This is a genomic window from Pseudomonas sp. TAE6080 (assembly GCF_018732265.1).
GTDB classification, from domain to species: Bacteria; Pseudomonadota; Gammaproteobacteria; order Pseudomonadales; family Pseudomonadaceae; genus Aquipseudomonas; species Aquipseudomonas brenneri.
The window spans coordinates 56,753-114,423 of sequence record NZ_JAHIDY010000015.1; the positions used below are offsets into that span (position 1 = coordinate 56,753).

At 57.9% G+C, this 57,671-nt stretch carries 50 protein-coding genes and 1 tRNA gene (2 of these 51 running past the window's edge); 19 read left to right on the plus strand and 32 right to left on the minus strand.

Features of this window, described 5'->3' with window-relative positions; translation table 11 throughout:
- The 4 genes from KL786_RS13500 to KL786_RS13515 form a co-directional block, all read right to left on the minus strand.
- A protein-coding gene (locus tag KL786_RS13500; protein ID WP_252193719.1) for a hypothetical protein crosses the window boundary here: on the minus strand, positions 1-153 show its beginning. The gene continues 444 nt to the left of window position 1, outside the view; 153 of the gene's 597 nt are visible here — the first part of the coding sequence; its start codon is at positions 151-153; its stop codon lies beyond the left edge, outside the window.
- A gap of 298 nt (positions 154-451) precedes the next feature.
- Complete coding sequence (locus KL786_RS13505; RefSeq protein WP_215517930.1) at positions 452-841, minus strand: hypothetical protein; 390 nt, start codon at positions 839-841, stop codon at positions 452-454.
- A 2-nt stretch (positions 842-843) separates the two neighbouring features.
- On the minus strand, positions 844-1,314 hold the full coding sequence (locus KL786_RS13510; protein ID WP_215517931.1) for a hypothetical protein: 471 nt from the start codon (positions 1,312-1,314) through the stop codon (positions 844-846).
- 42 nt (positions 1,315-1,356) lie between these two features.
- Entirely contained in the window at positions 1,357-1,752 is a 396-nt protein-coding gene (locus KL786_RS13515) for a DUF6957 family protein (protein ID WP_017337050.1), read from the minus strand.
- Positions 1,753-1,909: 157 nt separating this feature from the next.
- Here KL786_RS13515 and KL786_RS13520 point away from each other — a divergent pair, with 157 nt between their 5' ends.
- Positions 1,910-2,365, plus strand: a complete 456-nt coding sequence (locus KL786_RS13520; RefSeq protein WP_215517932.1) for a helix-turn-helix domain-containing protein — start codon at positions 1,910-1,912, stop codon at positions 2,363-2,365.
- 206 nt (positions 2,366-2,571) lie between these two features.
- Positions 2,572-3,198, plus strand: coding sequence for a hypothetical protein (locus KL786_RS13525; protein WP_252193720.1), 627 nt, complete (start codon positions 2,572-2,574; stop codon positions 3,196-3,198).
- A 94-nt stretch (positions 3,199-3,292) separates the two neighbouring features.
- Here KL786_RS13525 and KL786_RS13530 read toward each other — a convergent pair whose 3' ends face one another.
- The 6 genes from KL786_RS13530 to KL786_RS13555 all read right to left on the minus strand — a co-directional run bounded on the left by KL786_RS13530 (position 3,293) and on the right by KL786_RS13555 (position 7,986).
- Positions 3,293-4,327 (minus strand): AAA family ATPase, encoded by a 1,035-nt coding sequence (locus KL786_RS13530; protein WP_031318513.1) that lies wholly within the window; start codon positions 4,325-4,327, stop codon positions 3,293-3,295.
- On the minus strand, positions 4,312-5,874 hold the full coding sequence (locus KL786_RS13535) for an ATP-dependent nuclease (protein ID WP_017337046.1): 1,563 nt from the start codon (positions 5,872-5,874) through the stop codon (positions 4,312-4,314). Before KL786_RS13535 ends, KL786_RS13530 begins: the two co-directional genes overlap by 16 nt.
- Positions 5,875-6,057: 183 nt before the next feature.
- A complete protein-coding gene (locus KL786_RS13540; RefSeq protein WP_353844665.1) occupies positions 6,058-6,606 on the minus strand; it encodes an SH3 domain-containing protein in 549 nt (182 codons plus the stop codon).
- Between the two features lie 50 nt (positions 6,607-6,656).
- The gene (locus KL786_RS13545) at positions 6,657-7,133 is read right to left on the minus strand and encodes a hypothetical protein (protein WP_215517933.1); all 477 of its coding nucleotides are present in this window, start codon (positions 7,131-7,133) and stop codon (positions 6,657-6,659) included.
- Positions 7,130-7,339 carry a hypothetical protein gene (locus KL786_RS13550; RefSeq protein WP_215517934.1) on the minus strand — a complete coding sequence of 70 codons (210 nt, stop codon included), beginning with the start codon at positions 7,337-7,339 and terminating at the stop codon, positions 7,130-7,132. Before KL786_RS13550 ends, KL786_RS13545 begins: the two co-directional genes overlap by 4 nt.
- A gap of 191 nt (positions 7,340-7,530) precedes the next feature.
- Positions 7,531-7,986 (minus strand): competence protein CoiA family protein, encoded by a 456-nt coding sequence (locus KL786_RS13555; protein ID WP_215517935.1) that lies wholly within the window; start codon positions 7,984-7,986, stop codon positions 7,531-7,533.
- A gap of 45 nt (positions 7,987-8,031) precedes the next feature.
- Here KL786_RS13555 and istA point away from each other — a divergent pair, with 45 nt between their 5' ends.
- Positions 8,032-9,531 (plus strand): IS21-like element ISPpu27 family transposase, encoded by a 1,500-nt coding sequence (istA, locus tag KL786_RS13560; protein WP_115284415.1) that lies wholly within the window; start codon positions 8,032-8,034, stop codon positions 9,529-9,531.
- A complete protein-coding gene (istB, locus tag KL786_RS13565) occupies positions 9,524-10,327 on the plus strand; it encodes an IS21-like element helper ATPase IstB (RefSeq protein WP_020300922.1) in 804 nt (267 codons plus the stop codon). Before istA ends, istB begins: the two co-directional genes overlap by 8 nt.
- A gap of 158 nt (positions 10,328-10,485) precedes the next feature.
- Here the strand turns inward: istB and KL786_RS13570 are convergent, their stop codons facing one another.
- The 9 genes from KL786_RS13570 to rpsU form a co-directional block, all read right to left on the minus strand.
- The gene (locus KL786_RS13570) at positions 10,486-12,126 is read right to left on the minus strand and encodes an AAA family ATPase (RefSeq protein ID WP_252193721.1); all 1,641 of its coding nucleotides are present in this window, start codon (positions 12,124-12,126) and stop codon (positions 10,486-10,488) included.
- The gene (locus tag KL786_RS13575; RefSeq protein ID WP_020308644.1) at positions 12,123-12,596 is read right to left on the minus strand and encodes a hypothetical protein; all 474 of its coding nucleotides are present in this window, start codon (positions 12,594-12,596) and stop codon (positions 12,123-12,125) included. Before KL786_RS13575 ends, KL786_RS13570 begins: the two co-directional genes overlap by 4 nt.
- Positions 12,583-13,251 carry a hypothetical protein gene (locus KL786_RS13580; protein WP_070414536.1) on the minus strand — a complete coding sequence of 223 codons (669 nt, stop codon included), beginning with the start codon at positions 13,249-13,251 and terminating at the stop codon, positions 12,583-12,585. Before KL786_RS13580 ends, KL786_RS13575 begins: the two co-directional genes overlap by 14 nt.
- A complete protein-coding gene (locus tag KL786_RS29580; protein WP_353844666.1) occupies positions 13,248-17,891 on the minus strand; it encodes a tyrosine-type recombinase/integrase in 4,644 nt (1,547 codons plus the stop codon). The genes KL786_RS13580 and KL786_RS29580 overlap by 4 nt, the downstream gene beginning before the upstream one ends.
- A 159-nt stretch (positions 17,892-18,050) precedes the next feature.
- Positions 18,051-18,127: transfer RNA gene (locus tag KL786_RS13590), tRNA-Ile, on the minus strand.
- A gap of 137 nt (positions 18,128-18,264) precedes the next feature.
- A complete protein-coding gene (locus KL786_RS13595) occupies positions 18,265-22,008 on the minus strand; it encodes an EAL domain-containing protein (protein WP_215517936.1) in 3,744 nt (1,247 codons plus the stop codon).
- A gap of 124 nt (positions 22,009-22,132) precedes the next feature.
- Positions 22,133-23,983: an RNA polymerase sigma factor RpoD gene (gene rpoD, locus KL786_RS13600; protein WP_032858556.1), complete on the minus strand. Its 1,851-nt coding sequence runs from the start codon at positions 23,981-23,983 to the stop codon at positions 22,133-22,135.
- A 67-nt stretch (positions 23,984-24,050) separates the two neighbouring features.
- Positions 24,051-26,021, minus strand: a complete 1,971-nt coding sequence (dnaG, locus tag KL786_RS13605) for a DNA primase (RefSeq protein WP_215517937.1) — start codon at positions 26,019-26,021, stop codon at positions 24,051-24,053.
- Between the two features lie 446 nt (positions 26,022-26,467).
- Positions 26,468-26,683, minus strand: a complete 216-nt coding sequence (gene rpsU / locus KL786_RS13610) for a 30S ribosomal protein S21 (RefSeq protein ID WP_002551877.1) — start codon at positions 26,681-26,683, stop codon at positions 26,468-26,470.
- 203 nt (positions 26,684-26,886) lie between these two features.
- Between rpsU and tsaD the strand changes: the two genes are divergently transcribed.
- The gene (gene tsaD / locus KL786_RS13615) at positions 26,887-27,912 is read left to right on the plus strand and encodes a tRNA (adenosine(37)-N6)-threonylcarbamoyltransferase complex transferase subunit TsaD (RefSeq protein ID WP_032858553.1); all 1,026 of its coding nucleotides are present in this window, start codon (positions 26,887-26,889) and stop codon (positions 27,910-27,912) included.
- A 32-nt stretch (positions 27,913-27,944) separates the two neighbouring features.
- On the opposite strand, the gene plsY is transcribed toward tsaD, so the two are convergent.
- Positions 27,945-28,514 (minus strand): glycerol-3-phosphate 1-O-acyltransferase PlsY, encoded by a 570-nt coding sequence (gene plsY, locus KL786_RS13620; RefSeq protein ID WP_029296831.1) that lies wholly within the window; start codon positions 28,512-28,514, stop codon positions 27,945-27,947.
- A gap of 74 nt (positions 28,515-28,588) precedes the next feature.
- On the opposite strand from plsY, the gene folB reads away from it, so the two are divergent.
- The gene (folB, locus tag KL786_RS13625) at positions 28,589-28,942 is read left to right on the plus strand and encodes a dihydroneopterin aldolase (protein WP_029296829.1); all 354 of its coding nucleotides are present in this window, start codon (positions 28,589-28,591) and stop codon (positions 28,940-28,942) included.
- A complete protein-coding gene (gene folK, locus KL786_RS13630) occupies positions 28,933-29,451 on the plus strand; it encodes a 2-amino-4-hydroxy-6-hydroxymethyldihydropteridine diphosphokinase (protein WP_215517938.1) in 519 nt (172 codons plus the stop codon). The genes folB and folK overlap by 10 nt, the downstream gene beginning before the upstream one ends.
- A 90-nt stretch (positions 29,452-29,541) precedes the next feature.
- Here folK and KL786_RS13635 read toward each other — a convergent pair whose 3' ends face one another.
- The 11 genes from KL786_RS13635 to KL786_RS13685 all read right to left on the minus strand — a co-directional run bounded on the left by KL786_RS13635 (position 29,542) and on the right by KL786_RS13685 (position 43,616).
- Positions 29,542-30,771, minus strand: coding sequence for a multifunctional CCA addition/repair protein (locus tag KL786_RS13635; protein ID WP_215517939.1), 1,230 nt, complete (start codon positions 30,769-30,771; stop codon positions 29,542-29,544).
- A gap of 63 nt (positions 30,772-30,834) precedes the next feature.
- Complete coding sequence (locus KL786_RS13640; protein WP_032858548.1) at positions 30,835-32,397, minus strand: SpoVR family protein; 1,563 nt, start codon at positions 32,395-32,397, stop codon at positions 30,835-30,837.
- On the minus strand, positions 32,394-33,665 hold the full coding sequence (locus tag KL786_RS13645; RefSeq protein ID WP_016977872.1) for a YeaH/YhbH family protein: 1,272 nt from the start codon (positions 33,663-33,665) through the stop codon (positions 32,394-32,396). The genes KL786_RS13640 and KL786_RS13645 overlap by 4 nt, the downstream gene beginning before the upstream one ends.
- Before the next feature lie 117 nt (positions 33,666-33,782).
- Entirely contained in the window at positions 33,783-35,705 is a 1,923-nt protein-coding gene (locus tag KL786_RS13650) for a PrkA family serine protein kinase (protein ID WP_017739508.1), read from the minus strand.
- Positions 35,706-35,988: 283 nt separating this feature from the next.
- Entirely contained in the window at positions 35,989-36,318 is a 330-nt protein-coding gene (gene glpE / locus KL786_RS13655) for a thiosulfate sulfurtransferase GlpE (protein ID WP_215517940.1), read from the minus strand.
- A gap of 32 nt (positions 36,319-36,350) precedes the next feature.
- The gene (locus KL786_RS13660) at positions 36,351-37,202 is read right to left on the minus strand and encodes a symmetrical bis(5'-nucleosyl)-tetraphosphatase (RefSeq protein WP_215517941.1); all 852 of its coding nucleotides are present in this window, start codon (positions 37,200-37,202) and stop codon (positions 36,351-36,353) included.
- Positions 37,202-37,582 (minus strand): Co2+/Mg2+ efflux facilitator ApaG/CorD, encoded by a 381-nt coding sequence (gene apaG / locus KL786_RS13665; RefSeq protein ID WP_032858544.1) that lies wholly within the window; start codon positions 37,580-37,582, stop codon positions 37,202-37,204. Before apaG ends, KL786_RS13660 begins: the two co-directional genes overlap by 1 nt.
- Before the next feature lie 137 nt (positions 37,583-37,719).
- Positions 37,720-38,532, minus strand: a complete 813-nt coding sequence (gene rsmA / locus KL786_RS13670; RefSeq protein ID WP_065942675.1) for a 16S rRNA (adenine(1518)-N(6)/adenine(1519)-N(6))-dimethyltransferase RsmA — start codon at positions 38,530-38,532, stop codon at positions 37,720-37,722.
- Positions 38,529-39,518, minus strand: a complete 990-nt coding sequence (pdxA, locus tag KL786_RS13675) for a 4-hydroxythreonine-4-phosphate dehydrogenase PdxA (RefSeq protein WP_090292214.1) — start codon at positions 39,516-39,518, stop codon at positions 38,529-38,531. The genes rsmA and pdxA overlap by 4 nt, the downstream gene beginning before the upstream one ends.
- On the minus strand, positions 39,515-40,849 hold the full coding sequence (locus KL786_RS13680; RefSeq protein WP_175403881.1) for a peptidylprolyl isomerase: 1,335 nt from the start codon (positions 40,847-40,849) through the stop codon (positions 39,515-39,517). Before KL786_RS13680 ends, pdxA begins: the two co-directional genes overlap by 4 nt.
- Positions 40,830-43,616: an LPS-assembly protein LptD gene (locus KL786_RS13685; protein WP_215517942.1), complete on the minus strand. Its 2,787-nt coding sequence runs from the start codon at positions 43,614-43,616 to the stop codon at positions 40,830-40,832. Before KL786_RS13685 ends, KL786_RS13680 begins: the two co-directional genes overlap by 20 nt.
- A 130-nt stretch (positions 43,617-43,746) precedes the next feature.
- Here KL786_RS13685 and KL786_RS13690 point away from each other — a divergent pair, with 130 nt between their 5' ends.
- From KL786_RS13690 to KL786_RS13700, 3 genes are read left to right on the plus strand one after another with little or no spacing between them, the layout of a single operon-like run.
- Positions 43,747-44,772 carry an aminoglycoside phosphotransferase family protein gene (locus KL786_RS13690; RefSeq protein WP_215517943.1) on the plus strand — a complete coding sequence of 342 codons (1,026 nt, stop codon included), beginning with the start codon at positions 43,747-43,749 and terminating at the stop codon, positions 44,770-44,772.
- A complete protein-coding gene (murU, locus tag KL786_RS13695) occupies positions 44,769-45,443 on the plus strand; it encodes an N-acetylmuramate alpha-1-phosphate uridylyltransferase MurU (RefSeq protein WP_090292206.1) in 675 nt (224 codons plus the stop codon). Before KL786_RS13690 ends, murU begins: the two co-directional genes overlap by 4 nt.
- 1 nt (position 45,444) lies before the next feature.
- Entirely contained in the window at positions 45,445-46,212 is a 768-nt protein-coding gene (locus KL786_RS13700; RefSeq protein ID WP_215517944.1) for a TerB family tellurite resistance protein, read from the plus strand.
- Between the two features lie 43 nt (positions 46,213-46,255).
- On the opposite strand, the gene KL786_RS13705 is transcribed toward KL786_RS13700, so the two are convergent.
- On the minus strand, positions 46,256-47,233 hold the full coding sequence (locus KL786_RS13705) for an alpha/beta hydrolase family protein (RefSeq protein WP_215517945.1): 978 nt from the start codon (positions 47,231-47,233) through the stop codon (positions 46,256-46,258).
- 61 nt (positions 47,234-47,294) lie between these two features.
- Between KL786_RS13705 and KL786_RS13710 the strand changes: the two genes are divergently transcribed.
- The 9 genes from KL786_RS13710 to KL786_RS13750 all read left to right on the plus strand — a co-directional run.
- Positions 47,295-49,685 (plus strand): PAS domain-containing sensor histidine kinase, encoded by a 2,391-nt coding sequence (locus tag KL786_RS13710; protein WP_215517961.1) that lies wholly within the window; start codon positions 47,295-47,297, stop codon positions 49,683-49,685.
- Between the two features lie 21 nt (positions 49,686-49,706).
- On the plus strand, positions 49,707-50,336 hold the full coding sequence (locus KL786_RS13715; RefSeq protein WP_029296794.1) for a response regulator: 630 nt from the start codon (positions 49,707-49,709) through the stop codon (positions 50,334-50,336).
- 252 nt (positions 50,337-50,588) lie between these two features.
- Positions 50,589-51,701 carry an ABC transporter ATP-binding protein gene (locus KL786_RS13720; RefSeq protein ID WP_215517946.1) on the plus strand — a complete coding sequence of 371 codons (1,113 nt, stop codon included), beginning with the start codon at positions 50,589-50,591 and terminating at the stop codon, positions 51,699-51,701.
- A 46-nt stretch (positions 51,702-51,747) separates the two neighbouring features.
- On the plus strand, positions 51,748-52,791 hold the full coding sequence (locus tag KL786_RS13725) for an ABC transporter substrate-binding protein (protein ID WP_215517947.1): 1,044 nt from the start codon (positions 51,748-51,750) through the stop codon (positions 52,789-52,791).
- Between the two features lie 137 nt (positions 52,792-52,928).
- Positions 52,929-54,176, plus strand: coding sequence for an ABC transporter permease (locus KL786_RS13730; protein WP_032858526.1), 1,248 nt, complete (start codon positions 52,929-52,931; stop codon positions 54,174-54,176).
- A 12-nt stretch (positions 54,177-54,188) separates the two neighbouring features.
- Positions 54,189-55,016, plus strand: coding sequence for an ABC transporter permease (locus tag KL786_RS13735; RefSeq protein ID WP_032858524.1), 828 nt, complete (start codon positions 54,189-54,191; stop codon positions 55,014-55,016).
- 216 nt (positions 55,017-55,232) lie between these two features.
- Complete coding sequence (locus KL786_RS13740; protein WP_215517948.1) at positions 55,233-56,381, plus strand: iron-containing alcohol dehydrogenase; 1,149 nt, start codon at positions 55,233-55,235, stop codon at positions 56,379-56,381.
- An 84-nt stretch (positions 56,382-56,465) separates the two neighbouring features.
- The gene (gene rpe, locus KL786_RS13745) at positions 56,466-57,140 is read left to right on the plus strand and encodes a ribulose-phosphate 3-epimerase (protein WP_032858521.1); all 675 of its coding nucleotides are present in this window, start codon (positions 56,466-56,468) and stop codon (positions 57,138-57,140) included.
- Positions 57,137-57,671, plus strand: the 5' portion of a protein-coding gene (locus KL786_RS13750; protein ID WP_065942665.1) for a phosphoglycolate phosphatase. It continues 284 nt past the right edge of the window; only the first 535 of its 819 coding nucleotides appear in the window; the start codon lies at positions 57,137-57,139; its stop codon lies off the right edge, out of view. Before rpe ends, KL786_RS13750 begins: the two co-directional genes overlap by 4 nt.

Below are 57,671 nucleotides of genomic sequence, written 5' to 3' on the forward strand. Positions count from 1 at the left end.
ATCCGCAGCGAACAGCGGATCATCAATATCGATCTCCAGCTCTCCGAGGAAGAACTGGGACATGGTGCGGTCTGAGAAGTCCAACACGTAACCCCCTTCCATCTCGAAAAGAAGGTCGATTAGCTTCATATCCAGTGGTTTGATCTTCGGCATGCCACACGTCCTTGGCTAAGCATAGGGAACCGAGCATACGATATCGCTGAAAGTGTCCGATAACTATCTGCTCCCGAGGAAGCGGTCAAAACCTCGGAGACCGGATTCAATGGCCAACGGTTAGGGAATCGAGCAGGCACCATGTGCTGGCGTCCGAAATGGCAAGCGGAGCGCCTAGGCCCAAGCAGGGCTGGAGACTTGAGGATGGAAGCCCGAAGGGGCCAAGTCCCGCAACAGCGGGATTGGTAAACGACAGCCATCCCCGAGGCGGGGCAAGCCCAAAACAACGACCTCAGAGCTACTGGAGGCGATCCGGCGTTGGCAGATACCTGTCTCCCGCTATGCGCATGAACTCATGCAGGCTACGCCGTCCGACGTCCCGCCTGAACGTCGCAATGACGTACTTCGAGTTGACAGTATTGATCACCCAAAAACTGCCTTGCTTCGTTACGGACTGAATGTCGGATGTCCGAATCAGCCGACCATCTGCAAATCGTTGGTACGGCCCAGGGCAAATGTGACCGAACACCACACCAACAGCACTGCACGCATGAATATGGACATTCACCAGGTAGGCCGTGACCAGCCCGTCGTAGTCTTGATTCACTGCTTTGGCGATGCGAAGAAGGTCGAAGTCCGAGTAGCGCTTTTCGTGTAAATCGACTGCGACGGTATTGATGTCGTCCATAGCTACAGAGCCTCCGACGCTGAGGCTACGCCGGTGGTTGCAGCGCTGCGCCGATATAGCTCCCTGACCCCAACCAAGGCATCGACATCGAGGTCGCACTGATGGGTATTGACGTACACATCACCACTCTCGACGTGCAGAACACAGATCGGCACTTCTGCCTGGTTGAACCCCATGGAAAGTGATTTCAGCTTTTCCATCTTCCAGCCTGACCCTTTGTTCATCCATGCCGGGGTAACGACCTGGACATCTTGAATGACCATGCTCTCGTCTTGGGAGACCAGCAGCTCCACCAAGCGAGGCTCATCGTTCAGCATCTCTTCATAAGCTACAAATCGCCCCTCATGCCGGCGCTTGAGGCTCACGTGATACCAATGGGTAACCAAGGATCGCGACATGGCGTGAAAGTGAGCGAGACCATCCCCGAACATACCCACCGGGCCGGCCTGGTCTTGCATGCTAATCCTGAACATCGTGTTTCTCGTGTTGAGCAGGCCCGCGAAGTGCGCCTGCGATTAACATAAGCCAAATATTGTCTTCAGCGAGGCAGTCATCTCGCGCCCTTTTCCCACGAGCACGTACACCGTGTTTCGCGTCTCGAACAGGCAAACACCGTCGAACGATTTACACAGGGTCGAGCGCACCCAGCCCCCTGGCGGAAACCGGCCATGACCGTCATGGATGACGCAGTGGGCATACATGAACATCGGCTCCAGACCAGTAGCTCGTACTTTCGCGAGCGACTCTGGGGATTCGTCGACGTGGAAGATGACCCAGTCCTCGACGGTGCAAAAAGGCTTACGACCGAAGCGCCCCGCGACCAATACTTCCACTTCTGCATGAGACAGCGACGTGCCAGCAGAGGAGATTTCCCCCTCCCGCAGCAGCTCGTGCTCAGAAGAATTAGTCATAAATTGATGATCCTATTGGCGACAAAGGAAATAGGGCTCTGCGCACGCACAGATCGCAAAGGTTGCGCATCTTTCGTCCCATCGCAATGACTATATACATTTGTGTGGAACTCATCAAACGGGGCATACCGTCTCCTTTTGTGGAGAGGTGCGCTGGATGTCTTTGCGGAAGGCATATGCGGCAACGCTACAGTGGCTGAGGGTTCGACATGGGTTGTCGCAAGCAGACCTCCAGCAACAGACTGATCAAGCACACATAAGCCGCTTGGAAGCATCGACGACATCGGCTACCGTCGATCTCAGTGCCGATTTAGCTAAAGCGCTAGGCCTAATGCCACTCTCCTTTCTCACACTGGTGGCCGCAGCCGATGAAGGCAAGACCGCGCGCTCAGTTCTGAATGACACAATGAAAGAACTCATGCAGCTCGGTGTTCTTGATGAGCAGCTACCTGCCGAACCCCAAAAGCTCACTACGCCCCAGAGGATCGCTGCCGCAGAAAGACTCAAAGCGGTGCGCGATCTCAAGGCGGCAGGCCTTTCTCAAGCGGAGGTTTGCCGGCAATTAGAACTGCCCAAGAGCACAGTTAACCGGCTGTGGTACGCTGGCGGTTGAGACTCAATTAGGCACCAAACCCTGCCCAGCATGGATCAGAGCCATTTTTCGATGTCAGTATCCAGCAAAAAGGACAATGTGACCTCAGCCTTGGATCACGCTTTCTCGCACAGTAGTCCACGCTAGAAAACCACTTACAGGTTGCCGGTAGTCCACCCAGACTCGTAAAGTTCTGAACCATGGACTGGCCAACGTGAGAAGACGACATGGATGAGGAATCGCCACCGATGCTCGACCCGGAGCTTGAGGCCATCCAGTGGCCGGCAGACTTCTCCGGCCAGCAGCTGTTTATCCAGGGTGAAGATTGGCAGTACAACGCGATGCTGAACTGGTCTCAATTTCGTGTCGACCTCTATGCTTTTGCATACAAAGATGCCGCTGACGGACTTGTGGAGGCGATGGCGAATCGTCAGGTGCCATTGGATAGCGGCATTTACCCTTTGCTTTTTCTATACCGCCACTCCTTGGAGCTGCAGTTCAAGCTGATGCTAAAGAGTGCTCGCGCTCTGACAGGCAAAGAGCCCAAGAACTACGACAAGCATCCGTTGATGCCTCTGTGGTCGGAGTTGCGTCATCTGCTCAAGGGCATGGGTCTAGAGCGCTCTGACGCCAATGCTACTGCTGTTCACGAGTTCATTCGCCAGTTGGACAACGTTGACCCAGACTCGATGGCGTTTCGGTATGCGACGACCAATAGTGGTAAAGACCATCTCCCAGACGTTACGCACATCAACATCCGGCACTTGCGCGAGGTGCTCAACAGCGTCTTCGTTTGGCTAAACGGCACATACAGCTGGATTGGGGAGATGGAGCAGGGAAAGCCTGGCGACTGATCACGCTAGGTGTGATGCCAGGCAGTTACCCTTCATGCTGATCATGCTTGCCGGGCAAGATCTTAGGCCAGAGATCACCGCCTATGGCTCCGACCTAATCTGTTTTAAATCGTTTGAAAAGTTTTTCGGGCGCCAGATACAACCTCCCGCGTGTCCGTGAGAAGGCAACATAGAGTTTGTTTTTTGTCTGTGGAGGGAGATCGGCAAGCGAGGATTTTTCGTAGACCTTCCAGTGAGTAGTACCCAGCACAACGCATACATCGTTGTAGTGATCCAGACCTTTACTGGCACCCCAGTTGTTAGACAGACACCCGTATTTATAATGTTCCTGGTAGAACAGCTTCACCACGTTGCCATCGGCGTGCACGGCGTTAGCATCGACTTGATTGGCCAGAGGAATGATTTCGGTTTCATACGTGTGCTGTGACTGCATATCAATCTGCAGATGTGCACGTATGAAATCACATACGGTGACGCCACACCTCCAGCTTCGACTCAGTGTCTCCTTGTCGACAGTCACACCCGCCTTTTGAAAAAGCTTTTCGTATTTCCCAATGTCAGCGTGTAGCGAGCTGTTCACGTTTCCATCACGACTGGTGTCGAACGTATGCTGATAGAAGTCACCTACAAATAGCATTTCAACCTTGGCTTTCGCTAATGCCATTAGCAGGTTGAAATCATGACCTGCTAGGTCTTGAACTTCGTCGACATAAAACTCATCGTAAAAGCGCTCCATTCGCGCCATCACGTCAGGAATTGCATTAACGGTCTCTAGGAGCTTTGCGAGGCGATTGTGGTAAACGCTGCCGCTTGTAGTAGCGTAATACGCCATATTGTCCCGTTTGAGCTTTAGCGTACGGGCGTGCGGAGCTCGAAAGCTGATTCCCCGCGTCTGCATATGCACTTGCAGCAGAGGGCGATAGCAGAAGCTATAAAGGAACGTGAAATAACTCAGCAGGTTGATGTTTTTCGGCACATGGCCAAACCGTTTGATGATGCTATCGCGCAAATGGCGATAGTTGTTCTCCGTGTAGGTGATTATCAGTGCGCGCTTTTCTAGGCTCAGACGCTTCACTAGCAAGGTGGTCTTCCCTGAACCTGCCACAGCGAACATCACTCGTTTATCCATTGGATTGCCTCCGCGATGTAGGCAGGAACGGTGAGCTCGCCTGGCTTTCCCTTGAGCAGCTCAAACGCGGCTTCTGCCTTGTTTGCCAGCATGTATTCCAAGGGGGAGAGGGTTTTTCGTCCTGGGCCGAAGACGGTCTTGCAGGTTTCCTCGTTGTCGTTGTGCAACCCTATTTCGAAGGTTGAACGGGCATTGTCTTTGTCGGCAAAGACTTTGGCATTATCCGAAGCGAAGTCGACGTAGTTTTCTACGCAGTTTTTCTGATAATCCTTGTCATTGTCTCGTATGGCTGCGACTCGAATTCCGAGCAGGTTAGCGAGCTCCATGTACCTTTTGAAGCTGGTGCCCCCAATAGAGATTATGTGGACGTCATCGACATGCGGTAGACGCCCATTTGTACATTGCTTATAGAACTCTTCCACCAGGATGAATTCAGCATCACCTTCAACCAATATCACCTTCTTCGAGAGCGCGAACTCCAGGACGTTGTTGTCCGGGGCCTTCATGAAGAATTCTGCGGTGTCAGGTGATAGGGCTTTAAGTGAGCCAGCAGCTGCATTCGGGCCGATCAAAAGGGCATGCCGAAGATCAAGCCTTGAGCAGATATGGCTGCTATGGGTTGCAATGAAAAGCTGGGTGCTCTCGTTCTCCGCTAGCTTGGCGACAAGTGCTTTCATGGAGGAATGGCTGAGGTGGTTCTCAGGCTCCTCCAAGAGCATTACATCCAAGCCGCCTTGCTTGTGCTTGCTCAGCGCAAATTCAGTCTTGATGAAGCACTGCCTTCCTTTGCCGTGGTTCTCAAGCGGAATATTGTCTTCCGTGATGATTAGGTCAGTTTCCAGGTTCGACCGGACGCTACTCCGTACGTCAAACTGATACGCGGGTAGGTCAGCGTTGAGGGCTGCGAGATGTTGTCCTGTAAAAGCCTGCTTGCCTTGGCGATACAGGTTTTCAAGCTTATAGCGGTCTTCAACGGGGGCGTTGAAAGCGTACACAGCTCGGGTGTATTCACGAGATGCGTGGTCGCCATCAATACGTGAACCGTCTAGCATCATGTGTTTGATGGGTCGGTTGAAAGCTGCATAGGGCCTGCAGGCGAACGTTTCAAACCGCACCGCGTAATATTCGAACGGGAAGTTCGGTTGATCATCAGCCAAGATGGCTTGCACCGCTTCGCCATACTCGGCCATCACCGCAAGGATCATGCGCACGCCGTCAGTCTGGCGCTGGTGGGAGTTGTTGGTTCCATACAGGCCTTCGTCGTCACCTTCCTCTAGGAAAACGTCGACTATCAGCTCAGGTAGTTTTTCTAGGGTCTTCTCCCCTGCGAGGAAGGTGTTCACCGAATCCTTGTTGAGCAGTGTTTCTGCACCCAGAGCTTCAATGCGGTTGCGACTCCCGCCGAGCGCGAGGTCTAGCGCGAGCAAAATGCTGCTTTTTCCTGCCTCATTGTTGCCAATCAGCACATTCTTCCCAGACTCAAAATCGAGCGTGAGCGTTTTGAATTTTTTGAAATTCTGAATTACCACTTTCCGTATGGTGTGCATGTTTAGCCCTGAGCTGGAAAATCAAAAATGAAGTTGAACCACATGGTTGTTGAGTCGGGTGGTTACGGATTCATAGCCAATACATATCCATCTGCAACGAAACCTCGTCAAGAGATCGGCTCGTTTACCGGCTAAAGCGCCTACGAGAGTGTAATCCCCCGCAAGACGCCATCAGATAATCGCTCAAACGCCGTACCGTTTGTTACCGCCAGAGGTAATGCAGTATCGACCACCCCTAGGCCCTATACACACGTTTCCAGAGGAACAGGGGCACGAGGAACCGTAAGCTGGAGTCTGTTGGCGAGCGGGTAGTGGAAGCTGGGCCGACGGTCTGGGCTTCGGAACAACGTAGCAGCCAGGCCCACTGCATAGACTCTTGGACGAAAGCCATTTCGAAGATTGACCATCAATGCTGATGCGCGCCCATTCATTCCTCGTTTCGAAGACCTGAACCTTTTCCCCGCGCTTCAATTTGGAGATGACCTTTCCACCTGGTTGATCCCTGACATTGAGATTATCAGCACTCACAAAGTGCTCAGTTGCGGAAGCAGGAGCCGGAGTTGGCGGTGAGGCCGGGGAAATCGACGCTTGCGTATTCGGCGAGCTAAGAGCGTGTGGCTGTACCGGGGCTGGAGGCGTGTCTTTCTTCCCCATTGCCCACAGGACGGCAAAAAGAATCAGGAGGGGGACAAACCATGACTGGGACTTCTTGCGCATATCCATTGCTCTCATTCGTCACGTATTACAACGGCTGGTTTCCTGACCAACCTGACGTCATTCACCTACTGCGAGCTTAGCCAAACTTCCATTTTTTGCAGCTTGTCGGGATCTAAAAGTTTGCGACTTCCCGAATTCAGGATTTCAAAAAAACGCTGCTTCGTTTCGGAAGAGGGAAACCAATCAGCGACCTCGACGTTGCAGTGCTTAGAATCACTTAGCACCCATTTCATCACCATGTCAGCTGCCGCTCTGTAGTGATCTGCCATGAACAGCCTTTCGCCGTCTTCTGACCAGCCTCGCATCGCAAGATCGTGGGTTACGTCGATGACTCCAGCGTCTCCAAAGAAATCGGTGGTATCTGGGTAGTGGACGCCTGCCAAGGACACTTTCGCTACGCCCGAATCCCGGTCGAAGTAGGACATAAAATGCCATCCACCTGTTGTACTCCCAGCGTGCGGAAAATTGATGGCGGCTTTACCCGTGATGTAGTGCTCGCGTGAGACGCGTTTGAGATCAAAATCGAACAGTGGCTGCCTCATGGGAGCTTTTTGAGCCGGGCTAGACCCTGTTTGATGTGGCCAGCGTTCTCACCAATTGTGTAAAGCGCACCACGGACGTTGTCGCCAACTTCCGCATGCCCTTGGGCTTCCACCTGGAGGGTTAGCTCCATGAGCGCAGCTTCGAGAGCGAGCTGATTCTGGTACATCCTTTCCAGAACGTCTGACAGCGAGTATTCACTGGTCATCTACATGGACTCCTTTTTTACGACCCAGCATAGCTCAGTGATGAATCAGCAAGTGTCTTGCGGGTATAGGCATACCCTGAGAGCACCTTATGAGCGTCCTGTCCCTAAATAGTCTCAAGGTGTTTGATCTGCAAGCTAGAACAGCAAGGAGCCCGAAGGACAGAGATGCCGGCTAGACACTTGGTCGGTTTTTATTGATCCGCCGTACCGGATGTATCAGTGGCAGGGCCTCCGTTGAAGCTAAAGTCGGTGGTGCCGTTGGTGATCCATTCGACCAGCTTTTCCTTGGGTGTGTAAGCCACCACTCCACGTTTTTGAGTCGGATCGAATCTTAAGACGCGCCATATACCAAAATCGGGGCCGAAGTCGATGAACACGGGTTTGGAAACCCACCAGCGAGCAAAAAGCTTGCTGCGGGAATGCCAGCTAAATGAAGCCAGTCCATTCTCCGACACTTTTGACAAACCCATTCTGAAGTTGTACCTGTCGAACTCAGTTCGCGTGCCATCGATCACCCAGATCATATTTTGATAGTAGTTTTGCCTCGCGATGACCTCTTCCGGATGTATCGTCGATCTCTGAAACTCAATAACCATCCCTGAAGGCGTTCGTGTTGCCGCTGACCGAAAACTGACCCAGGTGTTCAACTGCTTCTGCTCACTTTTCGAGCAGGAGAACACAGGGTGATCAGCATGGAAATGTTGGGAAAAATCCGGCGGATGTACTTCCGCGACAAGCTCTCGCTGCATCAGATAGCCAAGCGTACCGGACTGTCGAGAAACACCATTCGAAAATGGGTCAGAGCACCCGAAGCCACCCAGCCGGCGTACCAACGGTGCGCAACCTTCAACAAACTCAGTCCATTTCACGAGACGCTGGAGCAGGCGCTCAAGGCCGATTCGTTTCGGGCAAAGCACAACCGCAGGAGTGCCAAAGCACTCTTCGAACAGATCAAGGCCGAGGGGTACGACGGCGGCTACAGCCAACTCACCGCCTTTATACGCTCGTGGCGCGGCGAGCAAGGCAAGTCTTTACGAGCCTTTGTGCCGCTGACCTTTGCACTCGGGGAGGCCTTTCAATTCGACTGGAGCGAAGAAGGTCTGCTGATCGGCGGCCTGTTCCGACGCATCCAGGTCTCCCATATGAAGCTGTGCGCCAGTCGCGCATTTTGGTTGGTTGCGTATCCCAGCCAAGGCCACGAGATGTTGTTCGATGCCCATACCCGCTCGTTTGGCGCGTTAGGTGGGGTGCCGCGTCGCGGCATCTACGACAACATGAAGACCGCTGTCGACAAGGTCAACAAGGGTAAGGGCCGCACGGTCAATGCTCGGTTTGCCGTGATGTGTGCGCACTACCTGTTCGACCCGGACTTCTGCAACGTCGCTTCCGGCTGGGAAAAAGGCATCGTTGAAAAGAACGTCCAAGACAGCCGACGGCGCATCTGGCTCGATGCTCAAAACTGCATGTTCCACACCTTCGAGGAATTGAATGCCTGGCTCGGCCAACGCTGCCGTGCGCTCTGGGGCGAACTGCTGCACCCGCAGTACAACGGGCTGACCGTGGCGGACGTCCTGGAGCTGGAACGCGCTGAATTGATGCCGATGCCGACTGCCTTTGATGGCTACGTCGAGCGCACCGTACGGGTCTCCAGCACCTGCCTGATCAGCGTGGCGCGAAATCGCTATTCGGTGCCGTGTGAGCGGGTCGGCCAGTGGGTCAGCAGCCGTTTGTATCCTTCCCGGGTGGTGGTCATCGCCGATGAAACGACGATTGCCAGCCACGAGCGTCTGTTTGATCGAGATCAGGTCAGTTTTGACTGGCAGCATTACATCCCGCTTATCGAGCGCAAGCCTGGAGCGCTGCGCAATGGCGCTCCGTTTGCTGATCTGCCGAAGCCGTTGCAGCTGCTAAAACGCGGTCTGAGGCGTCACGCCAATGGTGATCGAGTCATGACGCAGGTACTGGCGGCTGTTCCCATCGCCGGGCTCGACGCCATATTGGTGGCTGTGGAGTTGGTACTTGAATCAGGCAGCTTGAGTGCTGAGCACATCCTGAATGTCCTGGCTCGACTGACATCGACAGCAGCCCCTCCGTCCGCCGAAACCAGCCTTCAACTCAAGATAGCGCCTGTCGCCAATACGGCACGCTACGACCGGCTCCGTACCACCGATGAGGAGACTCGCAATGCGTGATCTTATGGCGGAACTCAAAGAACTGCGTCTGCATGGCATGGCCAGCGCCTGGGAAGAACTAGCCTCGCAAGGAGAAGCTTCGACGGCATCCTCGAAATGGCTACTTGAGCATCTTCTCCAACAAGAACATGCGGATCGAGCGGTGCGCTCAGTGAACCACCAGATGAACATGGCCAAACTCCCCATGCATCGTGATTTGGCCGGCTTCGACTTCAGCGCTTCCAGCGCAGATGCCCGCCTGATCAGGGATCTGTCCAACCTGGAGTTCACCGATACCGCGCAGAATGTCGTGTTCATCGGCGGGCCTGGAACAGGCAAAACACACCTCGCCACCGCCTTGGCTGTGTCCGGGATCACGACGCATCACAAACGCGTGCGCTTCTACTCCACGGTGGATCTGGTCAATCTGCTGGAACGCGAAAAGTACGACGGCAAGACGGGCCGCATCGCTCAAGGGCTGCTACGAACAGACCTGGTGATACTCGATGAACTGGGGTATTTGCCCTTCAGCCAGAGCGGTGGTGCCCTGTTATTTCACCTGCTGTCCAAGCTGTACGAGCACACCAGCGTGGTGATCACCACCAACCTCAGCTTCTCGGAATGGTCGAGCGTGTTTGGTGACGCCAAGATGACAACGGCGTTGCTGGATCGGCTGACACACCACTGCCACATCGTCGAAACGGGCAACGAGTCCTACCGCCTGCAACACAGCAGCTTGGTCGCCCAGACGAAGATCATGTCACGTGAACGAAAGCGCAAAGACAATGATGGTGCCGAGGACGATGAGCTGTTTTGATCCGCACCAAAAATACCCTGCCGCATGCCCACATGCGGTGGGGGCTTAATGCCTCTTCCACCGGGACACGACTGCTAAGCTTATCCACAATTGCTGATGCCAAAATCAGCAATCCGCCCTGGGTCAATTTTCAATCGGCAGGGTGGGTCAGTTTTCAATCAGCGCCGACAGATCTGCTTGATCTTCGCGAGGTGTGTCAGCATGTCCTGCGTGTTTGTGCAGGGGATCAGATAAACCCCATCGCGCTCGCCATTCCAGAATGGCAAGGTGTCCAGCTGACCAGATCTAATCTTCATGGCGATGTTCTGAAGGTGACTGTTGCCGATAGACCTGTGAACCTTGATCAGGTGAGTCGACGGTATCGCCTTCGATTTGGCCAGTGCATGGAAGAAGATTCCATAACCAACCGGAGATAGCTGACCGGTATCGCCTACTAGCAAAAGAGACAGTTCTTTCTTCGCGAAGGCATTCAGCAGTTTCAGCATCAAGGCGATGTCTACCATGCTGGATTCATCGATGATTACCAGAGGGTCGGCTCCAGTGCTGAGCCCTGAGCTTGCAGTGCTGATTTTGATCAAGAAACTGTGGATCGTGTAGGTGTCTCGGCCAACAGACTCCTTGGCGCGCTCCTTGGCTTTTCCGCTCAGTGCTAAGACATGCACAGGGCGGTGCTGAGAGGCTATATCAACGATGGCTTTCAGCACCGTTGTCTTGCCCGTACCGCCAAATCCAGTCAGCGTGCTGATGCGATTAGTAAGCGCCATCAGCACTGCGCTTTTCTGGTCTCGGGTGAGTGAGTGTCCAGGCACGCTCTCACCGTGTGCGCAGTAATCTTCAATCGCTTGCTCCAGTTCCTGCGGAGAACCGTGAAGCAATGAGGCCTGAGCGGACAGTAGACTCGCGACTCGCTGCTCGAGTTTACTTTCGACAAGGGCTGCTCCCAGTGGCTGGATAAGCGTCGTCCCTTGATCCTTCTTAACGCATACAGCACGCCTTTGTAGGGCGCATTCGATAGCTTGGTCTACCAGTCTGGCGGATGGAAGCTTCTGCATCAGGGCGGCTTTTAGCTCTTCTATTTCGTATGCGGTATGGCCCTGATCCAAGCGCACATAGAGCAAATTCTCCACAAGGCCGGCCAGCCTGCGTGGGTCATCACGAGGTATGCCTAGCTTGGCTGCTGCGGCGTCTACGATTTTCCACATGTTTGGGTGGATGCCTTGAAACGCAATGAGGCTGTACGGATTAAGCTTCAGGCGCTCTACCGTATCCGTCTGGCAAACCTTGAGAACGCTTTTGGCGAGCCCAGGATCGAAGTCGTGCTCCATGAGAAATTCAATTGTTGAAATCTCATCCTGCAGTGTCCTCCAGGCATCCACGACCTTTTGGGCGAGATCAGGATTAATCAGTTCCGCCAGGTGGCTGACTCTGCCTGCAGTCAATGCCTGAGCAAGGTTTTCTGCGCCAAATGCCCTGACCAGTTTCGAGACTTTCGCTTTGCCGAATGACAGCCCGCGAAATGCAGGATGCTTTATCAGCAATCTTTCCACATATGCCGCTATGGGCAGGTTTACGATGTGACAGCTTTCGATCAGAACGAAATCCCTGTACTGATCATGCCCTGTGATCGAGCCTTTGAACTGCCAGCATTCACCGGGTTGAGGAATGCGGGTGATGACTTTATAGCTTGCTCTGCATGTGTAAATTTTGTTTTGGCCAATGATGCGCCCGGAAAAGACTGCACCGCCAAAACTGCCTGGCTTCACCGAGCTCACCTGGATCACGCTCGACAGATTGCTCATAGGATGAATGACCGCCCGGAGTCGATCATCAAGTCCTGCTGGCTACTGATTTCCTGTGCAGATGTGCGAAGCAACCGCAGCTCGGCAGAGAGTTGCTCAACTTGCTCGCGGAGCAGTTCGTTTTCCTTCGACTTTTGCTCAAGCATTACTCGCAACCGATTCGCTTCGCGACTTTTCGAATCCGCCATATCAATCGCCAGAGACTCAGGATCTTTGGCCGCAACAAACTCACTGCCTATGCGGCGAATGTCCTTCGCGATGACCTGCTCAAGGGTTTTGCCCTGTGAGCAAAAGATCTTCTTGGCGCTTTCAGAAAACCACTGCCTACGATTACCACATTCATCAGCGATTTTGCTGAAGTTGACGGCGCCAAACTGATTCACAGGAAACTTTTTTCCAGCCTGTTCAAGCTGCAGCACATAGTCCCTGTAGCGGTCGTACGGAGAGCGCTTTTGATCACCGGTCGCCATTAGTGCTTTCCTTGGCTTTCATCCAAAGGACGAAGGGTTCGGCAATATCTTTTGGAACAAGCCCTTCAGCAGGTTCGAGATCATCAAATGTGCAGGTGATTTTTCCGGCCTTCATGTCAACAACGAACATGCCGTCGCTCGCTTTGAGCACCAGCCTAAGGGCACGGCAGGTCTTATCAAACTTCGTCATGAAGGCCTGATCGCTGTGCTTTGAATCCGAAATGGGAGCCAGGGTGGCCCCGTGAGTACGAAGCGCTGATTTGAGAGCCTCTATTTCTTTCTTCAGCCTTTCTGTCTCTGCTTGGAGCCCATCTGCCCGACGCGCTGATAGCTTCTCCACTAGCTTGTTCTTCGTGGATTCCATGTTGCTGTCGGAGTCCCAGTATCTGTGGAACAGTGGGCCGATCAGTGCCCAATAAGCGGTGCTTTGAACGAGTGTGCGATAGCCAATTTTCTTCTCGTTCACAGGCAAGTCGGCGTTATAGAGCTCCGCACAAAACCTGGAAAAAGGGGTAATGCCGTCAAAAGATGTCTTCCCCACGAACGTCTTGAGTCTCGGGACAACTTCATCCTTTATCCGGCAGATCCTGAACTCGCGATTCCTCTTCTGGGAGCCTGCAAAGCGATTTTGGCCAGGTTTTGCACCCTTGCTCATGCGGGCACACTCCCAGGGCTCGAAATTAGCTTCAAAATCGAATCAGGGCGATTCAAAGCCATAGGTTTGGTCATTGCATCGCTCAGTTCGTGTAGCGAAATGCCGAGGACTTCACAGGCAGATCGAATCAGCCCCCTGAATTCATCGATTAACGTGAAACCAGTCGGGGCTTCTTCCAGCATGCGGTTGAAGTCTCCTGTGAACGCCAGCAGCTTGTTCCTGGCTACCTTGAGCTGCTGGTTCAGTTGTGGAGTGAAATACTCTGCATGTGACTTGGCTTCCGCAGTCCGGGCGATGAGGTTGGAGAGCGAGTGCTCTTTCAGCTCCAGACGTTCCAGATGTTCTGACACGATTTCAGGCTTCTCTACCAAGAAACTTTCACGCGTTTTAATCTCGCTATACATTTGTTCGAGACAGTGTGCTGTGACGCTCCAGGAGATGATCTCCGTAGCCAGGAATTTGCGACGGTTGGCTTTCTGTACAAGGCTTTCTAGCGATGCACCATTCCTTTTGGCCTCTGCGATGTACGCCTCTAGCTCGCTGCATTCATCAGTTAAAGCTCGGATATGGCCGTGAATCCTAGGCAGGTGGTCGACAGTTTTGACTGAGTAGTAGCAACCACCGCATGGCGTACTCAGTCCAGGGATGGCACCCAAGTCTTTCACCACGTCCGCTGGACAGTGATTGCCGAACGGGCAGATGTGTGTGGGCATGAAAGCCAGCGAATCAATTGGGCGCTGTTTTGCGGCCCTGACGCCTGACACGACATCGTCCTTCATCTCGCGGTCAAAGGAGATGGCGCCGAAATCAATCAGAGACTTTTCCTTGTCTCGACGGAAAGCCTGCTGGAGCTTTGAGGAGACATCTTCGGCTTTAATATTGGACATTGCTGGACGATCAATGAGCCAGCCCTGCTCGACACTCATCTTCTGAAACTGGGCTACCGACTTAAGGTATGCAGGGTCGACTTTCGCGTAATACATGACGTGTTCTTCAGTGGCTTGCCCCGTGATGAACGCGCCTATGATATGTGGCGGCAATACCCTGATGTATTCGGATACTACTGAAACTCGACAAGAGTGCGGAGTATGCTCTATGAGCTTACAGGCTTGTGCTTCGAGTTTCAGTGCCGCCAAGTAATCGAGAGGCGCATCAATTGACTCTAGGTCACCCACAGCTTCTGGCATCGAGTTCGTAGTATTAATTCCCAGCTGGAATCGGCAGAACAAATCAAAAGAATAGACAAGCCTCTTGAAGTATTTGCCATAGGCTTCTCCTGTCAGTACGCCAGGAGTTTCGCCCTTAGGGAACAGGGAGGTGATTTTTCCAAATGGGCTTTCTTCATGGTAGTCGTACCAAACCGGGACATCCATTGACGGATCGTTGAACCATTTAATCATGGCCTTTTGGCGGTCTAAAACATAAATTACGTTTCTGGAAACAGTGGAATCCCAAGCGCCATTTGCCTTGTCTGTGTTGATTCGCAACTTACAAAGAGGTGGTAGCGGTCTAGATCGATCAATGTGCATATCATAGGTTAGCTTTTCCAGCCACCGAATGTGAATGCTTCGAACGCCGGTTTCCAGCGCTACGATGTTGTGTCGAATGTAGTTCAGTTGGGGATAGAAAACCCATTGCCCAATCCTTTCGACACTGTGTTCGATAATGGGCACTACGAACCTAGGGAGAAGGTGTAGAGCTTCATATTTCATCGGGCGGTTGATATCTGACTTTGGCTGACTGGCGTCAAAGTCTGGGTTGCGATAGAAAACAACCGGTACGTACCCGAGTTTTTCAGTTTGAATAACTTTCTGGGCTTCGTTCCAGTTCTTTGTGGGTATATCTGCCCTGAATTTTTTGTCATACAGATTGATCTGCTCTTCGTGAACCCTGTCGGCAAGGTGCGTTGAGAAAGATTCAATTGCGTAACAGTATTGCAGCAGAATGGGAAAGTGCTCGGATTCGAAAGCTGGCTTGTTGGTGCCAGAGCTTCTGCTTACAATTGGATAATCGATGTGGGAAATCGGATTGACGAAGCCAGATAATTCCTCATCGGCGCTAGAGTTGACTATCAGGTAGTCAAACAAAGCTTCCAAGTGATACAGGGACTTTTGAACGGCAGTGCCCGACCGACCCTTGCGAAGATAACTGAGAAAACCAACCTGGCCGTTTCCTTCGATGTGTGTACGATTGAGATCTCGAGGCCCTGGTGGAAGTAGACCAGTTCTTCCAGGATATTCACTAAATAGGAACGTGTTGAACACCGTGAAGCTGCTTTCATAGTGCCTAAACGTCTTCATTCCTTTGGTTTTTAGCAGTTGAATAAACTTGCTTTGATATTTCAACCAGAGATCGACGCTTTTTTGGTGTTCAGCAGGGATGTTGAATTCACCAGAGATTAATGCCTTTTTACTGGCTGTCTTATCATTTTTTGGAGGGGTAGTGGCTTGCTGGCACCTTTCAGGGTATAGCTTCTGGACGTAGCTCAGAAAAGCCGCAGGGGCAATTGGATACATGAACCAGTCGATTTCGCCACGGCGTGTTTTAATTAGATGTTCAATAAGGTCAGAGATGTCAACCGGCCTGATGTCTTCAATTTGGTGCCAGTCGGTGGCGCGAATCATCCGCCACGCATACCACTCGAAATTCTTGATGGCACTCGGCTTCATAACAGTAGTTATATCAAGAATGTTCTCGTATGTGACATGAGGAACGAAAGGCTTGCTGACCAAGGCGAGAACTTCAGTGTAGTCAGCTGCAGCAAACTCGAAATGCTTCTTCTTAGTTTCGTTGCCGCCAGTGGGCTTCTTGGTATCTAACGGAAGAAGTACGGCTTTTTCCTGCCAGAGAAAATGCAAAATCAATATTGAATCTTTAGCAAGCCTTTCCAGTGAAGACTTGTTAATCCAGTCGTGTGCGGTCTTCGGAACCACCTGCTTGGCAATTTTCGCGTCCGGAGTTTTCTTCGTGCATGTATGGAGATTGTGTACCCAGTCTTCATCGTATACCGGGGCGTTAACCGGATCCAAGTGGTCGTTAAAGAAACGTAGGACGGAGGCCTGGTAATACTCATTAACGGAGCCGCTTGAGATTTTGCTAGGAGCGATGTGCTTGGACTCAAAAAGTACCTTTGAAACACATGCCTTAGCTTTGGCAATAGCCTCCTTGATCGATCTCTCCAAGTCCTCTCCTGACTTGATGATGAGAATATCTTTGGTGAGATTAATCATTTTTTTTTCTCCCTCAATACGCTTGGCTTCTTCCTCGAGTAGCTCTAACTGCCGGTAGTGGAAGTCTGCTCGAATCGACTTGAAAGATGCTTCACCACGTTGTGATACGTACTGATTGGCGTGTTGGATATAGGCTTCAATTATGTCAGTGTCGTGCTTTGCGTACTTCATGGTAGAAGAGGCACTAGCGTGACCCATTAGGATTTTTACATACGCTAGAGGCAGTCCTGGAATGCTCTGTCCGGGAACTGGCAAGTAATTGAGAGTGTAGGTTCCGTACATATGTCGCAGCGAGTGAGCGCTAATGCCTGTGACGTCCTCTACGCCTGCTTTTTGGGCGTAGCTCTTGAAGGTTTTGTCTCGACTGCTTCGGTCGCTAGCGAAGAATGGCCTGCCATCGAGGTTTTGAAAGAGGAAGTCATGGTCGACGCTCGAGTTGTACTCACGGGTCAAATACTTCTCAAGGTTTTCCCAGAACATCCCGGCAAATGGTTCGATCATGAACGTCATTTCGGTCACCCGTCCCTTCCAGGCGAGGAGCTGGTATTCATCCTCTGTAATTCCATGCGTTTTGCGTGCAAAAGGGTCGCGGAGGAAAACTGCGAACGCATCATCGTCGATATCGGGCATCCTCACCTGCAGGGCCTCGCTCGAACGAGCGCCTGTTGCCGCGAGTAGGGAATAGAGGGTCATGTCCCTATAGAAAGTTTTGGACTTCGCTGGCTTTGCCTGCCTGATGAGATCTACGGATCGTTCGATGGGAAATGCTAACGTCTTGAACGGTTTTTGATCGTTCTTCCTGTCCCTGCGTGCTGCCTGGGGAAAGAGTTTGTCTCCCTTGCGCCTGGGCAGCGCCGACTTGATCGAGTCACGAATGACTGCGGCCAGCCAAGAATTGGCCTTGTGCGCCGAAATCTCATACTGGCTGCGGTACTGAGCTTGCTTTGTGTAGAACGCGCTGAATAACTGGTCTGGCGCTATTCTGTTCTTAGCTTCCGATACATCAAGAAACCATTTAATCGACGATTCGATGGTCTGCGCTAGGGAGTTTTGGCCTGTGAGCTTCTCCTTCCCAAGGCTGTCAGCCAATTTCAATGCTATCGGGTTCGCAGCGCCCTTACCGAACAGCAGATACGCCTGGTAGCTGTTGATGACGGTCTCAATTGTGACGTCAACATCCGCCGCGAACTGGGTTTTTGATGCTTCATACACGTAATCCACAAACCGCCCCACGTGCTCGGCATAAAGCTTCGCCGTGTTGGGGGCATAACCCCTACCTGCCAGCCAGATGGTGTAGTGGGTAAAAGGCTTGAATTCCCGCAGCTCGTCGGGCATATCCGGGTCAAGGTGAAGCAATAGGTGTTTAGCTTCGCTTGTGAGCGGTGCATCGACCAAGATGAAATTTTTCACGAGCGCATTTCCAAATACAACACCCATATAGCTTTCGGTGTTGGACTTGCCATGTCAAGCAAAAGTCTTGAAACGAGGATTTTTTAGCACGCGAAAAACTCCGACAGCGTTGTCAGAGAAGTTGTGCAGAATTCATGAAGTGCTTGATATACAAGGAGATGGGGCCACCGGCGGGAATCGAACCCGCGACCCACCGATTATGAGTCGGTTGCTCTAACCAATTGAGCTACAGTGGCGCTGAGGTGATGCAAAACTACCAGAAATGAGGTTCAAATGCCACACCGACATTCATACCACATAAGAACCTACGACCAAGGGATTATGAGTCCCCTGCTCTAACCAACTGAGCTATAGGCCCTCAGTAGGTCGCGGATTATAACGATGGTTTCTCCACTGTGCTATCCGAAAAATCCGAATGGGTCATGTGAAGGAAGGTCGCGGCGAAGATGTCGGCGGGCAGGGGCAGGCTGACGATGTAGCCTTGCATTTGTTCGCAGCCTTCGTCGGCGAGGAAAGCTTGCTGGGCGGGGGTTTCCACGCCTTCGGCGATGATGGTGAATTGCATGCTGTGGCCCAGGGCGATGATGGCGCGCACGATGGCGGCGTCGTGGGGGTCGTCCGGCAGGCCGCGGACAAAGGATTGGTCGATTTTCAGGAAGTCCAGGGGCAGGCGCTTGAGGTAGCTCAAGGATGAGTAGCCGGTGCCAAAGTCGTCGATAGCCAGTTGCACGCCCAGGCGCTTGAGTTGATGCAGCACTTCCAGGGCTTCTTCGGCCTGGCTCATGATGAAGTTTTCGGTGATTTCCAGTTGCAGGCAACCCGGTTCCAGGCGGTTGTCCTGCAGCAATTGCTCGATGCGCCCCAGCAGGTTGGGGTGGCGCAGTTGGGCGCCAGCAAGGTTGACGGAGAGCGGGCCAAAGTCGTCATAGGATTTGCGCCACAGGTGCAGTTGGCGGCAAGCCTGTTCCAGGACCCAGTCGCCGATTTGCAGGATCATGCCGTTCTCTTCGGCCAGGGCGATGAAGTGCTCGGGAGGCACATCGCCAAATGTCGGGTGGCGCCAGCGGATCAGTGCTTCGGCGCCGATCAGTTGTTGGGTTTCCAGGCTCCATTTCGGCTGGTAATACAGAAACAGTTCTTCGCGTTCGATGGCTCGGCGCAGTTCGTGTTCGAGGGCGACGCGTTCGTTGGCCTGGGCGGTCAGGTCCTGGGTGTAGCGTTCGACCCGGTTACGGCCCTTGGCTTTGGAGCGGTACATGGCGGCATCGGCGTTTTTGACCAGGGTGGCGACGTCGATACCGTCCTGCGGATAGAGGCTGGTACCGATACTGGCGCTGATAAAAAACTCGTGTTCGCCTGCCTGGAAGGGCAGGGTGAAGCAGGCCAGCAGTTTATTGGCCAGGTGTTGGGCGTCGCTGGCTTGTTGCAGGCCGGGCAGCAGGATGATGAATTCGTCACCGCCCAGGCGGGCCACGGTGTCGATATCGCGCAGTTGTTCCTTGAGGCGCACGGCGATGTCTTTGAGCAGCAGGTCGCCAATCGGGTGGCCGAGGCTGTCGTTGATGTGCTTGAAGCGGTCGAGATCGAGAAACAGCACCGCGCCCTGGCTGGCCGTTCCCGGTTGATTGTTGAGGGCGGTTTGCAGGCGGTTTTCAAACAGAGTGCGGTTGGGCAGCCCGGTGAGGGGGTCGTGGTGCGCCTGGTAGTCGAGCCGTGCCTGGGCGTGCTTGAGGCTGGAGATGTCAGCAAACACCGCGACGAAGTGGGTGATTGACTGGTCGGGGTTGCGCACGGCGCTGATGGTCAGCCAACTGGGATACAGCTCGCCGTTCTTGCGTCGGTTGGAGATCTCGCCTTGCCAATGGCCGTTGGCCGTCAGTTGGTGCCACATGGCGGCGTAGAACGCGCTGTCGTGCAGCCCGGAGGCCAGCAGGCGCGGGGTGTGGCCGAGGGCTTCGGCTTCGCTGTAGCCGGTGATTTCGCTGAAGGCGCGGTTGACGGCGCTGATGTTCTGCCGGGTATCGGTGATCAACACGCCTTCGGCGGTGCTTTCGAAAACCGTCGCGGCCTGTTGCAGTTTTTCCTGCATCAACTGGCGTTCGGTGATGTCCCGGGCGATGGTCAGCATGCAGTCTTCGTCGCCAATGGGCAGTGGGCGACTGGACACTTCACACAGGCGAATCTGGCCGTCACTGCGCCGGATATGGCAGACGAAATCACGCACCAGGCCGTCGCGCTGCAGCAGGTCAAGCATGTGCTTGCGTTCGTTCAAATCCACCCAGATGCCCAGGTCCATGGTCGATTGGTCCAGGGACGTCGCGCTGTTGAAACCGGTTATACGGCTAAAGCCTTCATTGACCTCCAACAGCAGGCCATCGCGTTGGCGGCTCAGCAATAAGCCGTCGGGCGAGGCATGGAAGGCCTTGGCGAACTTCTCTTCGGAGGTTTGCAACAGTTGTTGGGTTTCTTTCAGTTGAGTGATGTCCCGCACCACGACCACCAACGCTTCGGTCGCATCGAGCTGGAAGGGTTCGGCAGAAATCAGCCCGGTAAACGCCTGGCCGTTACTGCGCAGGAACGGCATCTCCAGGTTGCGAATGCTGGTGGTCTGTACGCGCTTGAGCAGGTTGGGCCCCACGCCCTGGATGCCCCAGATATTCAGCTCGGTGGCGGTCTTGCCGATGACCTCGGCGGCGCTCAGGCCAATCTGGTCCTCGAAGGCCTTGTTGACCTCCAGCAAGCAGCCATCGGAGAGGCGGGCGATCACTAATATGTCCGGGCATTGCTGGAATACCGAGGCGAACTTCTCCTGCGAAAGTTGTAGCGCTTCCTCCGTGCGCTTGGCCTCGCTGATGTCGATCATCAGCCCACGCATGACCGGCTCATGCCCATGCTTGATCAGGCTGACAATGTCCCTGACCCACAGGCAACGGCCGTCGGCGGTGATCACTCGGTAGTCGATGCTGTGGTCGCGGTTGGCGCGGGTTTCACGTTGGCAGAAGGTTTCGGCGCGGGTCAGGTCGGCGGGGTGGATGATGTTGCGCCAGAAGCCCGGGATCAGCCAGTGCGCCCGTGGATAGCCCAGCAGTTCCTCGGCATGGGGTGACACATAGCTGTAGGTGAAGTCCGCGATGTCCGCTTCCCAGGCGATGGCCGACAGGCTTTCCACCAGGCCACGGTAATGGTATTCGCTGCTGCGCAGCTCTTGCTCCAGGGCTACCCGGCGGGAAATTTCCGAGCTGAGCCGGCGGTTGATTCGGATCACGATGGCCAGCACGGTGCTCAACAGCAGCACGGCAGGTAGGCCGTAGAGCAGCAAGTCGGCCCAGAAGGCCCGATGATCGATGACATTGCCGACCCAGTGTTCCTGGATCTCGTTGATTTCGCTGGGGCTCAGGTCGGCGAGTACTTTATCCAGAATGCCTATCAGCATTTTGTTCTGGCGGGGCACGCCCATTGCCAGTTGGTAGCGATAAGGCGTTTCGCCGCTGACGTATAAACCGTCGAGCTTGAGCTGGCGCAGGCTCCAGACACTGGAGGCCAGGTCTCCGACGACGGCGTCTACTTCATCAGTGGCCAGGGCCTGCAACGTCGAACTGACGTTGGGCATCGCGACCAGGTTCAGGTCGGGATGGTGGGTACGCAGCAATTCGTGGGGGGCATAGTTCTCCACCACCGCGATCTTCAGTCCATACAGATCCTTGAGGGAGCGGGGCTGGGCACCGCCTTCATGGGCAAGAATGACGATGGGGAAGTCGAGGTAAGGCCGGGAAAATGCCAGGAAACCCTGACGCTCCGGGGTGGACATAATCCCTGGCAACAGGTCGAGCTGGTTGTTCCGGGCCTGCTCCAGTAGCGCGCTCCAGTTGGCGGGCTCGATCAGTCTGATCTTGATGCCCAGGCGTTCCTGGATCAGCCGCACATAGTCGGCGGCCAGGCCCTGGTAGCGGCCTTCTTCATCGCGGTATTCAAACGGCGGCCACGAAGCATCAACGCCCAGGCGCAATTCTGGGTGGGCCGCCAACCAGCCATGCTCTTCATCGGTGAGAGTCAACGCGCCAGCCGTTGCGGTCCAGGTCAGCAGCGACAGCAGTAGCACGGCCGGCAGTCTGGGCATAACGGTCTCGTTATGGCACGGGGAATGTTTCGAGTGTAGACGGGCATTGCGAGGGGGGGTAAAGCGCGGAGAATTTAATCTGCACAAAGCAAAACCCCCAGGCCAGGGCCTGGGGGTTTTGTGATCACTCGTCGAGGAAGGAGCGCAAATGCTCGCTTCTCGTCGGGTGGCGCAACTTGCGCAGCGCCTTGGCTTCGATCTGACGGATCCGCTCGCGGGTCACGTCAAACTGCTTACCGACTTCCTCAAGGGTGTGGTCGGTATTCATGTCGATGCCGAAACGCATGCGCAGTACCTTGGCTTCACGGGCAGTGAGGCCGGACAGTACGTCGCGTGTCGCTTCTTTAAGGCTCTCAACGGTGGCGACATCGATTGGCGACTGCATGGTCGAGTCTTCGATGAAGTCACCCAGGTGGGAGTCTTCGTCATCACCGATCGGGGTTTCCATGGAGATCGGCTCTTTAGCGATCTTCAATACCTTGCGGATTTTATCCTCAGGCATTTCCATGCGTTCGCCCAGCTCTTCCGGGGTCGGTTCACGACCCATTTCCTGCAACATCTGCCGGGAAATACGGTTGAGCTTGTTGATGGTCTCGATCATGTGCACCGGAATACGGATGGTGCGGGCCTGGTCGGCGATCGAGCGAGTGATCGCCTGACGGATCCACCAGGTGGCATAAGTCGAGAACTTGTAGCCACGACGGTATTCGAACTTGTCCACCGCTTTCATCAAGCCGATGTTGCCTTCCTGGATCAGGTCGAGGAATTGCAGGCCACGGTTGGTGTACTTCTTGGCGATGGAGATCACCAGACGCAAGTTCGCTTCAACCATCTCTTTCTTCGCGCGGCGGGCCTTGGCCTCGCCGATCGACATGCGACGGTTGATGTCCTTGATCTCGGCAATCGTCAGACCGGTTTCGGTCTGCAATGCAGTCAGCTTCTGCTGGCAACGAACGATGTCGGCCTGGAAGCGACCAATGGCTTCAGCGTATTTGCTTTTGCCCTTGGCCAGTGCGTCGGTCCAGCTTTCGTCAACTTCATTGCCCGGGAACTGGCGCAGGAAGTCGGCACGCGGCATGCGCGCATCACGGACACAGAGCTGCATGATCGCACGCTCTTGTGCACGCAGACGCTCAAGGGCGCTACGAACCCGCTCAACCAGGCCTTCGAATTGCTTGGGCACCAGCTTGATCGGCATGAACAGCTCAGCCAGGGCCAGCAGTTCGGCGGTTGCCTGCTTGCTGCCACGACCGTGCTTCTTCAGGGCCTTGCGCGCCAGTTCCATCTGATCGGAGACGGCGCCAAAGCGCTGGGCTGCGATGATCGGATCCGGGCCGCTTTCGACTTCTTCTTCGTCGTCGGTGCTGGCTTCAGCCTCGTCGTCGTCGGTCTCGTCGTCCGCTTTCGCGGCTTTGGGGTCGACAGGCGGCGGTATTTCGGCGGCAGGCGGCGCGATGCCGTCGTCCGGGTCGATGTAACCGCTCAGGACGTCGGACAGGCGGCCACCTTCGGTGGTAACGCGGGTGTACTCGGAGAGAATGTGGTCAACCGTGCCTGGGAAGTGCGCGATTGCGCCCATCACTTCACGGATGCCCTCTTCGATACGCTTGGCGATTTCGATTTCGCCTTCGCGTGTCAGCAGCTCGACGGTACCCATTTCACGCATATACATGCGCACAGGGTCGGTGGTACGACCGATATCGGTCTCCACAGCAGCCAGCGCGGCAGCAGCTTCTTCAGCGGCGGCCTCGTCGGTATCGGCGTCCGCCAGCATAAGAGAATCCTTATCTGGCGCAGCTTCGAATACGTTGATCCCCATGTCGTTAATCATGCGGATGATGTCTTCCACCTGTTCCGGATCTGAAATATCCTCCGGCAGGTGGTCGTTGACCTCCGCGTAAGTCAGGTAACCCTGCTCACGACCAAGGACGATCAACTCTTTGATACGAGACTGCTGTTGCGCTTTTCCGGACATAACACCCTATCCACTGAAGGTCTTGGCGGGCAAAAAACAAGCCGAGGATTATACCCGAGCTATGACCTCACGCGCCAGTTGAGGTCGGGTTTGATGCGCAAACATTCTGTTTTAAGAGGTCGCGCATCTGTTTTGCTATCTGAATTTGCTCTTCAGCCGACAATCCCGGCTGCCTTGCTTTCTTGATAAGTTCATCGAGGGTCTGCGTATGCTGGCCCGCAGATAACCTAGTAATGGTGTCTAAAAACTGTTGTTCAAGGTTATCGCCGTCAATTAGCCATTCCTTTTCGGCGAGGGCTTTCAATAGTCGCCCTTGTTCTGTTCCGTGCCAGCGGGCCATCAACTGGATTGAGTTTAGCTTAGGATTTTTCTGCACGGCCTCGATCAGGGCGATTAGCACCTGAGCGTAGGTATTGCTCTCGTTGGCAAAATGCTCGGCACTTTCTACCTTGCCCGCCAGTTGCGGGTGGTGGATCAGGGTGCGCAGGGCAATCAGCGTCGGGGCTTCTACGGCCACCGGCGTACGGGGGGCGTACGACTCGTCGCGGTCGCCGCGCTTGCCGTTTTTACTCCAGGGCTTCTTGTCCCACTTTTTGCCGCCATCGCCGGGTTTCTTCGGCGTCCACTCCTGTTGAGGCGCAAAGGCTTCTTGGGGCTGGTGAAAGTCAGCGTAGTCCGGCATGGCGTCGTAGTCGAAGCCTGGATCGTAAGCCGGTGGCGCATTCTGTGGTGCGCTATGCACCAGTTGGCTGACTGCCTCGCCGCTCAGGCCGGTGATTTCCAGCAGGCGCTGGCGCATCAGGGCCTTGAGGTTGGCGCCGGGTACCTTGTCGATCAGCGGTGCCGCGAGCGTGGCCATGTGGGCCTTGCCTTCGAGGGAGCGCGGATCGGCTTCTTCAGTCAATTGCTGGAAGAAATAATCGGCCAGCGGTTGTGCGTGCTGATGAATGCGCGCGCGGAACGCATCGGTGCCTTCGGAGCGCACCAGGGTGTCCGGGTCTTCGCCTTCGGGCAGGAACAGAAAGCGCGCGCGGCGCCCATCCTGCAGGCTCGACAGCGTGGCTTCGAGGGCGCGCCAGGCGGCATTGCGGCCGGCCTGGTCGCCGTCGAAGCAGAACAGCACGCTGGGCACCACGCGAAACAGGCGCTTCATGTGTTCTTCACTGGTGGCGGTGCCGAGGGTCGCCACGGCATTGCGCAGACCTTGTTGGGCCAGGGCGATGACGTCCATATAGCCTTCGACCACGATGATTTCATCGAGGTTGCGATTGTTCTTGCGCGCTTCGAACAGGCCGTAGAGTTCCTGGCCCTTGTGAAACACCGGGGTTTCCGGGGAGTTCAGGTATTTAGGCTTGTCGTCGCCCAGCACCCGGCCACCAAAGGCAATGATGCGGCCACGGCTGTCGCGGATCGGGAACATCACCCGGTCGCGGAAGCGGTCATAACGCTTGCCAGTCTCGGCGTTTTCCACCAGCAGGCCGGCGTCGATCATGGCTTTTTGCTGCAGGGTGTCGCTGCTCAGGTGCTTGTACAGGTTGTCCCAGCCTGGCGGGGCGAAGCCCAGGCCAAAGTCGCGAGCGATTTCCCCGGTCAGGCCGCGGCCCTTGAGGTAGTTCACGGCGGCTTTGTGCTGGGGATGGCTTTTTAGTGCCTGGCGGTAGAACTCGGCGGCGGCGGTGAGCAGCGGGTACAGCGGCGAGTCGGTGGGCTGGCGCGGTTTGTGCGGCCGGCCACTTTCTTCGCGAGGGATTTCCATGCCGGCGGCCTTGGCCAGTTCCTCGACGGCCTGGGGGAAATCCAGGTTGTCGTGGTCCATGATAAAGCCGAGGGCGTTGCCGCCAGCGCCGCAGCCGAAGCAGTAATAGAACTGCTTGTCGGGGCTGACGCTGAATGATGGGGTTTTTTCTTTGTGGAACGGGCAGCAGGCGGTGTAGTTCTTGCCAGCCTTTTTCATTTGCACGCGCGAGCTGACAACATCGACGATGTCGGTGCGGTTCAGAAGGTCGTCAATAAAGCTCTGGGGAATTAGCCCGGCCATGGCGTTCTCGTCATCACTGCGTGTAAATGAGGGCCCGCGACACACTCAAGGCGCACTTGGCGGCGTCTTGATCATCGATTGTCTGTTTGGGCTGTCAGGAAGTCTATCTGTCGAGCGTTCACTGACGTTAGTTCCAATCAGTCTTCGACGTGTTTGAAAGTGTTGCCCTGGAGTCCGGTCACGGCCAATGGCGGCCTCGGAAGCTCATCGTGGGGCACAGCCGATCTATTGATCGCCTGCCTGAAAAATAGGTGTGCTCGTCAGTAGCCTTGATAGGCTCGTCAGAAGAGACGTGCACCGCTGGCAAAAGAGCCAGTCCTGACGTGTGAAGCTTTGTCTCGGTCGCGTGTGCGGCGTCGACGGTGAAGCATCAAGCGATATCTGCAAATGCCAACAGCCCGGCTGAGGGCCGGGCTTGGCAGAAGCTTGCTACGAACGTCTGTGTATTAGTACAGACGAACGGCGCGGCGCTGTTCGCGCTGAACTTTCTTGGCGTGACGCTTAACAGCGGCTGCTGCTTTACGCTTACGCTCAGAAGTTGGCTTCTCATAAAATTCGCGGCTACGAACTTCAGCCAGAACACCGGCTTTTTCGCAGGAGCGCTTGAAACGACGCAGAGCTACGTCGAAGGGTTCGTTCTCTTTTACTTTGACGGCTGGCATCCAGAGCTACCTTCTTTCATTACCGGGAATCAACGTTCTCGTCGCAAAAAATTCGCGGCTGAGGTCGTCGGTTTTTAAGGGTTGCGGATGTTAACCCCTCATTGACCGGAATGCAAAGCCTCTGATCGAAAACCGCTGGTCGGGGCCGGAAGTGGCGACTATTATGCGCGCCTTCGAATTCAGCCTCTACAAGGCGCAAACCCATGTTAGTACTGGGCTTAGAAACCTCCTGCGACGAGACCGGCGTCGCGCTTTACGACAGTGAACGCGGGCTTTTGGCCGATGCACTGTTCAGTCAGATCGACTTGCACCGCGCCTATGGCGGCGTGGTGCCGGAGCTGGCCAGCCGTGATCACGTCAAACGCATGCTGCCATTGATCCGCCAGGTGTTGGACGAGGCCGATTGTGTCGCGACCGAGATTGATGCCATTGCCTACACCGCCGGCCCTGGATTGGTCGGGGCCCTGCTGGTTGGGGCTTCCTGCGCCCAGGCACTGGCATTTGCCTGGGGTATTCCAGCCCTTGGCGTGCACCATATGGAAGGCCATTTATTGGCACCCATGCTGGAAGAAAACCCACCCGGGTTCCCGTTCGTCGCTTTGTTGGTTTCGGGGGGGCATACGCAGTTGGTTCAGGTCGATGCAATCGGTCAGTACACGCTTCTGGGGGAAACCCTGGACGATGCCGCCGGCGAAGCTTTCGACAAGACTGCCAAGATGATGGGCCTCAATTATCCCGGTGGGCCGGAAATCGCGCGCCTGGCGCAAAAAGGCGTGGCAGGGCGCTATACCTTCCCGCGTCCCATGTGTGATCGCCCGGGCCTGATGTTCAGCTTCAGTGGCTTGAAAACCTCGGCCTTGAACACCTGGCAGCAAAGCGTCAGCGCCGGGGACGACAGTGAGCAAGTCCGTTGCGACATCTCTCTGGCGTTCCAGCAGGCGGTGGTGGAGACTTTGACCATCAAGTGCAAGCGCGCCTTGAAGCAGGCGGGCATGAAGCGCCTGGTGATTGCTGGCGGCGTCAGCGCCAACCAGGCGTTACGTCTGTCGCTGGAAAAAATGCTCGGCGACCTCAAGGGCGATGTGTTTTACGCGCGCCCCGAGTTCTGCACCGATAACGGCGCGATGATCGCTTTTGCCGGTTGCCAGCGCTTGCAGGCAGGCCAGCACGAGAGCCTGGCCATCAGCGTGCAGGCGCGCTGGCCGATGGAGCAGTTGCCGCCGTTGTGATCGACGAACATGAGCCGGGTTCACCGGGGTATTTAAAAATGCCGTTCGCGCCCGGCAAACAGGTCGCGTAAATTGCCGCGATGGCGCCAGACGATCAGCAGGGTGAGCACGCTCATCGGTAGCAGCGCTGCCGGTTCCTGCCAGGCCAGCAGCGGCAGGGTCAGGGGGGTGGCGATCAACGCTGCGAGGGAGCTGGTGCGGGTCAGGTAGAACGTCAGCAACCAGGCGGCAATGGCCAGTAGCGCCGCTGGCGGGTAGATCCCCAGCAGCATGCCGGCCGCCGTCGCGACGCCCTTGCCGCCGCGAAAGCGAAAGTACAGTGGGAACAGATGGCCGAGCACGGCGCATACGCCAATCCAGGCTTGTTGTTGCAGGGAGAGGCCGGCGAGATCGGCGATCAGTACCGGCAACAGGCCTTTGCAGACGTCGCCGAACAACGTCAGTACGGCGAGTTTTTTACCGGCCAGGCGCAACATGTTGGTGGCGCCGGCATTGCCTGAGCCACTCATTCGCGGGTCGGGATTTCCCGTCAGGCGGCTGAGCAAGATGGCAAAGGACAGCGAGCCGAGCAGGTAGGCGAGGGTCGCCAGTAACCAAGACATGCTAACTATTCCGGGCGAGGACGCCTTGATTCTAACGGGGCATTGCGCCCTTGTCGTGCTGTGGAGAAGAGTGCTTGGACAGAGTGTTTATCGAAGGCCTGGAAGTCGACACCGTGATCGGGGCCTACGACTGGGAGCGAGGTATCCGTCAGTGCCTGCGCCTGGACCTGAGTTTCGCCTGGGACAATCGCCCGGCCGCGGCCGGTGATGACCTGACCCTGGCGCTCGACTACGCCAGTGTTTCCACACGTATCCAGGCTTTTGCCGCGCAAGCGCAATTCCAGCTGGTGGAAACGTTTGCCGAGCGCCTGGCGCAAGTTTTGATGGAAGAGTTCCAGATTCCCTGGCTGCACCTCAAGTTGACCAAGCCCGGTGCCGTCCCGGCTGCCAAGGGCGTGGGCGTGGAGATCGAGCGCGGATGTCGCTAACTCAGGTTTACCTTGGTCTTGGCAGCAATATCGAGCGCGAGCCTCATTTGCATGCGGGCCTTGACGCGCTCTCAGGCTTTTTGACGGGTTTGCGCTGCTCCGCCGTGTTCGAAAGCCAGCCGGTGGGAATCAAGAGTGGACCGTTCTTCAATCTGGTGGTGTCGGCGTATACCGATTTATCGTTGGCGGAACTGGATCGGCGGTTGAAGTCGATCGAGGCCGATAATGGCCGCTATGCCCCGAATCGCAAGGGGCTGCCACTGGATATTGATGTGTTGTTGTATGGCGACCTGACCGGTGATTTCGATGGTCTGGTGTTGCCGCGGGCGGAAATCCTGAAGAACGCCTTTGTGTTGTGGCCGCTGTCGTTGATGGCGCCGGAACGTGTGCATCCTGTAGTGGGCAAAACGTTTGCCGCGTTGTGGCGCGATGCACAGATCGATCAGGTGCTGGCACCTGTGGTCTTCAAATGGCGCGACCAGCAACTGACCCCGGACGTTCTTCTGTAGGAGCGAGCTTGCTCGCGAAAAACATCAACGATAACGCGGGCATACAGGTTTACTGTGTCGTTCTGGCGTTTTTCGCGGGCAAGCCCGCTCCTACAGTGAATGTTGTTCCTTGTAGGCTTTCAGGGCCTTGAGCCGTTCGCGCTTGAGGGCTTCGCCCAGTTCCGGGCCCTTGAAGCCTTTCTCCAGCAGCGGCGCCACTGCAACACCTCGCGCCACCTGCGCGGCAGCCCGTAAATAATCCGCCTGTGGATAACTTCTCTGCTCAAGGCCCTTGCGCCCACGCGCGTCCATTTCGCATGCGACGATAAACTCTTCGAAGCGCTGTGGCCGGCGGAATACATCAAAACTCTGCAGCAACTCCAGCAGCGTCGAAGCCTTGAGCTCCAGCGCCCGATGACCGTGGGTGTGGTATTCACCTACCAGCAGCGCCAGTTCCTGGCAGTCTTTCGGTGCTTTGAAGCGCTCATTGATCGCCTTGATCAGCTTCAGGCCCCTCTGTTCGTGGGCGATGTGTCGGGGCAACTTATCCACAGGCGTCAGGCCCTTGCCCAGATCATGCAGCAGGCAAGCCCAGCGCACGGTCAAGGGTTGGCGGTGCAGGGCGGCCTGTTCCAGCACGCTCAAGGTGTGAATGCCGGTATCAATTTCTGGATGGTGCGCTTCGGGTTGTGGAACGCCGAACAGCGCATCCACTTCCGGCAGCAAGGTTTTCAGGGCGTGACAGTCGCGCAGCACCTGGATAAATACCTGGGGCTGATCTTCCATCAGCGCCCGGGAAATTTCCTTCCAGCACCGCTCGGGTGTCAGGGCTTCCAGTTCGCCGGAGTCACTGAGCTGGTGCATGAGTTCGAGGGTTTCGGGGGCGACGGTAAACCCAAGTCCGGCATAACGTGCGGCAAATCGTGCGACCCGCAGGACTCGCAGGGGATCTTCGGCGAATGCCGGGGAAACGTGACGTAAAATGCGGGCTTTGAGATCACGTTGGCCGTGGTACGGATCGGTCAGGTTACCGTCGTCATCCTCGGCCATGGCGTTGATGGTCAGGTCGCGGCGGATCAGGTCTTCTTCCAGGGTGACATCGGGGCTGGCGTGAAACACAAAACCGCCATAACCCCGGCCACTCTTGCGTTCGGTGCGGGCGAGGGCGTATTCGTCGCCATTACTCGGGTCAAGGAACACAGGGAAGTCAGAGCCCACAGGCTTGTAGCCCCTGGCGAGCATTTCTTCGGTGGTGGCACCTACAACGACGCGGTCGATATCGGTAACCGGGATGCCCAGCAGGCGATCACGTACCGCACCGCCGACTTTGTAAATTCGCATGAAAAAGCCTCCATTAGCCCTACAGGATAACGCCTGTGCCTGGCCAATGGAGGCAATGCTGCGTCAAAGGTGAATGACGGCCAGGTCCAGGCGGCCGTAATCGTTGTCGTTGTGTTCGTTGCGCGGTGGCACGTGGTGAGTCTTCATGACCTGATCGCCTTGCAGCGTTTCCAGATGAATATCGAACCCCCATAGCCGGTGCAAGTGCTTGAGTACTTCGTCTGTGGACTCTCCCAGGGGTTTGCGGTCATGTTGCTGGTGGCGCAGGGTCAGGGAGCGATCTCCGCGCATATCGATACTGTAGATCTGCACGTTGGGCTCGCGGTTGCCCAGGTTGTACTGGGCCGCCAGGGTCTCGCGGATGGTGCGGTAACCGGCTTCGTCGTGGATCGCGGGTACCAGCAGGTCGTCCTTGAGGTCGTCATCCATGATGCTGAACAGTTTGAGGTCGCGGATCACCTGGGGCGACAGGTACTGCAGGATAAAACTCTCATCCTTGAAGCTGCTCATGGCGAACTTGATGGTTGATAGCCAGTCGCTGCCGGCGATCTCCGGGAACCAGCGGCGATCCTCTTCGGTCGGGTGTTCGCACATACGCCGGATATCGCGATACATGGCAAAGCCCAGTGCATAGGGGTTGATGCCGCTGTAGTAGGGGCTGTCAAAGCCCGGCTGGAAGACCACGCTGGTATGGGAGGTGAGGAACTCCATCATGAAGCCATCAGTCACGAGCCCTTCGTCATACAGGTCGTTCATCAGGGTGTAATGCCAGAACGTGGCCCAACCCTCGTTCATCACCTGGGTCTGGCGCTGTGGATAGAAATACTGGGCGATCTTGCGCACGATCCGCACGATTTCCCGTTGCCATGGCTCCAGCAGCGGGGCGTGTTTTTCCAGGAAGTAGAGGATGTTTTCCTGGGGCTCGACGGGGAAGCGTGCATTGTCCTTGTCGCTGTTTTTGTCGGCACGTTTGGGGATGGTGCGCCACAGGTCGTTGATCTGCTTTTGCAGATGCTCTTCTCGATCCTTCTGCCGCAGCCGTTCCTCCTCCGCGGAAATGGGGTAGGGGCGCTTGTAGCGGTCCACCCCGTAGTTCATCAGGGCATGACAGGAATCGAGCAGGTCTTCCACCGCATCGATCCCGTGGCGCTCCTCGCATTGCATGATGTACTGCTTGGCGAACACCAGGTAATCGATGATCGAGCTGGCGTCGGTCCAGGTGCGGAACAGGTAGTTGCCCTTGAAAAAACTGTTGTGGCCATAGCACGCATGAGCCACCACCAGCGCCTGCATGCAGATGGTGTTTTCTTCCATTAGGTAGGCAATGCACGGGTCGGAGTTGATCACGATCTCGTAGGCCAGCCCCATCTGGCCCCGGGTGTAGGACTTCTCGGTGCTGAGGAAGTGCTTGCCGTAGGACCAATGGTGATAGCCCAGGGGCATGCCCACCGAGGCATACGCGTCCATCATCTGCTCGGCGGTGATCACTTCGATCTGGTTGGGATAGGTATCCAGAGCATATCCGGCCGCAATGCGGCTGATTTCCCGGTCATAGGCCTGGATCAGTTCGAAGGTCCATTCGGACCCCGTGGAAATGGGTTGGCGCTTATGCTCTTTGGCGGTCATGTCACTAACCTGCGCTGGAAGAGTTCACGGAAGACCGGATAGATATCGCCGGCCGAGACCAGTTGTTGCTGGGCGAAAGTATCGGCGAAAGCTTCACCGATGCGTTCGTATTCGAACCACAGGGCCTGGTGCTCGCGGGGGGTAATCTCCACATAAGTGTAGTACTGCACGAACGGCATGATCTGGTTGATCAGGATGTCGCGGCAGATGGGCGAGTCGTCGTTCCAGTTGTCGCCATCGGAAGCCTGGGCGGCGTAGATGTTCCATTCGTTGGCGGGATAGCGCTCAGCCATGATTTCCTGCATCAGTTTCAGCGCGCTGGAGACGATGGTGCCGCCGGTCTCCCTGGAATAGAAGAACTCTTCTTCGTCGACCTCGCGGGCACTGGTGTGATGGCGAATGAAGACGACGTCGATCTTGTCGTAGTTTCGCTTGAGAAACAGGTACAGCAGGATAAAGAAGCGCTTGGCGATGTCCTTGGTCGCCTGGGTCATCGAGCCGGAAACGTCCATCAGGCAGAACATTACCGCCTTGGAGCTGGGGTTGGGTTGCTTGACCAGCAGGTTGTATTTCAAGTCGAAGGTGTCGAGGAATGGCACGCGGTGAATGCGCGCGCTGAGTTTCTCGATTTCTGCCTCGATTTCCTGGATATCGCCGAAGTTGTCCGGTTCTTCGCGCTTCAATCGCGCCAATTCTTCCTTGGCCTCCTTGAGTTTGGCGCGGCTGCTACCCGACAGGGCGATACGCCTCGCATGGGCCGAGCGTAGGGTGCGGATGATATTGATCCGCGAGGGGTTTCCCTCGTTGCTGATGCCGGCGCGTACGGTCTTGAAGGTGTCGGTGCCGGTCAGGTTGCGCTTGACCAGGTTGGGCAGTTCCAGGTCCTCGAACATGAATTCGAGGAATTCCTCCTGGGTAATCTGGAACACGAACTCGTCCATGCCTTCGCCGGAGTTGCCGGCCTTGCCTGGGCCTTTACCGCCCCCGCCGCCTTGAGGGCGCTGGATATGCTCGCCGGTGGTGAATTCCTTGTTTCCCGGATGAACCACGGTCTGCTTGCCGCCGCGGCCGTGATGCAGCACCGGTTCGTCGATATCACGACCGGGAATGCTGATCTGCTCGCCATGCTCCATATCGGTAATGGAACGGCGACTCACCGCCTCTTCGACGGCTTTTTTGATGTGGTCACGGTAACGCCGCAGGAAACGCTGACGGTTTACCGTGCTCTTGTTCTTGCCATTGAGGCGTCGGTCGATCACATAGCTCATGGGGCCCTCCGGGGAGCTTCAAGTCGTAAGCTTCAAGCTGCAAGAGAGAGCCCGTTAACGCAGGGCCCAGTGGCTTTTCTCTTGCAGCTTGCAGCTAGAAGCTTGCAGCTGCTTCTCTCACTGCGATTTCCGGACCCGTAGGTACCATTCCGAAAGAAGTCGTACCTGTTTGTCGGTGTAGCCACGCTCGACCATTCGTGTGACGAAGTCGTTGTGTTTTTGCTGGTCCTCCTTGCTGGCCTTGGCGTTGAAGCTGATGACTGGCAGCAGGTCCTCGGTGTTGGAGAACATTTTCTTCTCGATGACCACCCGCAGCTTCTCGTAGCTGAGCCAGGTAGGGTTCTTGCCGTTGTTGTTGGCCCGGGCGCGCAGTACGAAGTTGACGATTTCGTTGCGGAAATCCTTCGGATTGCTGATGCCGGCCGGTTTTTCGATCTTCTCCAGTTCCTCGTTGAGGGCTACGCGGTTGAGGATCTCGCCGGTTTCCGGGTCGCGGTATTCCTGGTCCTGGATCCAGAAGTCTGCGTAAAGCACATAGCGATCGAAGATGTTCTGCCCGTATTCGCTGTAGGACTCCAGGTAAGCGGTCTGGATTTCCTTGCCGATGAACTCGATATAGCGCGGTGCCAGGTACTCCTTGAGGAAGCGCAGGTAGCGCTCGCGGGTTTCGGCCTGGAATTGCTCCTGTTCGATCTGCTGTTCCAGTACATAGAGCAGGTGCACCGGGTTGGCCGCGATCTCATGGGGGTCGAAGTTGAAGACCTTGGACAGGATCTTGAACGCGAAGCGGGTCGACAGGCCGTTCATGCCCTCATCCACGCCCGCCGTATCGCGGTACTCCTGGATCGACTTGGCCTTGGGGTCGGTGTCCTTGAGGTTTTCCCCGTCGTAGACGCGCATTTTCGAATAGATGTTCGAGTTTTCCGGCTCCTTGAGGCGCGACAGCACGGTGAACTGGGCGAGCATCTTCAGGGTGTCTGGTGCGCAATGGGCCTTGGCCAGGGAGCTGTTGAACAGCAGCTTGTCGTAAATCTTGATTTCATCGCTGACTCGCAGGCAGTACGGGACCTTGACGATATAGATCCGGTCGATGAAGGCTTCGTTGTTCTTGTTGTTGCGGAAGGTGTGCCACTCCGATTCGTTGGAGTGGGCCAGCAGGATGCCAGTGAACGGAATCGCCCCCAGGCCTTCGGTACTGTTGTAGTTGCCTTCCTGGGTCGCGGTGAGCAGTGGGTGCAGCACCTTGATCGGCGCCTTGAACATCTCCACGAACTCCATCAGGCCCTGGTTGGCCCGGCACAGCGCGCCCGAGTAGCTATAGGCATCGGCGTCGTTCTGTGGGAACTCCTCCAGTTTGCGGATATCGACCTTGCCCACCAGCGCCGAAATATCCTGGTTGTTCTCATCCCCCGGTTCGGTCTTGGCGACACCGATCTGGTTGAGGATCGACGGATAGAGCTTCACCACCCGGAACTGGCTGATATCGCCGCCAAACTCGGCCAGGCGCTTGGTGGCCCAGGGCGACATGATGGTATTGAGGTAGCGCCGTGGGATGCCGAAGTCTTCTTCGAGGATTGCGCCATCTTCCGTGGCGTTGAACAGGCCAAGGGGCGACTCGAACACCGGGGAGCCCTTGATCGCGTAGAACGGCACCTTTTCGATCAGTTGCTTGAGTTTTTCGGCCAGGGAAGATTTACCGCCGCCCACGGGGCCGAGCAGGTAAAGGATCTGTTTCTTCTCTTCCAGGCCTTGGGCGGCATGGCGGAAGTAGGAGACGATCTGGTCGATGCATTCTTCCATGCCATGGAAGTCTTCAAAGGCCGGGTAACGGCGGATCACCTTGTTGGAGAAAATTCGCGACAGCCGTGAATTGTTGGAGGTGTCTACCAGCTCCGGCTCACCAATCGCCAGTAGCAGGCGCTCGGCGGCCGATGCGTAGGTGCTGCGGTCTTTTTTGCACAGCTCAAGATACTCTTGCAGCGTGAGTTCTTCCTGCTGTGTGGACTCGAAGCGTTGTTGGAAGTGGCTAAAAATACTCATGACGTCGTCACCTCGCTCGATACGTGGAGCCGACGCCGGATCAATCAGTCGATGCTGGCAGCCAGTGGCGCTTGCCGTGGCCATTTCCCCCCAGAACACCCTGAAACGCTACCGATGACCCGCACGCCGGTGTACCGGCTCTCCCCTGTTTTGGATGGCCTGCGCTTAATGATAGTTGGGAATCCGGGAGGTCAAGGCAAGATGCCGAATTAGTTTGGGCGCACCGTTCGTCAGAAACGGCGCGAGCCCAAGCTTGACGCGGGGTAGCGGGGTTTGAAAAAAATTATTGCGAATCGCCTGTGGCAATTTCTGCCGGATAGGTCGTACGCCATAGCTCAAAGCCACCGTCCAGGCTGTAGACATCGGAGAAGCCCTGGCTGACCAGATGGGCGGCCGCGCTCTGGCTGGAGTTACCGTGATAGCAGGCAACGATCAGCGGTGCGTCGAGGTCGGCGGCACGGATGAAGTCGGCGATATTGACGTTGTCCAAATGCTTGGCCCCGGCGATATGGGCCGCAGCGTAAGTAGGCTGGTCACGGATGTCCACCACCACGGCGCCTTGCTCACGCAGGGCTTGGGCTTGTTCGGGAGGGATACGTTTGAATTCGCTCATGGCGGGCTCCTTGGGCGGGCGGCAAGCGGCGTCTAGCGCTTGGCGGCAGCCGGCAGTGTAACGGGAAGGGGAGATTCGCACTGGCAGCTCAGGCGCTCGCCGGTGTCGATGTTCATCAGGGTCATGGCGCCGCCCCAGACACATCCGGTGTCGAGGGCGAATACGCCGGGCTCGTCGCAGTGGCCTTCAAGGGCGGCCCAGTGACCGAAGATGATCTTCGTCTCACGAGTCTTGCGCTCCTTGTGGGCGAACCAGGGTTTATAGCCGGGCAGGGCGGTTTCTGCGCCTTCCTTGCTCTTTAGGTCGAGTTTGCCTTCGGCGGTGCAAAAGCGCATGCGCGTGAAGTAGTTGGTGATGACTCGCAGGCGGGCGACGCCTGTCAGGTCGTTATCCCACTTGACCGGCTCATTGCCGTACATGCCGTCCAGATAAGTGGCGAACAGGGTGTCATCGGCCAGGGCGGCTTCGACTTCGGCGGCACATTTGAGCGCCTTCTTGAGGGTCCACTGCGGCGGGATGCCGGCATGCACCAGGGCGGTATTACGGCTTTCATCGTAATGCACGAGTTTCTGCCGACGCAGCCAGTCGAGCAGCTCGGCGCGATCCGGTGCTTCGAGGATTTCGCGCAGGGTGTCGCCTTTTTTCAGGCGCTCGATGTTATTGCCGGCCGCCAGCAGGTGCAGGTCATGGTTGCCCAGCACGCACACCAGGGAATCGCGTAGACGATAAAGGTAGCGCAGGGTTTCCAGGGATTGCGGGCCGCGGTTGACCAGGTCGCCCACCAGCCACAGGCGATCCTTGGCTGGGTCGAAGGCTACGCGGTCAAGCAGGCATTTGAGCGGCTCCAGGCAGCCTTGCAGGTCGCCGACAGCATAGGTTGCCATCAGTGCAGGGCTCCCGGCACCGCCAGGCGGAAGGGGGCAATGATGGCGTCGAAGTGTTTGCCGTCGTCGGCCAGCATCTGGTAGCTGCCTTGCATCGTGCCGACCTTGGAGGTCATCACGGTGCCGCTGCTGTAGGTGTGGCTTGCGCCGCTGCCGATCAGTGGCTGTTGGCCGATGACGCCGGCACCGCGCACTTCCTCGACATGGCCGTCACCGTCGGTGATCACCCAGTGGCGAGACAACAGCTTGGCAGGCACCTGGCCATTGTTCTTCACCGTGACGGTGTAGGCAAAGGCATAGCGATTCTGTTCGGGTTGCGATTGTTCCGCCAGGAAGCGGGTGACGACGCTGACGTCGATCTGATAGCGAGGATCGGACATGCAAGAGGCCTTAAGAGCAAAAGCGGAGGACAGCAGATGCGGATCAGTCTAGGCCATGAGGTGGGCACTAGGCCAGACATGCTGTCTGACCTGGTGCGCTCCCGTGCAGGAGCCGGCTTGCCGGCGATGGCGGTGGGTCAGTCGACGACAGGCGCTGGCTGGATGGCTAGCTGGTCCGCCAGACGCACGAACGCGGCCAGGTCCAACTGCTCCGGGCGCAGGCTGCCGTCGACACCGGCGGCTTCGATCTCGGCGTTGCTCAAGAGTGCCTTGAGCGTGTTGCGCAAGGTCTTGCGCCGCTGGTTGAATGCTTCGCGCACGACCCGCTCCAGCAGGCGATGATCCTTGGCCGGGTGCGGAAGGACTGCATGCGGCACCAGGCGCACAATCGCCGAATCGACTTTTGGCGGCGGATTGAACGCGCCCGGGCCCACATTGAACAGGTGCTCGACCCGGCAGTGGTACTGAACCATGATCGACAGGCGACCCCAATCACCGCCGCCTGGGCCGGCCGCCAGGCGCTCGACCACTTCCTTTTGCAGCATGAAGTGCATGTCGCGGATGATGCCTGCGTTGTTCAGCAGGTGAAAAATCAGCGGTGTGGAGATGTTATACGGCAGGTTGCCGACAACCCGCAGGCTGTGGGGGGCAGCATTGAGGCTGTTGAAGTCGAACTTCAGTGCATCGCCCTGGTGCAGGTTGAAGTTGGGCTTGCCGGCGAATTGCTGGTTGAGGATCGGAACCAGGTCTTTATCCAGCTCAATCACATCCAACTGTCCTCCGCTGTTGAGCAGGCCCTGGGTCAGTGCGCCCTGGCCCGGACCGATTTCCAGCAGGCGGTCTTCAGGCTTGGCATGGATGGAGCGCAGGATGCGGTCGATGACGCCGGCATCGTGCAGGAAGTTTTGCCCGAAGCGCTTGCGCGCCCGGTGTTGGTAATGCTCGGTCATATACGGGTCTCGGCCATCTGATAGGCGGTTTCCAGGGCCACGTGCAGGCTGCCGGTATCGATCTTGCCGCTGCCCGCCAAGTCCAGGGCGGTGCCATGGTCGACGGAGGTGCGGATGATCGGCAGGCCCAGTGTCACGTTGACAGCGGCGCCGAAGCCTTTGTATTTCAGCACCGGCAGCCCCTGGTCATGGTACATCGCCAGCACTGCATCGCAGTGCTCCAGATATTTGGGGGTAAACAGAGTGTCCGCAGGCAGTGGGCCACGCAGGTCCATGCCTTCTTGGCGCAGACGCTCCAGGGTTGGTTCGATGATGTCGATTTCTTCATGGCCCAAGTGGCCGCCTTCGCCGGCGTGGGGGTTGAGCCCGCAGACCAGGATGCGCGGTTGGGCAATGCCGAATTTTTGTTGCAGGTCGGCGTGCAGGATGCGCGTTACACGCTCCAGGCGTTCGACGGTAATGGCATCGGCAATCTCGCGCAGTGGCAGATGCGTGGTCACCAATGCGACTCGCAGGCCGCGCGTGGCCAACATCATCACCACTTGCGCAGTGTTCGTCAGTTCGGCGAGGAATTCGGTGTGACCGGAAAAGGCGATGCCTGATTCGTTGATCACGCCTTTGTGCACAGGGGCGGTGATCATGCCGGCGAAGTCGCCGTTGATGCAGCCTTGCCCGGCACGGGTCAGGGTCTCTAGCACAAACGCCGCATTGGCCTTGTCCAGATGCCCGGCGACCACCTTGGCTTGCAGCGGGGTGTCCCACACATACAGGCTGCCCGCGGGTGCTGGCAGGTCGGGCCAGTTGCCCGGTGCGGCGTCCAACAAGTTGACCGCCACGCCCAACTGCGCGGCCCGCTCAAGGAGCAGGTCGCGGCTGGTAATGGCAATCAGGGGATGTGGCTGGGCGTGCGAGGCGAGCAGCAGGCACAGGTCTGGACCTATGCCGGCCGGCTCGCCGGGTGTCAACGCGAAACGCTGGGGTTTCACTGGGCTGCCTGGTCGGTGCCTGTCGGTTCGGCGCCAGGAAGCTTGTTTTCCACGTAGGCTTCGTCACGGATCTGACGCAACCAGGTTTGCAGCTCTTCATCGTACTTGCGGTTACGCAATACGGTCAGCGCTTGCTGCTCGCGGGCCTGGGTGGTGTTGTCGGTGGCGCGGCGGCCAAGGACTTCCAGGACATGCCAGCCGTATTGGGTCTTGAACGGCTTGGATAGCACGCCTTGCGGCGTATCGTTCATGACTTGCTGGAACTCGGGTACCAGGGCCCGTGGGTCGATCCAGTTCAGGTCGCCACCGTTGAGGGCGGAACCCGGGTCTTCCGAGAAGCTTTTGGCCAGGGTGGCGAAGTCTTCGCCGCCTTCGATGCGCTCATAGATCTTCTGCGCCAGTTCCTTGGTTTGAGCCTCGGTGCGAATCTCGCTTGGCTTGACCAGGATGTGGCGGACATGCACTTCGTCCTTCAACGAAGCCTCACCGCCGCGACGCTCCAGCAACTTGAGAATGATGAAGCCGCCAGGCGTGCGCGCAGGTTGGGTGATACCACCCACTTCCATGGCGCTCAGCTCACGGTCAAACGGTGGTGGCAATTGAGCAGCTTTACGCCAGCCCATGTCACCGCCTTCAAGGGCGTTGTCGCTGCCGGATTGGGCGATGGCCATCTGGGCAAAGTCAGCACCTGCCTTGAGACGGTCATAGATAGCCTGGGTCTTGGCTGCGGCAGCGTTGAGCTGCTCGGCATTGGCGCTGTCAGGCGTCGGGATCAGGATATTGGCCAGGCGCAGTTCTTCGGAGAGCTGCATCTTGCCCAGGTCCGAGGCCAGGAAGTTCTTCACTTCCTGCTCCGAGACCTGCACGCGTTCGGCCACACGGCGCTGGCGCACACGGCTGATGATCATTTCGCGGCGGATCTGGTCACGGGCGTCCTCATAGGAGAGGCCATCACGAGCCAGGGCCGCACGGAACTGATCAATGCTCATGTTGTTGCGCTGAGCGATGGTGCCGACGGCCTGGTTCAGTTCTTCGTCGGTGATGCGGATGCCCGAGCGGTCGCCAATCTGCAATTGCAGGTTTTCGACGATCAGGCGTTCCAGCACCTGCTGGTCCAGGACGCTGGTCGGCGGCACGCCACCACCGCGCTTGGCGATGGTTTGCTGAACTTCCTTGACCCGTTGGTCGAGTTGGCTCTGCATGATCACGTCGTTATCGACGATGGCCACTACCTTGTCCAACGGTTGCACTGCCGCGTGTGCCGCAGCTGTACCCAGGAACAGCGCGCCCAGCATCAGCGGGCGCAGACACTCAGAAAGCTTTATCTTCACGTTCACGATAACCTTGGATGCCTTTGTCGAGGAAGCTCTCTACCTTGGCGCCAGTCAGGCCGCCGAGTCCCTTGAGGACGATTTGGAGGAAGAGCCCGTGGTCGCCTTTTTCGTTCTGCGGGGCGATCTGGGTGTATTCGTCGTTGGAAACCCAATAACGGTTGATCACGCGCAGTTTCCAGCAGCAGTTGTCGTATTCGAAACCACCAAAGGCTTCCAGGGTACGGTTGCGTGCATAGTCATACTGCCAGCGGGTAATCAGGTTCCACTGTGGAACGATCGGCCACATCATCGAGAAGTCGTGTTGCTGGATTTTGTAGTAATCCTTCTCGAAGCCTGGTTGCCCTTCGGTACCGTAATCGCCACCAAACTGCCATTTACCGGTCAACTGGTTGTAGACCACCTGGTCGTTACGATAGCGATAACCAACGTTGATAACCTTGTTCGGGTTGTCTTCCGGCTGGTAATGGAACATTGCGCTACCGGAGCGAGCCGCGTGCTCCTCGGTGTCCCAGTTATAGTCGGCGGTCGCACGCCAGTCGCGGTTGAAGCGGAACTCGTAGTCCAGGGCGATTGGCGAGACGTCCGATTGCGAGTCGGCGCGGTCGGCGGCCACGATGCCAGGCAGTTGAACCTCGCGGTCCTTGAAGTACAGCGCTTGGCCGATGGCGACACGCTGACGCTCAAAGCCGTTTTCTTCGATCCAGCGACTGGTCAGGCCCATCGACAGTTTGTTTTCGTCACCGATCCGGTCAGTGCCCGAGAAGCGGTTGTCACGGAACAACGAGTTGTAGTTGAACGTGGTTTCGCTGCTATCGAACACTGGGATATCGGACTGGTCTTTCTCTGGAACATAGAGATAGAACAGGCGCGGCTCCAGGGTCTGAGTGTAGTTTTTGCCAAACCACTGGGTGCTGCGATCAAAGAACAGCCCGCTGTCGACGCTGGCGATTGGTACGGAGCGATCTTGCGAGCTCTTGAATTTCTGCCCCGCGTCAATCATTTGCTGTTTGCCGGCGCCGTCGAGATCAAGATCGTACTTGGTGTAGGCGTACTTGAGCTTCGGAGTAATGAACCCGTAACTTGAATTCATCGGTAACGATATGCTTGGGGCCGCGTTCAACCGCGTACCGTTTGCACGTGTTAGCCCTCTCACGTAGGTATCCAGACGGGGTTCGCCGTTGGGAAACGGGCCTCCATCCTTATTGAAAATATTGCCAGTCCTCAGATCCCGATCAAACCGGACAGCCTCGGCGTCATAAGCAAAGTACAGCCCGCCAGGACGGTAAGGCAGTGCACCGTTGATGGTCAGCTGCGGTAACCGGTTGTATGGAGTGATCTGCGAGATCGTCGCCAGCTCGTAGGCTTGCAGGTTCAGCTGAGCCGTATAAGTATCGCCGCGATAGCTGGCAGTACCTTGCTGGTTGACGAATTCACGAGACTCGACGCCAATCTGATTGGACTTCAGATCCTGGAAGTAGAATGGATCGCTGATCTTGGTGTAGTCGATCTCAGTCAATAAGCGCGAATCCAGCCCACCCTTGTGCTGCCAATTGAGCATATAACGGGTTTTGTTGTAGTCGCTCTGTTTCTTCCGCTCGTCGCTGTCATCGTTCAGATACGCACCGCCGAACTGACCTTCGCTGGACTTGGTGAGGTAGCGGAACTCGCCTTCCATCAACATGCCGCGCTTGGTCATGTATTGCGGATACAACGTGGCATCGTAGTTCGGCGCCAGGTTGAAGTAGTAAGGCGTTACCAGCGTAAAGCCACTTTCCCCGCCCGAGCTGAAGCTCGGCGGCAGGAAGCCGGACTGACGACGATCGTCAATCGGGAAATAGATATACGGGGTGTACAGGATCGGGATGTTCTTGACCCGCAACGTCGCGTTGGTCGCCGTACCGAAGCCGGTGGCCGGGTTCAACGTGATGTTGTTGCCGCGCAGTTGCCAGGCATTGCTGTCCGGCTCGCAGGTGGTGTACGTACCGTCCTTGAGACGGATGATCGCGTTTTCGGCACGCTTGGCGTACAGCGCGTTACCGCGGATGCGCGATTTGTGCATCACGTATTCGGCGTTGTCGATCTGCGCTGCGCCGGTGTCCAGTTGGACCTGGGCGTGGTCGCCGACGATCAGCGCGCCGTTGTCGCGCAGGCGCACCTTGCCGTTCAGCTCACCGCGGTTCTCGGCCTGGTACAGGCTGGCCTCGTCGGCCTCGACCTGCATGCTGCCCTGGCGCATGACCACGTCACCGGCCAGGGTTGCGACTTGTGTTTCCTGCTCGTAACGAGAGGCCTTGGCACCGATGAAGGTCGGCGCGTCGCTCTTGTCCGTCTTGTCGTTCATGCCAGGACGGATCGGCTCGATGTACGCACCGGCGCAATAAGGGCCGGTTTCGGCCAGTTGCGCAGCGGTGAGGTTTTCCCGAGGGACCCAGTCCAGGTGGCTGTAGTCGGCGCTGCGCGAGCGCAGGCCACGGCCCTTGGATTCGGTGACCAACTTGGTCTGCGGCACGGCTTCGGCACCCGCAGCCTCGCCTTGCGGCGTGCTGTTGGCCGAGCTGACGGCACTGCCGTCATGCACCGGACGCGGTGGCAAAGGGGCTGCGCTGGCTTTCGGCGCGCAATCCCAGGCACCCGAAGCAGAGACTGAGCAGTCATACTGTTCCGCGGCGACCACGAATGAGGTGGCGAAGGGTTGCATGGCCAGCAGACTGCCGGTTACCAGCAACGGAAATTTTCTACGAAACGCGGGGGATTTCAATGCCATCTTATTAGTCCGGGCTTCCTGCGTGCCATCTGCCCGCGGTGTGGGCCGCACGCCTCTCGATGGTCTGAAAAAGATGGGTGATAATAAAGCATGACCCGCTTGACGGCTAGCGCCGTCGGAGACCCTTGTAATGCCCGACCAAGATCTACGTTTGCAACACCTGAAAGTCTGGCTTGATCAGCAGTTACCTATCCTTTTTGCGACTCAGGGTTGGGGTGCCGTGCCCCCGGCCACATTGACCGGGGCCAGCAGCGACGCGAGTTTCAGGCGGTACTTCCGCTGGGAGGGCGAGGGCCGCACGTTCATTGTGATGGACGCTCCGCCACCCCAGGAAAACTGCAAACCTTTCGTCGATATCGCTCGAATGCTGGCGAAATCAGACATAAATGTTCCGCAAATATATGCAGAAGATTTGTCCCAGGGCTTTCTTTTGCTTAATGACCTTGGGCAAAAAACCTATTTGGATGTGATTGACTGCGAAAATGCCGATCAATTGTTTGCCGATGCCATCGACGCGCTGCTGGCTTTCCAGCAATTGCCGATGGACGCCGGGTTGCCCAGCTATGACGTGGCATTGTTGCGCCGCGAACTTGAGCTGTTTCCCGAGTGGTACGTGCGCCGGCACCTGGGCATCGAGCTTGACGACCAGCAACTGGTCCTTTGGCAGCGGGTCAGCCAATTGTTGATCGACAGTGCCCTGGCCCAGCCCAAGGTCTTGGTGCATCGCGACTATATGCCGCGCAACCTGATGATCAGCGTCCCGAACCCTGGCGTGCTGGATTTCCAGGATGCGGTCTACGGCCCTGTCACCTACGACATCACCTGCTTGTTCAAGGACGCCTTCCTCAGTTGGCCCCAGGCGCGGGTGCGTGAATGGCAGCGCGGCTATTGGCAGCGTGCTGGCCAATTGGGCATCCCGGTACAGGCGGATTTTGAAGACTTCCTGCGTGCCAGCGACTTGATGGGGGTGCAGCGGCACCTCAAGGTCATCGGTATCTTCGCGCGTATCTGCCACCGTGATGGCAAGCCCCGCTACCTGGCGGACGTGCCGCGCTTCTTTGCTTATATAGAAGCGGTGTTGGCGGATCGTCCGGAACTGGCAGAATTGGGCGAGTTGCTGGCCAGCCTGCGCCAACCGGCCGAGGCCCACGCATGAAGGCCATGATCCTCGCAGCAGGCAAGGGCGAGCGGATGCGCCCGCTGACCCTGCACACCCCCAAGCCACTGGTCCAGGCCGGTGGCAAGCGCCTGATCGAGTATCACCTGGAGGCGCTGGCGAAAGCGGGATTCACCGATATCGTCATCAACCATGCCTGGCTGGGCCAGCAAATCGAGAGTTATCTGGGGGACGGCGCGCAATTCGGCCTGCGGATCCGCTATTCCCCGGAAGGCGAGCCCCTGGAAACCGGCGGCGGGATTTTCCAGGCCTTGCCCTTGCTGGGCGACGAGCCGTTCCTGGTGGTCAATGGCGATATCTGGACCGACTACGACTTTGCCCGCCTCAAGCAGCCCCCAAGCGGCCTGGCGCATCTGGTGATGGTCGACAACCCGGCGCATCACCCCAGCGGTGGCGATTTCTATATCAAGGACGGTTTGCTTCATGATGCCGCGCCCGGTGCCGATAACCTGACCTTCAGTGGCATTTCAGTGCTGCACCCCAAACTGTTCGCGGGTTGCAGTGCCGGTGCCTTCAAGCTGGCGCCGTTGTTGCGCACAGCGATGGCTCAAGGCTTGGTCACGGGGGAACACATGGATGGACGCTGGATTGACGTCGGTACGCTGGAGCGCCTGGCGCAGGTCGAAAACCTGCTGACCGTGGGCCAGTAAGATGCTGTGGCCAGGGACTCTGATCGGAGCCGGGGCGGGGTTTGCCATCGCCAGCATTCCGGGGGCCATGTTGGGTGCGTTATTGGGCCAGGCGCTGGATCGGCGCCTGCAATTGCGCAGTTGGGCGCACCTGCGCGAGCGCCTGGGCGGCCGTCCGGCGCTGCGTAATGACGAATTGCTGTTTGTGTTGCTGGGCCGTCTGGCCAAGAGCAACGGGCGGGTGGTGGACGGGCATATCCAGCAGGCGTGGGTGGAGATGCGTTCGCTGGATATGACCGAGCCGGCCCAGCGCCGTGCGATTGCGGCGTTCAATCGGGGTAAGTCGGGGACCGATCGTGTGCGCAGTTACCTGCGCGTGCTCAAGGCCCAGCCCCATGCGGCAGAAGGTGTATTGCGCGCCTGCTGGCGCATGGTCTGGGCCGACGGCAAGGCCAGCCACGCCGAGCGCGACCTGATCGAACTCTGGGGTAAGTGGCTGGGGTGGACGCCGCAACAGATCCAGGCCCTGGCTCAAGATTACGAGCCGGAGCGCAAACCCCTGGCCACTCGCGGTGGCACCTACCAGGAAGCCCTGCGGATTCTTGACGTGAGCGCCACTACGGAGCCTGCGGCCATCAAGCGTGCCTATCGACGACTGCTCAGCCGCCATCACCCGGACAAGATTGCCGGCAGCGGTGCCAGCCCTGCACAAGTGCGCGAGGCCACGGAGCGCACGCGTGAGCTGCATAGTGCTTATACGATAATTCGCGAGCAGCGCAATTTCCGCTGAGCCCTTTGTAGGAGCGAGCAAGCTCGCTCCTACAAAGGGTGGGTCAGCTTCCGCTGTTTTGCGGGCTCAACCAGCCGCGAATGCGTCGGTACAACTGTTCCTGGGCCGCTGCGCTATTACCGGGAATCGTCTTCAACGACACTTGCTTGTAGTTGTCATTCTTCAGCCGCTTGCTCGCCTGGCTGCGTTCCAACGCCATTTTGCTTGCCAGGGCGTTGTCCTGGTAGAAGACATCGGCGGTCGCCAGCTTCAAGGTCGGCGCCAACTGTTGCAGGTCCGGTTGACGACCCACCGGCGTTTGCGCGGCGACCATGATGAACTTCTGCACCTGGGCAGGTTGTTTTTCGCTCAGGTAGCGCGCTGCCCACCAGGCCCCGCTGCCGTGCCCCAGCAGCACCACACTGCGGGCGCTCTGGGTCTGGGCGAAGGCCACGGCAGCATCGATACGGGCGAAGATCCGTGTCGCATCGGTCTTGTCCTGCTCGTCCACGCCGGGGACCACGGCCGGGTCGGTGCCCTCGGCTTCGGCGCTGGCCGCCTGTTCGATCGGTTTGGGCGCGGCGGTGCTGGCATCCTTGCTGCTGGTGTCGACGGCCGCGTCGGGAGCCTGGATGACCCGAGGCGGCAGGGTGTCCAGGCTCAGGTCGGGTAGCGACAGACTCAGGCTGCCCCAGGCGGCATCCGGCAACTTCTGGCGCAAAGGCCCGATTGCCTGCGGCCAGTCAGCAGTTTCCCCGGCCCCCGGCACGATAATCACCACACCTTGCGGCTCGGCGCTGTTGGCCGGCTTCCACAGGGCCAGGAATGACTCATCGCCTGCCTGCAATTGTTGCTGCTCCTGGGGTGGCAGTTGCCGCTCAAGGGCGTTGGCTTCCTCCTGGCTGCGCTCGGGCAGGGGCAGGCGTTGCACTGGTTTTTCGGCGGCAGCCGGCGCGGTGTCAGCCGCCTGCACGCAAAAGGTGCTGGTAAACAGGAGCGACAGGCACAATGCTGGCAGTGTCGAACGGTGAAGCGGGGGCATAGTGCAATTCCGGCCAGAAGTGATCCCGGCAGCCTAATGGGTTGGATGTGAGATGTGAATGATGATTTTTCGCTGTCTGCTGGTTATCGGCTATCTGTGCCTTCCCTTGATGGCGAGTGCCGCGCCTGCGTCCATGGTGCCGCCGGCGGTGCTCAGCGGCCAGCAGCGCGAGTGGCTGGCGCAGCACTCGCAACTGCGGGTCGGCGTGGTGTTGCAGGCACCTTACGCGCAATACGACCGGCGCCTGCAGCGGCTGTCCGGGGCCAATGTCGAGCTGATGCAGGCGCTGGCCAAGACATTGAATATCGAACTGACCTGGCGCAACTTCCCCACGCAAGAGCAGTTGGAAGACGCCTTGCGCGAGGACGCGGTCGACCTCGCGCCTGGCCTGCTGCAAACCCCAGCCGGATTGCGCCTGTGGTTGTTTTCCGACCCATATATGCGTGTGCCCCAGCATATCGTGGGTATCCGTGACGGCAGCGGCGCGGTAGACCTGGAAAAACTCGACGAACATTCCAGGGTCGCCGTGCGCATGCCCAGTGCGGTAGCCGATTATTTGCGCAGCAATTACCCCAATCTGAACCTGCAAGGCGTGCCCCAGGAGCGCCAGGCCCTGCAATTGTTGGTCAGCCAGCAGGCGCGCTATGCGGTGATCGATGAGGCGCAGTTGAGTCGTCTGTCCGCCGAGCCTGAGTTCGCGGCTCTGGCGGTGGTCGGTGATATTGGTTTGCCCCAGTTACTGCGGGTGGCCACTCGACGTGACTGGCCACCTTTGGCGGACATTATCGAGAGCGGCCTGCGGGCCATTCCCGCCCGGGAGCTGGAGCAATTGCACGCCCGCTGGCTGCAACCCAAATACCCACGGCTCTCGGAATCGCCGGGGTTCTGGCAGAACCTGAGCCTGCTGCTGGGCCTGTTGTTGCTCGCCTGTCTGGCGGTTGCCCTGTGGCAGCGCCGCCACCAGCGTGTGTTAGAGCAGGAACTGCTGGCAACCCGTGAAGAAAGCGCCGCCCGTGCGGCAGGTGCCGAAGCGTTGCGCCTGACCCAATTTTCTATCGACCAAAGCACCGTCGGCATCCTCTGGGTCAACTGGGACAGTCACGTGCGCTACGCCAACGTCGCCGCCGAAGCCATGCTCGGCTACGCTTCGGGCGCGCTGATCGAGCGACCGCTGATCGAGTTCGAACCCAACCTGAGCATGGACCGCTGGCTGCATCTATGGAAGCGCGCCCGGGCCAGCGAGGACGGGCCACAGAGCTTTGCCACCCAGTGCCTGCGTGCCGATGGCAGCCTGTTACCCACGGATGTGTCGCTGAGTTTCCTGCGTTTTGCCGGCGGCGAATACCTGGTGGTGTACCTCACCGACGTTACCGAGCGCCGCCGCGCATTGGCCGCCTTGCAGGAAAGTGAAGCGCGCCTGCAAGGTATCGCCGCCAATGTGCCGGGGATGGTATTTCGCCTGGAGCGGCTGGCGCGGAGTGCTGAAATCGACTTTGCCTATATCAGCGAAGGCAGCGAGCGCCTGGTGGGGTACTCGCCATCTTTCCTCAGCCACCGTGATGTGGGGATTCGCAGCCTGGTCCACCCCGATGACCGGGCCAGTTATCACCAGACCCAGGACCACGCCATCGACAGCGAGGGCAACTGGTCGTGGCAGGGCCGCATCCTCACTCGCCAGGGCGAGCAGCGCTGGGCCGAGATCAAGGCCGTTACCCGGCGCCTGGCCGATGGCGCGGTGGTCTGGGACGGGATCGTCTGGGACATCAGCGACAGCAAGCGTATCGAGCTGGAGCTGGACGCCTCGCGGGCGCAACTGCGCGAGCTGTCGGCCCACCTGGAAACCGTGCGCGAGGAAGAGAAGGCGCGCATCGCCCGTGAAGTCCACGATGAACTGGGGCAAATGCTCACCGTGTTGAAGCTGGAAACCTCTATGTGCGAGTTGGCCTACGCGCAGTTGGACCCCGGCCTGCACGAGCGCCTGAACAGCATGAAACGCTTGATCGCGCAGTTGTTTCAACTGGTCCGTGATGTGGCTACCGCGCTGCGCCCGCCGATTCTCGACGCCGGGATTGCCTCGGCCATCGAATGGCAGGCGCGGCGGTTCGAGGCGCGCACGCAGATTCCATGCCTGGTGCAAGTGCCGGACAATCTCCCAGCCCTGAGCGACGCCAAGGCCATTGGCCTGTTCCGCATCCTGCAAGAGGCCCTGACCAATGTCATGCGCCATGCCCAGGCGCATACTGTGGAGCTGACCCTGGTGGTCGACGGCGATAACCTGCGGCTGACCATCAGCGATGATGGTGCAGGCTTTGTCCCTGCGCCAGGACGTCCGGTGTCGTTTGGCCTGGTGGGCATGCGCGAGCGCGTGCTGATTATGGGCGGGCAGTTGACCCTCGACAGCGAACTGGGGGAGGGCACCACCCTGAGCGTGACCGTGCCGCTGGATGCCTAACTACAACAAGAGGAAAACCCTGTGATCCGCGTATTGGTAGCCGAAGACCACACCATCGTCCGCGAAGGTATCAAGCAGTTGATCGGCCTGGCCAAGGACCTGCTGGTGGTGGGTGAGGCGGGGAATGGCGAGCAACTGTTGGAAGCCTTGCGCCATACGCCCTGTGAGGTCGTGTTGCTGGATATCTCGATGCCTGGGGTCAACGGCCTGGAAGCGATTGCGCGGATTCGCGCGCTGAACAATCCGCCGGCGATCCTGGTGCTGTCGATGCATGACGAGGCGCAAATGGCCGCCCGGGCGCTGAAGGTCGGCGCAGCGGGGTATGCGACCAAGGACAGTGATCCGGCCCTGTTGTTGACGGCGATTCGCAAGGTGGCCGCGGGCGGGCGTTATATCGACCCGGACCTGGCCGACCGCATGGTGTTTGAAGTCGGTCTCACCGATGCCCGGCCCTTGCACTCGTTGTTGTCCGAGCGTGAGTTCTCGGTGTTCGAGCGCCTGGCCCAAGGCGCCAATGTCAACGATATCGCCCAGCAACTGGCCTTGAGCAGCAAGACCATCAGCACCCACAAGGCGCGGTTGATGCAGAAGCTCAACATCACCTCCCTGGCAGAACTGGTGAAATACGCGATGGAGCACAAACTCCTGTAGGAGACTGGCTTGCCATGCTCCTACAGGGGGCGTATCTATTTGCGACACTCCTGAAACACCCCATAGCCCATGCTTGCGGCTTATCGCTTGAAGCTTGCCGCAGCACTGTTCCCTACCCGCCATCCGTGTAGGGCAATCCCTACCCCGAACCTTCCACCGCGCTGATGCCAATCTCTCTTGCGCCCCGATTTCCGGGGGCTTGCGCCTGGACTACGCTAGCTCCACAGCAGTCCAAAACAAAAAGGTGCGGGTATGAGCGAGGTGGATTCAAATGATGTGCTGGTCAGCTTTCGTGGTGTGCAGAAGAGCTACGACGGCGAGAACCTGATCGTCAAAGACCTCAACCTGGACATTCGCAAAGGCGAGTTTCTTACCCTGCTGGGGCCGTCCGGTTCGGGCAAGACCACCAGCCTGATGATGCTCGCCGGTTTCGAGACTCCGACAGCCGGGGAGATCCTGCTGGCCGGGCGCTCCATCAACAATGTGCCGCCGCACAAGCGCGACATTGGCATGGTGTTCCAGAACTATGCGCTGTTCCCGCACATGACCGTGGCCGAGAACCTGGCGTTCCCCCTGTCGGTAAGGGGGTTGAGCAAGACCGATATCAGCGAGCGGGTCAAGCGTGTGCTGAGCATGGTCCAGCTCGATGCCTTCGCCCAGCGCTACCCCGCGCAACTTTCCGGCGGCCAGCAGCAACGGGTCGCGCTGGCCCGCGCACTGGTGTTCGAACCGCAACTGGTGCTGATGGACGAACCCCTCGGCGCCCTCGACAAACAGCTGCGTGAACACATGCAGATGGAGATCAAGCACCTGCACCAGCGCCTCGGTGTGACTGTGGTCTACGTGACCCACGACCAGGGTGAAGCGCTGACCATGTCCGACCGCGTGGCGGTGTTCCACCAGGGCGAGATCCAGCAGATCGCCCCACCGCGCACCTTGTATGAAGAACCGAAAAATACCTTTGTCGCCAACTTCATTGGCGAGAACAACCGCCTTAACGGCCGCCTGCACAGCCATACCGGCGAACGGTGTGTGGTCGAGTTGGCGCGGGGCGAGAAGGTCGAGGCGCTGGCGGTCAACGTCGGCCAGATCGGTGGCCCGGTGACGCTGTCGGTGCGCCCGGAACGGGTCAGTCTCAACGGTTCCAGCGAGAGCTGTGTCAATCGCTTCTCGGGCCGGGTGGCGGAATTTATCTACCTGGGCGACCACGTACGTGTGCGCCTGGAAGTCTGCGGCAAGGCCGATTTTTTTGTGAAACAACCGATCGCCGAGCTGGACTCGGCGCTGACGGTCGGCGACGTGGTTCCGATTGGCTGGCAAGTCGAGCACGTTCGCGCACTCGACCCACTTCTAGAGGCGAATTGATCGCCCCCTTGGCTTCACCCAACCCTGCACGTGGAGAGAACAATAAATGTTGAGATCCCTGAAATTGACCGCCCTGGCCATTGGCCTGGCGGGTGCTTCACAGGTCATGGCAGGCCCCGACCTGACAGTGGTGTCGTTTGGCGGCGCGAACAAGGCGGCTCAGGTCAAGGCCTTCTATGCGCCGTGGGAAAGCGCGGGCAACGGCAAGATCATTGCTGGCGAGTACAACGGTGAGATGGCCAAGGTCAAAGCCATGGTCGACACCAAGAGCGTGTCTTGGGATCTAGTGGAGGTCGAATCGCCGGAACTGTCCCGTGGCTGTGACGAAGACCTCTTCGAACCGTTGGACCCAGCGTTGTTCGGCAAGACTGAAGATTACGTAAAAGGCGCGATCCAGCCCTGCGGCGTGGGTTTCTTCGTGTGGTCCACCGTGCTGGCTTACAACGCCGACAAGCTGAAAGCGCCACCAGGCGGCTGGGTGGATTTCTGGGATACGAAGAAATTTCCCGGTAAGCGTGGCCTGCGCAAAGGCGCCAAATACACCCTGGAATTTGCCCTGATGGCCGACGGCGTGGCGCCCAAGGATGTCTACAAAGTGCTGGCCAGCAAAGACGGCCAGGACCGCGCCTTCAAGAAACTCGATGAACTCAAACCGTCGATCCAGTGGTGGGAAGCCGGCGCACAGCCGCCGCAGTACCTGGCCTCGGGTGATGTGGTCATGAGCTCGGCCTACAACGGCCGGATCGCCGCTGTGCAGAAAGAGAGCAACCTGAAAGTGGTGTGGAACGGCGGTATCTACGATTTCGATGCCTGGGCGATCCCCAAGGGCCTGAGCAAGGAGCGCGCTGAGGCAGCGAAGAAATTCATCGCCTTCTCCGTGGCACCGCAACAGCAGAAAACCTATTCGGAAAACATCGCCTACGGCCCGGCCAATACCCAGGCTGTGCCGCTGCTGGCCAAGGACATCCTCAAGGATATGCCGACCACCCCGGAAAACATCGCCAACCAGGTGCAGATCGATGTGAGCTTCTGGGCGGATAACGGCGAGCAGTTGGAGCAGCGCTTCAATTCCTGGGCCGCCAAGCAATAAGCCGCGCCGCATACCCCTGTAGGAGCAGGCTTGCCTGCGATCGAATCACCTCGGTACACCTGATACACCGAGGCGCTGCCATCGCAGGCAAGCCAGCTCCTACAGAGGTCTCAACAGTAGATTTTCCGGAGTTTGCCATGGCCATCGCCGTTCCCTCGAACGAGGTCACCACCCCCAGCTTGAAACAGCGCCTGGCGCGTGCCGAGCGGCTTAATCGCTGGAAGGCCCAGGCCTTGATTGCGCCGCTGGTGGTGTTTTTGCTGCTGGTATTCCTGGTGCCCATCGTTGCGCTGCTCTACAAAAGCGTCGGCAACCCGGAAGTGGTCGCCGGCCTGCCGCGTACCGTGGTCGCGGTAACCGCGTGGGATGGTCGCGGCCTACCTGACGAGCCGGTGTACCGGGCCATCAGCGAGGACCTGGGCGAGGCCCGCAAAAACCAGACCCTGGGCGATTTGTCCAAACGCTTGAACATGGAACTGGCAGGCTATCGCAGCTTGTTGACCAAGACCGCGCGGGCGCTGCCGTTTAGCGAAGCACCGGCCTCTTATAAAGAAGCGCTGGAAAACCTCGACGAACGCTGGGGCGACCCCGCGTACTGGCAGGCAATCCGCCGCAACACCAGCAGCCTGACGCCTTATTACCTACTGGCGGCGGTCGATCACCGTATCGACGACCTCGGCGAAGTTGCCCCGGCCACGCCGGATCAGGCGATCTACCTCGATATCTTTGCCCGTACCTTCTGGATGGGCCTGGTCATCACCGTGTGCTGCCTGCTGCTGGCTTATCCGCTGGCCTACCTGCTGGCCAACCTGCCAGCGCGGCAAAGCAACTTGCTGATGATTCTGGTGCTGTTGCCGTTCTGGACGTCGGTACTGGTGCGCGTGGCTGCATGGATCGTGCTGTTGCAGTCCGGCGGCCTGATCAACGGTGCGCTGATGAGCCTGGGCATCATCGATAAGCCCTTGGAACTGGTGTTCAACCGGCTTGGGGTCTACATCTCCATGGTGCATATCCTGCTGCCATTCATGATTCTGCCGATCTATAGCGTGATGAAGGGCATTTCGCCGACCTATATGCGCGCGGCGATTTCCCTGGGCTGTCATCCATTTGCCAGTTTCTGGCGGGTGTACTTCCCGCAGACCTACGCCGGCGTCGGCGCCGGCTGCCTGCTGGTGTTCATCCTGGCGATTGGTTACTACATCACCCCGGCGCTGCTGGGCAGCCCGAACGACCAGATGGTCAGCTACTTCGTGGCCTTCTACACCAACACCAGCATCAACTGGGGCATGGCCACCGCGCTGGGCGGCTTGCTGCTGCTGGCGACCGTCGTTTTGTACCTGATCTACAACTGGCTGGTGGGCGCCAGCCGCCTGCGCCTGAGCTGAGGAGCGCCTGAAATGACCAGCAGTCCTTACATGTCACCCATCGAGCGGGTGTGGTTCTACAGCTTGCGGATTCTCTGCGGCCTGATCCTGTTGTTCCTGATCCTGCCGGTGTTGGTGATCATCCCGCTGTCGTTCAACTCCGGGAGTTTTTTGGTGTACCCGTTGCAGGGGTTTTCGTTGCACTGGTACCAGGACTTCTTCGCCTCGGCGGAATGGATGCGCGCCTTGAAGAACAGCATCATTGTCGCCCCGGCGGCCACGGTGCTGGCGATGATCTTCGGCACATTGGCGGCCATCGGCCTGACCCGTGGCCATTTCCCCGGCAAGGCGCTGGTGATGGCCCTGGTGATTTCGCCGATGGTGGTGCCAGTGGTGATTATCGGCGTGGCCAGCTACCTGTTCTTCGCCCCGCTGGGATTGGGCAACAGCTTCTTTTCGCTGATCGTGGTGCATGCGGTGTTGGGCGTGCCGTTTGTGATCATTACCGTGTCGGCGACCTTGCAGGGGTTCAACCATAACCTGGTGCGGGCGGCGGCCAGCCTGGGTGCATCGCCACTGACTGCCTTTCGCCGGGTGACCTTGCCGCTGATTGCGCCGGGAGTTATTTCCGGGGCACTGTTTGCCTTTGCCACGTCCTTCGACGAGGTGGTGGTGACGCTGTTCCTCGCCGGGCCCGAGCAGGCGACCTTGCCTCGGCAGATGTTCAGTGGCATCCGCGAAAACCTCAGCCCGACCATCGCCGCTGCGGCGACCTTGCTGATTGCCTTCTCGGTGGTATTGCTGCTGACCCTGGAATGGCTGCGTGGTCGTAGCGAAAAACTGCGCACCGCCCAAGTCTGACTGCTGAAACCCGATCACCTGTGGGAGCTGGCTTGCCTGCGATGGCATCACCTCGGTACACCTGACACACCGAGCCGATACCATCGCAGGCAAGCCAGCTCCTACATTGAACGTGCCCGCCTTGAGTCATCTGACCATTCAGCCGCTGAATGGCAGACAACCCATATTCCCCAGCTATTCTTGTGCCAGCCCCCCAACCTATAAGAGGCCGCGCACATGAGTACCTCCTCATTCAAGATCGCCCACAAACTGCTCACCGGCCCAGGCGCCATCGAGCAGCTGGCCTTTGAGCTGACTCGGCTGGATGTCGATAACCCGCTGATCGTCACCGATGCCGCGCTGGTCAAGTCCGGCACGGTACAACTGGCGTTGGCGCAGTTGGGTGATCGTCCCTTTGAGATTTTCGACCGCGTGCAGCCCGACCCGGAAATAGCCATCGTCGAAGACTGCATGCAGGTCTACCGCGAAGGCGGGCATGACGGCCTGATTGGCGTGGGCGGTGGCAGTGCCATCGATATTGCCAAGAGCGTCGCCGCCTATGCCGGTTATCACGGCGCCCTGGCTGACCTGTTCGGTGTGGACCAGGTGCCGCGCAAAGGCCCGCCGCTGATTGCCATCCCGACCACGGCCGGCACCGGTTCGGAAGTGACCAATGTGGCGATTCTGTCGGACAAGGCCGCGCAATTGAAAAAAGGCATCGTCAGCGACTACCTGCTACCGGATGTCGCGCTGATCAGCCCGCAAATGACCCTGACCTGTCCGCGCAGTGTCACGGCGGCCAGTGGCGTGGATGCCCTGGTGCATGCCATCGAGTCCTATCTTTCCCTGAACGCCTCGCCGATCACTGATGCCCTGGCCATCGGTGCAATCAAGCTGATCGCCAATGCGTTGCCCAAGGCCTACGCCAACCCGGCCAACCTGCAGGCGCGTGACGATATGGCCACCGCCAGCCTGATGGCCGGCATGGCGTTTGGTAACGCCGGGGTGGGCGCGGTGCATGCCTTGGCCTACCCGTTGGGCGGGCGCTTCAATATTGCCCACGGGGTGAGCAACGCATTGCTGCTGCCTTACGTCATGCACTGGAACAAGCTGGCCTGTGTCGAGCGCATGCAGGATATTGCCCAGGCCATGGGCGTGAATGTCAGCGGTTTGAGTATCAACGACGCTGCCGACCAGGCGGTGGAGGCGATGACGCGGCTATGTGCCGCAGTGGAAATCCCCCAGGGCCTGCACAGCTTCGGCGTGCCTGAGGACGCGATCCCGGGCATGGCGGCAGAGGCGGCGGGAATCGAGCGGCTGATGCGCAACAACCCGCGCAAGCTCAGCGCGGCGGATATCGAGAAAATCTACCGCGCTGCCTACTAGCCATTGAGTCAGGTCACGGTGCGCGCAGCAAAGCATGAGGTATACAATGCGCGCCATCGTGATTTAGCTCAGAAAAGGTGCGTCATGCAGCCCTTCGTTATTGCTCCATCGATCCTCTCCGCCGACTTCGCCCGCCTAGGCGCGGAAGTGGACAACGTGTTGGCCGCCGGTGCCGATTTCGTGCACTTCGATGTCATGGACAACCACTACGTGCCGAACCTGACCATCGGTCCGATGGTCTGCGCAGCGCTGCGCAAGTACGGCGTGACCGCACCGATTGACGTGCACCTGATGGTCAGCCCGGTGGATCGCATCATCGGTGACTTCATCGAAGCCGGCGCGACCTACATCACCTTCCACCCGGAAGCCACGCTGCACATCGACCGCTCCCTGCAGTTGATCCGCGAAGGCGGTTGCAAGGCCGGGCTGGTGTTCAACCCGGCGACCCCGCTGGACACGCTCAAGTACGTGATGGACAAGGTCGACATGGTCTTGCTGATGAGCGTCAACCCAGGCTTCGGCGGGCAGAAGTTCATCCCCGGCACCCTCGACAAGCTGCGTGAAGCCCGGGCGCTGATCGATGCCTCTGGCCGCGATATCCGCCTGGAGATCGACGGTGGGGTCAACGTCAACAACATCCGTGAGATCGCGGCGGCGGGCGCCGACACCTTCGTCGCCGGTTCGGCAATCTTCAACACCCCTGACTATCAGGCGGTGATCGCCAAAATGCGTGCAGAACTGGCGCTGGCACGTCCATGAGTGGTTTTGAGCAGCTGTTCCCCGGCAAATTGCCACGGCTGGTGATGTTCGATCTGGACGGCACCCTGGTCGACTCGGTGCCGGACCTCGCCGTTGCGGTGGACCAGATGCTGCTCAAACTGGGGCGCAAGCCCGTGGGTATCGAGTCGGTGCGTGACTGGGTCGGCAACGGCGCACAGATGCTGGTGCGCCGGGCCCTGGCCAATCACATCGAGGCTGAAGGTGTCGATGAAGTCGAGGCCGAGCACGCGCTGGAGCTGTTCAATGCGGCCTATGAAGACGGCCACGAACTGACGGTAGTTTACCCCGGCGTGCGCGACACCCTCAAGTGGTTGCACAAGCAGGGCGTGGAAATGGCCCTGATCACCAACAAGCCGGAACGCTTCGTTGCGCCGCTGCTGGACCAGATGAAGATCGGCCGGTATTTCCGCTGGATCATCGGTGGCGATACCTTGCCGCAGAAAAAGCCTGATCCGGCGGCGCTGTTCTTCGTGATGAAAATGGCCAACATCCCGGCGTCCCAGTCGTTGT

Bases quoted from the DNA above. Each gene is read 5' to 3' on its own strand.
- KL786_RS13690 (WP_215517943.1), top strand. From the start codon at position 43,747: ATGCCCGACCAAGATCTACGTTTGCAACACCTGAAAGTCTGGCTTGAT.
- KL786_RS13510 (WP_215517931.1), bottom strand. From the start codon at position 1,314: ATGTTCAGGATTAGCATGCAAGACCAGGCCGGCCCGGTGGGTATGTTC.
- rpoD (WP_032858556.1), bottom strand. From the start codon at position 23,983: ATGTCCGGAAAAGCGCAACAGCAGTCTCGTATCAAAGAGTTGATCGTC.
- KL786_RS13730 (WP_032858526.1), top strand. From the start codon at position 52,929: ATGGCCATCGCCGTTCCCTCGAACGAGGTCACCACCCCCAGCTTGAAA.
- glpE (WP_215517940.1), bottom strand. From the start codon at position 36,318: ATGAGCGAATTCAAACGTATCCCTCCCGAACAAGCCCAAGCCCTGCGT.
- KL786_RS13740 (WP_215517948.1), top strand. From the start codon at position 55,233: ATGAGTACCTCCTCATTCAAGATCGCCCACAAACTGCTCACCGGCCCA.
- KL786_RS13645 (WP_016977872.1), bottom strand. From the start codon at position 33,665: ATGAGCTATGTGATCGACCGACGCCTCAATGGCAAGAACAAGAGCACG.
- istA (WP_115284415.1), top strand. From the start codon at position 8,032: ATGGAAATGTTGGGAAAAATCCGGCGGATGTACTTCCGCGACAAGCTC.
- KL786_RS13515 (WP_017337050.1), bottom strand. From the start codon at position 1,752: ATGACTAATTCTTCTGAGCACGAGCTGCTGCGGGAGGGGGAAATCTCC.
- rpsU (WP_002551877.1), bottom strand. From the start codon at position 26,683: ATGCCAGCCGTCAAAGTAAAAGAGAACGAACCCTTCGACGTAGCTCTG.
- KL786_RS13720 (WP_215517946.1), top strand. From the start codon at position 50,589: ATGAGCGAGGTGGATTCAAATGATGTGCTGGTCAGCTTTCGTGGTGTG.
- KL786_RS13520 (WP_215517932.1), top strand. From the start codon at position 1,910: ATGTCTTTGCGGAAGGCATATGCGGCAACGCTACAGTGGCTGAGGGTT.
- KL786_RS13595 (WP_215517936.1), bottom strand. From the start codon at position 22,008: ATGCCCAGACTGCCGGCCGTGCTACTGCTGTCGCTGCTGACCTGGACC.
- KL786_RS13535 (WP_017337046.1), bottom strand. From the start codon at position 5,874: ATGCACACCATACGGAAAGTGGTAATTCAGAATTTCAAAAAATTCAAA.
- KL786_RS13570 (WP_252193721.1), bottom strand. From the start codon at position 12,126: ATGAGCAATCTGTCGAGCGTGATCCAGGTGAGCTCGGTGAAGCCAGGC.
- dnaG (WP_215517937.1), bottom strand. From the start codon at position 26,021: ATGGCCGGGCTAATTCCCCAGAGCTTTATTGACGACCTTCTGAACCGC.
- KL786_RS13660 (WP_215517941.1), bottom strand. From the start codon at position 37,202: ATGGCAACCTATGCTGTCGGCGACCTGCAAGGCTGCCTGGAGCCGCTC.
- istB (WP_020300922.1), top strand. From the start codon at position 9,524: ATGCGTGATCTTATGGCGGAACTCAAAGAACTGCGTCTGCATGGCATG.
- murU (WP_090292206.1), top strand. From the start codon at position 44,769: ATGAAGGCCATGATCCTCGCAGCAGGCAAGGGCGAGCGGATGCGCCCG.
- KL786_RS13640 (WP_032858548.1), bottom strand. From the start codon at position 32,397: ATGACCGCCAAAGAGCATAAGCGCCAACCCATTTCCACGGGGTCCGAA.
- KL786_RS13635 (WP_215517939.1), bottom strand. From the start codon at position 30,771: ATGCGAATTTACAAAGTCGGCGGTGCGGTACGTGATCGCCTGCTGGGC.
- tsaD (WP_032858553.1), top strand. From the start codon at position 26,887: ATGTTAGTACTGGGCTTAGAAACCTCCTGCGACGAGACCGGCGTCGCG.
- folK (WP_215517938.1), top strand. From the start codon at position 28,933: ATGTCGCTAACTCAGGTTTACCTTGGTCTTGGCAGCAATATCGAGCGC.
- KL786_RS13525 (WP_252193720.1), top strand. From the start codon at position 2,572: ATGGATGAGGAATCGCCACCGATGCTCGACCCGGAGCTTGAGGCCATC.
- KL786_RS13540 (WP_353844665.1), bottom strand. From the start codon at position 6,606: ATGAGAGCAATGGATATGCGCAAGAAGTCCCAGTCATGGTTTGTCCCC.
- KL786_RS13530 (WP_031318513.1), bottom strand. From the start codon at position 4,327: ATGGATAAACGAGTGATGTTCGCTGTGGCAGGTTCAGGGAAGACCACC.
- KL786_RS13545 (WP_215517933.1), bottom strand. From the start codon at position 7,133: ATGAGGCAGCCACTGTTCGATTTTGATCTCAAACGCGTCTCACGCGAG.
- plsY (WP_029296831.1), bottom strand. From the start codon at position 28,514: ATGTCTTGGTTACTGGCGACCCTCGCCTACCTGCTCGGCTCGCTGTCC.
- KL786_RS13575 (WP_020308644.1), bottom strand. From the start codon at position 12,596: ATGGCGACCGGTGATCAAAAGCGCTCTCCGTACGACCGCTACAGGGAC.
- apaG (WP_032858544.1), bottom strand. From the start codon at position 37,582: ATGTCCGATCCTCGCTATCAGATCGACGTCAGCGTCGTCACCCGCTTC.
- KL786_RS13685 (WP_215517942.1), bottom strand. From the start codon at position 43,616: ATGGCATTGAAATCCCCCGCGTTTCGTAGAAAATTTCCGTTGCTGGTA.
- rsmA (WP_065942675.1), bottom strand. From the start codon at position 38,532: ATGACCGAGCATTACCAACACCGGGCGCGCAAGCGCTTCGGGCAAAAC.
- KL786_RS13725 (WP_215517947.1), top strand. From the start codon at position 51,748: ATGTTGAGATCCCTGAAATTGACCGCCCTGGCCATTGGCCTGGCGGGT.
- KL786_RS13705 (WP_215517945.1), bottom strand. From the start codon at position 47,233: ATGCCCCCGCTTCACCGTTCGACACTGCCAGCATTGTGCCTGTCGCTC.
- KL786_RS13580 (WP_070414536.1), bottom strand. From the start codon at position 13,251: ATGAGCAAGGGTGCAAAACCTGGCCAAAATCGCTTTGCAGGCTCCCAG.
- KL786_RS13650 (WP_017739508.1), bottom strand. From the start codon at position 35,705: ATGAGTATTTTTAGCCACTTCCAACAACGCTTCGAGTCCACACAGCAG.
- KL786_RS13505 (WP_215517930.1), bottom strand. From the start codon at position 841: ATGGACGACATCAATACCGTCGCAGTCGATTTACACGAAAAGCGCTAC.
- KL786_RS13710 (WP_215517961.1), top strand. From the start codon at position 47,295: ATGATTTTTCGCTGTCTGCTGGTTATCGGCTATCTGTGCCTTCCCTTG.
- KL786_RS13700 (WP_215517944.1), top strand. From the start codon at position 45,445: ATGCTGTGGCCAGGGACTCTGATCGGAGCCGGGGCGGGGTTTGCCATC.
- KL786_RS13735 (WP_032858524.1), top strand. From the start codon at position 54,189: ATGACCAGCAGTCCTTACATGTCACCCATCGAGCGGGTGTGGTTCTAC.
- rpe (WP_032858521.1), top strand. From the start codon at position 56,466: ATGCAGCCCTTCGTTATTGCTCCATCGATCCTCTCCGCCGACTTCGCC.
- KL786_RS13550 (WP_215517934.1), bottom strand. From the start codon at position 7,339: ATGACCAGTGAATACTCGCTGTCAGACGTTCTGGAAAGGATGTACCAG.